Raw genomic sequence first — 57,671 nt, 5'->3', positions numbered from 1 at the left:
CATGGCCGTGGGATTATGGGGGTAATTGAGAATCAGCAGCTTGGGTTTCGGGAAAAGCCGTTCGCATACCAGTGCAATCGTGTCCAGAAACTTCTGGTCGTTGCCCAGCGGGACCGAGATAACATTGGCACCGGCCAGGGCTACCCCATAGATGTGGATCGGGAAGGCCGGGTCGGCAACAATAGCTGTGTCGCCGGGGCCGAGCATCGCCAGGCACATGTGGCTGAAGCCTTCTTTGGAGCCGATGGTGGCCAGCACTTCAGTTTCGGGATCCAGCTCGACATTCCACTTGCGGGCATACTTTAAAGCCATTTCCCGTCGGAGGTTATAGATACCTTTGGAGGCACTGTATCGCTGATTGCGAGGGTCTCTGGCGGCTTCGCAGAGCTTTTCCACGACCCGCTGCGGGGCGCCGTCCATGGGATTTCCCATCCCCAGGTCGATAATGTCGATATCTGCCTGCCGCTTCTTGTGCTTAAGGGCGTTAAGCCTGCCAAATAAATAGGGTGGAAGGCGCTTGACCCGATCCGCTGGTACAATTTCAAAATCACTCATTTTAACCTCAGTCCATTCGATTATTTAAATTCAGGGTATATAGTTTATCGGCAGGCCGGTCAAGTTTCAAAAATATTCCGACGCGATTCGCAAAAACTAAACCCGCAGATTACAGGGGCAATTTGAAAATTGGGTTCGTTTGGTGAGAAACAAGAATGGAAGGATACAACAATACATGGATTCAAGAATAGATGATATCGGCCCATACCAGGAATTGTGGGGGATTTTCTTTTAGGCTTTGCAGAAAAAGGCGTAAAGCGGGTCCGTATTTTTCCCGATAAAGTGAACGAGTCACCATAGGCTATTGGCGTAAGACACCCTGTTTGAACACCCCTGCCAGTATTGAGTTGCTGTACATTCAAATAAATTATCGGGCTCTGCCGGGAAAGGAAAGACAATGTTTAAAAAGATGAATTTGACGGTTCGCGGTCGGATTTTTCTGCTATTGGGATGCTTTGTTATCAGTATGCTGATTATGCAGACGGTCGGGTGGATGGTTCAGCGGAGCCTGTTTAATAAGGTCTATCTGCCGCTGTTTGCTGAAAAGGTACTGGATACCCACAAGGTCACAATGCAGTCCGGGGTGGAATGCCAGGTCAGTGCCCTGGTTGAAAAGCTCAAGGGGGTAACCGACCCGAAAGAACAGGCCGCGATTGTCGAACGGGAAACTGACCCGGTACGGTTTTATGAAGATAAATCGGGATATTTTTTCAGCTACACGACCGAGGGGGTGCGGGTGAATGTGCCAACCAACAAGAGTCAGAATGGCCAGAACCTGATTGACCTCAAGGATCAAAAAGGCAATCTTTTTATTCGGGAGTTGATCAAGGCAGCCGAACAAGGCGGCGGATTTGTGGAATATTATTTTGAGAAGCCGGGCAAGGGGATTCAGCCTAAATTGTCGTATGTAAAAATGATCCCTGGAACTTCAATTCTTATCGGTACGGGTGTTTATATTGATAATGTGGCCCAGGAAACCGAACTGCTCAACGAGAAATTGGATAAGGCGAAAAAGCCGTTTACCATCGGGCAGACGGTTCTTTACGGTGTGGTTGCGGCAGTAACGCTGGTGTTCAGCGTGTTGATTTCGCGCGACACGACCCGGCGGATTTCGTCGGCGGTGACGGCTCTGCGTCAGAGCAGTGAAAGTATTCACAACGCCAGCCAGCAGGTCGCCACAGCGTCGCAGTCGCTGGCCCAAAGCTGCAGCGAGCAGGCGGCCGTACAGGAAGAAAGCTCGGCGGGACTGGCGGAGGTGTCGTCGATGACTAAACAGAATTCGGAGCATTCACAGCAGGCCAGCGACCTGGCTAAAGAGGCTGAACAGGCCGTCAGCGAAGGCTCGCAGGCAATCTCACGGATGAACCAGGCGATTCAGAAGATACGCCAGTCGTCGGAAGAAACGTCCAAGATCATCAAGGTCATCGATGAGATCGCGTTTCAGACGAATCTGCTGGCGCTGAATGCGGCGGTGGAAGCCGCTCGGGCGGGTGAGGCAGGCAAGGGCTTTGCGGTGGTGGCCGAGGAAGTCCGCAACCTGGCGATGCGCAGTGCGGAAGCGGCCAAGAATACCTCATCGCTGATTGAACAGGCGGTCAACAACGCCGGTCAGGGTGTGGTGTGCATTGAAGATGTCAATACGTCGCTGGGGACGATTACCGCTGCCATCGGCAAGACCAACCAGATTATTGCTGAAATCGCGGGGGCATCTCAAGAGCAGGCGTCCAAGCTCCAGCAGATTACGGCATCCGCATCGGAAATCGACAAGACGACCCAGCAGAATGCCGCGATTGCCGAGGAAAGCGCCAGTGCCGCCAATGAGCTGCAATCGATGGTTCAGGACCTCAATTCCGTGGTGTACCACCTGCTGCAATTGGCCGGATCGGGACAGGCTGCGGGAACAAAGACAGCCCAAATCAGCAAATCGCTTTTGCTGACGGACCACCTGTATCATCAGATTGCCGAGGCCCCGAACAAATCAGCCAGGCAACGCGTATAGATTTACGATTTAAGTCAACAAAAAAGGCCCGGTACAGGAATCGATTTGCCTATGCCGGGCCTTCGGTTTTTGGAGGATATTATCGCTTGACGCGGGCGTTGCCCTGCCAGATGCTCCAGACCTGTTCCTCGTCGGCAGGCTGGGCGTAGTCGGTCAGCATGGTGGTGGCTAAGGCGCCGGTGGCCCAGCCGAACTGACCCCATTTTTCCGGTTCCCAACCCCGCAGAATAGCATAGAGCATCCCGCCAACAAACCCATCGCCGCCGCCGATACGATCCAGGACGGTGATTTCGCGCGGTTCAATCACATGCCAGTTTCCGCCTTCAGCCACAAGTGCCCCCCAGAGATGGCAATTGACACTGAGGACCTGACGGAGGGTCGTGGCGAAGACGATCGCATTGGGGAAGGCTTTCTGGGCACTGGTGATCATGCCTTTGAAGCTTTCGATCTTAGCAGCAAGGTCTTTGCCGCCGGCTTCAGGCCCTTCCAGGCCCAGGCACAATTGAAAGTCTTCTTCATTGCCAACAAGGATATCAGAGACGGCAGCAATTTCAGTGAAGATGTCGTGAAGTTCCTTTTCGCGATTCTTCCAGAATGAGGCACGGTAATTGAGGTCAAATGAGATGCGTGTGCCGTATTTTTTGGCGGCGCGGGCCAGTTCCAGGCAGAACCGGCTGGTATCAGGAGACAACGCAGCGATCAGGCCGGACATATGAACAATCTGGACACCTTCCTGGCCGAAGAGACGGTCAAGGTCAAAATCCTTGACGTTGAGGGTCCGGCCAACTTCGCCGGCGCGGTCGTTATGGACACGAGGGCCACGGCTGCCATAGCCGCTGTCGGCGAGATTGAACTGATGGCGATAGCCCCACGGGCCGCCCTGATCCACTTCTTTGCCTTCGTAATCCATATGCCGGCTGGCAAGATCGTCCTTAATAAAACGGGCGATGGGACTGTTTTTGACAAAGGTAGTCAGGACCTTGACCGGCAGGCCGAGGTAGGAACAGACACTGGCGACGTTGGTTTCAGCACTGGTGGCCTGCATAATGAGGGTGCGGGCGCAGTGCATCGGCTGGCCGTCGGTGGGAGTCAGACGGACCCCCATGCTGCTGGGAACAACAAGACTATATTTGTATTGTTTTTTCAGTTCGATGCCCATACTATCCTTTCTGTATTATCTATAGCCATATTTGCATATACTGTCTTTTGACTATTTTCTCACGATGTGAGTTATTTTACCAGAGGTTTTTGGAATATCAAGCGACAGGGCTTGAAAATCGGGGCAGATGAAGGCTTTGGGCTTGCAACACAGACTCGCCTTAAGTAGGATAAGTGGCAATACAACATAATAGAAAGTTAAAGCGTTGAAATAAAAGCAAAGATTCGCCTGCGGTGAGCCTCTCTTGTCCCAAGCACAGAGGCTTTGGCTACAGTCCATCAAACAACGCGGCGATACGACAGAGGATAAGGAACAACCTATGCGATATCTTGTTGGACATATTTTTTTGGTATTCATAGCAGTATCGGGAGCGTGGGCCGAGCAGGCCCAGACTGCTGCGGCAGCTGCAAACCCGATGGCCAGGTGGGATCTTGTCGTAAAAGACCCCAATGATCCGAATGATTTGATGCGGACCAAGTGGGAGTCGGTAGCGAAGGTCCTCCAGAATAAGGAACTCGACGAAAAGAGCAAGGCGGACATTGTCGATTACATTATCAGCCCGATCTTCGATTTTGAGCTGATGGGCAAGCTGGCCCTGGGCAAAACTCACTGGCCCAAGCTCAACGCTGCGGATCAGAAAACCTTCACAGCGCTGTTTGTCCAGCGGCTCAAGGCATCCTACCGCGATAAAATCATGATGTATAAAGATGAGCAAGTCGAATTTCAGCCGGCCGTACAGAAAAAAGAGATGATTCAGATCCCGATGACACTGATATCCGACGGAAAGAAAACGGCGATTGTGTACAAACTACACAGGCTGGACAAAACCTGGAAGGTCTATGATGTCGAGATTGAAGGGGTCAGCATTCTTCTGACTTATCGATCGCAATTCGATGATATTCTTGCCCGCGGGACGGTAAAGGACTTGCTGTCGCAGTTGGAAAAACCGGCGGGTTCCTAATTCCCTGGATCCCAACAGGCCTGCATAATGAACCTGCTGAATGTACTCACCGCCTTTTTTTTTGACCGCGTCATTCTGCGCCATCCGGTTGCAGTCCTTGTGTGTTTGTCACTGACGACAGGATTTCTGGGCTACCATATCAGGAATTTCGGACTGGACGCCTCCGCAGAAACGCTGGTGCTGGAAAACGATGCGGACTTACGCTATCTGCGGCAGATCAATGCCCGCTATCAGCAGAACGACTTTCTGGCCCTGGCTTATACGGCCAAGGACGATTTGTTTTCTGAGCCTTCGCTCCGTCAGCTCCGACAGTTGCGGGATGAACTGGCAGCGCTGCCAAATGTCTGCTCTGTAGTTACGATTCTTGACGTTCCTCTGCTGCAAAGCCCTCCTTTGTCGCTGAGCGATTTAACCCGGCCGCTGCCCACACTCATCCAGCCGGACGTGAATCGGGACCTGGCAAAAAAAGAATTTCTGGAAAGCCCCCTCTACAGCAACCTGCTGCTGAGTGCCGACACCCGGACAACAGCAATTCTGATCTATTTTGCCGATGACACCTTATACAACGAACTGCTGCAGAAACGCAATCATCTGCGTGAGAAGGAAAGCCTGGGAACCCTAACGCCGCAGGAACGCATCGATTTGGACCAGGTTCTCAAGGACTTCCGTCGCTGCAGGGATCAGGCCCGCATGGTCCGTCACCAGGATATTCAGACAATCCGTGCCATTATGGATAAATATCGCGGCAATGCGGATCTGTTCCTGGGCGGCGTGAGCATGATTGCCGATGATATGATCACCTACGTCCGGAATGACTTGAAGATATTCGGTACCGGAGTGACCCTGTGTTTGATGATGATGCTGGGCGTTATCTTCCGATCCCTCCGCTGGGTCTGGCTGCCGATGCTGTGCTGTGTGGTATCAGTGCTGTGCATGATGGGGCTGCTGGGCTTATTTGGATGGGAGGTTACAGTCGTCTCGTCCAATTTTGTATCGCTGCAATTGATTATCACCTTGTCCGTCGCCATTCACCTGGTTGTGTATTATCGTGAATTATTAAACCGGAATCCGGACCGTCCCAACCACCAGTTAATCCTCGACACCGTCTGCCACAAAATCAAGCCGTCGGTGTATTGCATGCTGACCACCATTGCCGGTTTTGCCTCGCTGCTGCTGGCTGACATTCTGCCGGTCAGCACGTTCGGCTGGATGATGATTGCCGGCCTGGTTGTGTCTCTGATTATCACATTTGTGCTGTTTCCGGCCGTCCTGATTCTGCTGCCCAAAGAAGCCCCCCAAAAAAGCAAAGGCCGGAGATTTGCCTTAACGCCGATTCTGGCTCAATGGACTCAGGCACGAGGCAGCCTGACGGTGGGTCTGTGCGGGGCGATTGTGATTCTCAGTATCGCGGGGATTTCAAAGCTGACGGTGGAAAACTGCTTTATCGATTATTTCAAGGAAAGCACCGAGATTTATCAGGGGATGAAATTAATCGACCAGCGGCTTGGCGGCACAACCCCGCTGGATGTGATTGTGGACTTTGCAAAACCCCAGGCCTCCCCTGCAGCTGCAACCCCGGCTGCGGCGGACACGGACGACATCTTTGATGCATTTGATGAACTGGACCAGGCCCAAAGCCAGGACAAATACTGGTTCACCGCAGAGAAGATGGATCGCATCAATGCGGTTCATCACTATCTTGAAACGCTGCCGGAAACCGGTAAGGTGTTGTCCCTGGCCAATCTGATGGCAATTGCCTCCGGACTCAAGGGCGGCCCCCTCGACAGCCTTGACTTGTCGCTGCTGTACAGCGAGACTCCCGACCAATTCAAGACGCTGCTCATCGCCCCATATGTTTCGGTGGACCAGAATGAAGCCCGGTTCCAGATTCGCATTAAGGACTCCCAAAAGGGATTACGCCGCAACGAGCTTTTGAAAAAAATTCGGGCTGAACTGCCTGCTGCCGCCGGCCTGGAGCCGTCGCAGATTCATCTGACGGGGATGTTTGTGCTTTACAACAACATGCTGCAAAGCCTGTTCGGTTCACAAATATTGACACTGGGTTTAACGGCACTTTTGCTGACGGGGATGTTTCTGGTGCTGTTCCGATCGGTTAAGATTGCATTGATCGCAATCTCCGTCAATCTGCTGCCGATTGGTGCCGTGCTGGGCATCATGGGCTGGCTGCATATTCCCCTGGATATGATGACTATTACGATTGCAGCCATCAGCCTGGGCATTGCCGTCGATGACACGATTCATTACATCCACCGATTCAAGCGGGAATTTCAGGACGACCCCCGCTATGTGCCGGTCATGCATCGATGTCACGGCAGCATCGGCCATGCAATGTACTACACCTCGATTACCGTAATTATCGGCTTTTCCATTCTGTCGTTATCCAACTTTATTCCGACGGTTTATTTTGGTCTGCTGACGGTGATGGCGATGGTCATTGCGCTTCTGGCAGCCCTGACACTGCTGCCGGAATTGCTGATCCTGGTTAAACCGTTTGGCAAAGAAATCCCGAATCCGACAAAACCATCAGGAGAATGATTCATGAAATGGACTCTGTTGATTGTTCTGGTTTGTATCCTCATTGCAGGATGTGCGACGACGCCCAAAAACAACTCTGCGGCGGCGGCAGTGGTGCCCGCGGAGTCGGATTCTGTTGAGGCAGGCGACACCGATTTTGCGGAGTTTGATACCTTTGACCAAGAGCTGTCCAGCAAGACCGTCAAGGTGGCCGACCCGCTGGAATCGTGGAATCGCCTGATGTTCAATACCAATGACGTACTGTACTTCTGGGTCCTCAAACCCGTCGGTCAGGGGTATAAGGCGGTCGTGCCGGAGCCGGGACGGATCGGGATTCGCAATGTCTTCCAGAATATCACCACGCCGGTCCGGCTGGTCAATTGCCTGCTGCAGGGCAAGTTTCACTCGGCCGGCAATGAAGTCAACCGCTTTGTCATCAATACCACCTGGGGCGTGCTGGGCATCTGGGATCCGGCCCTGGAAAAAGGGAAAATCGAGCCTGCCGACGAAGACTTTGGGCAAACCCTGGCGGTGTATGGGTTGGGCGATGGATGCTACCTGGTCTGGCCGCTGTTTGGACCATCGACATTACGGGATTCGGCGGGCATGGCCGGGGATTATTTCCTGAATCCGACAGTCTATATCGAAGACTCCAAAGCCAGAGTCGGCGTATCGGCTGTTAATATTATCAACAAAACATCCTTCCGCATCGGCGAGTATGAACAATTTAAGGCCGCCTCATTAGCCCCTTATGTGGCAATGCGGGAAGTGTATATCCAATATCGAAACAAACAGATTCAGGATCAGCCCAAACAACAGCAGGAGGCAACGCCTCCTGTCGGGCAACAGAGTCTTTCATCTAACTGATTTCAAAACACCCGCTGTGATTTATTCCCACTCAATCGTGGCCGGGGGTTTGCTGGAGATATCATAGACGACGCGATTGACGCCGCGGACTTCGTTGATGATGCGGCTGGAGATGCGGGCCAGCGTTTCGTGCGGGATCCGTGAGAAATCGGCGGTCATAAAGTCGGTGGTATCCACGCAACGGATGGCGATGACGTTATCATAAGTGCGTTCGTCGCCCATAACACCGACGGTGCCAACGGGCAGGATGACGGCCAGCGCCTGGCTGATGGAGCGGTAGAGTCCGGCGGCCTTGATTTCTTCAATCAGAATATCATCCGCCTCGCGGAGGACGGCCAGTTTCTTTTCGGTCACTTCACCCAGCACGCGCACAGCCAGACCGGGGCCGGGGAACGGATGCCGCCAGACCATATCTTCGGGCAGGCCGAGGTATTCACCCACAAGGCGGACTTCGTCTTTGAATAAATCCCGCAGCGGCTCAACGAGCTTGAAGCCCAGCTTTTCGGGCAGGCCGCCGACATTGTGATGCAGTTTGATATTGGCCGCCAGGTTGCCGTCTTTGTTGCCGGATTCGATGACATCCGGATAGAGCGTGCCCTGGGCGAGGAATTCGGCGTTTTTGATTTTGGAAGCCTCGGATTTGAAGGCCTCGATGAATTCGGCGCCGATGATTTTGCGTTTTTGCTGGGGGTCGGTAACGCCGGCCAGTTTGGACAGGAATTGTCTGGACCAGTCCACCACGCGCAGGTCAATATGGAAATGGCCGCGGAACATTGTCTCAACGCCCTGCCGCTCGTTTTTACGCAGCAGGCCGTTATCGACAAAGATACAAACCAGTTGATCGCCGATGGCCTTGTGAATCAGGGCCGCAGTGACGGCTGAATCGACCCCGCCGGATAGACCGCAGATGACCGTGGACGAACCGACCTGCTGGCGGATTTTCTGGACGGACTGTTCGACAAAATCGCTCATCTGCCAGTCGCCGGTACAGCCGCAGATGTCATAGAGGAAATTCTTGAGAATTTCAGTGCCGCGCGGCGTATGGGTTACTTCCGGATGGAACTGAACGCCGAAGAATTTGCCGCCTTTGTGCCGGACCGCCGCAAACGGGCAGGTTGCCGTCGTGGCCAGCGGGATAAAATCGCTGGTCAGCTCATTGACCTGGTCGCCATGGCTCATCCAGACGGTTGTATGTTCCGGCAACCCCTTAAACAAGTCGGACGTATCGCTAATCGAGACATTCGTTCGGCCGTATTCGCGGGCATGGGCAGGGCTGACCCGGGCACCGAGAATCTTGCAGCCAATCTGCATCCCGTAGCAGATGCCCAGCACCGGAACACCCAACTGAAAGATTCGCTCATCACAGGTCGGGGCGTTTTCGGCATAGACACTGGCCGGACCGCCGGACAGAATGATGCCCTTGACACCCAATTGGGCCAGCTTTTCAATCTTAACCGACGGCTGGTAAATCTGCGAATAGACCTTGTGTTCGCGGACACGCCGGGCGATAAGCTGACCGTACTGACTGCCGAAATCGATAATAGCAATAACTTCACGTTCTTTGTGCGACATAATTAATCACTCAATATCACAACCACAGATTTCACAGATAACACAGATTGATTAACACATTGTCTTCTGAGAAATCGGTGTAATCGGTGGCCGCTGTTTTAACTGTTAAACGATTCTGAGCCCGAATAATTGGGTGCTTCCTTGGTAATCATAATATCATGCGGGTGCGATTCGCTGACGCCGGCGGGGCTGTTGCGAACAAAACGGGCTTTGGATCGCAGTTCCTCAATCGTGCGGGTCCCGCAGTAGCCCATCCCGGCCCGCAAGCCGCCGACAAGCTGATAGACAAACGTCCCGAGCGTACCGCGATAGGGAACGCGGCCTTCGACGCCTTCGGGAACGAGCTTTTCTTTTTCAGTCGCCTTATCCTGGCCATAGCGGTCGGCAGACCCCTGGACCATGGCACCCAGCGAGCCCATGCCGCGGTATTCCTTGAACTGGCGGCCTTTATAAATGACTAACTGGCCCGGGCTTTCGGCAAGGCCGGCAAACAGCGAGCCGAGCATCACCGACGAGGCGCCGGCGGCAATGGCTTTGGTAATATCGCCGGAATGACGAATACCACCGTCGGCAATCACGGGGATACCCTGCGGCTGTGCTTCCGAAACCGCATTGAAAATCGCCGTAATCTGCGGCACCCCTACGCCGGAGATAATGCGAGTGGTGCAGATGGCGCCGGGGCCGATACCGACCTTGACCGCATCGACACCAGCGGCAATTAAATCTTTGGCAGCTTCAGCGGTGGCAATATTGCCGGCAATCACGTCAATCTTGAAATTCTTTTTAATCCATTTGACCATGTCGATGACATTCTTTGAATGGCCGTGAGCGGTATCGACCACAATCACATCCACTTCGGCTTCAATCAGGGCCTTGACGCGATCCTGATCCTTGACGCCAACGGCCGCACCAACACGAAGTCGGCCGCGCTGGTCCCGAACCGCCAGCGGATACTGCTGAAACCGGTCGATATCCCGCATGGTAATCAGGCCGGACAACTTGCCGTTGCTGTCCACCAGCAGCAGTTTTTCGACTTTATGTTTCTGCAGAATCCCTTTGGCCTGCTCCAGTGTCGTATCGGACGGACCGGTAATAAGGTTATCTTTGGTCATGACCTCGGCGATTTTGACCTGGTCATCCTTGAGAAATTTCAGGTCGCGGCGAGTCAGGATACCGACCAGCTTGTCTTTGCAAACGATTGGAATCCCGGACACATTCTGTTCTTCCATCACCTTGCGGGCCACGGTTACACACTCATCAGGAGACAGCGTAACCGGGTCCTGAATAACGCCGTTTTCAGACCGCTTGACCTTGATAACCTCACGCTTCTGTGCTTCGACGGACAGGTTTTTATGAATAATGCCGATACCGCCTTCCTGGGCCAGAGCAATCGCCAGGGCCGACTCGGTTACGGTATCCATGGCCGCCGAAATCAGGGGGATATTAATTCGGATATTACGGGTCAGCATTGTGCTGGTATCGGCCTGCGAAGGAACAAAGTCACTGCGGGCCGGTATCAGAAGCACGTCATCAAAAGTGATGCCTTCACCGATAATTTTTCCATTATCCATTGATAGAGTACCTCCACGGACTTTCTAAACATTAATAAAACACGGAGTATATCGCCCCGAATGGACAGGGTCAAACCAAAATCGCAGTTTCGGGGCAGCCAAACAAAAAAGGCCGGGAAAATTCGCCCGGCCTTAGGAAATATACGATTTCATCTTACGATTACTGCCCCGGCTGGACGGGAGCTGGAGCTTCCGGAGCCATGGGAGGATTTGGGGCCATCGGTTTTGGATTTTTCGGATAGAAATACAAGACAAAATCCGCCTTGTCAACATCGATCCCCCAGGCTTTATACTGCAATTTGTCGAGTTCCATTGCCGAGAATTGGTATTCTTCATTGGCTTTTACAGACTTGGTCAGGACATTCTTGCCGGACTTTTTATCTAACAAATGAACCGTGCCATCTTCCGGGGCGACAAATGTGATGTTAAAGCCGCCGCCGACACGATTCGCTTCTTTGGCCTGACCGAAATTGTCCGGTTTGACTTCATTGCCGATAATAATGCACCCGCCCAGCAGGGCCACCGATAACACGGAAATACTTGCTACTAAAACTGCTCTTTTCATTGCTATAATTCCTTGCATTTCAATAATATACAATTTTATCCATCAGTCACGATACAACCAGATGCAACCGATCATCACGGCTATCAAAGCCATCATGACCCATTGTGTCTCCTTGAAAGGTCTGTGTCTGGTTATCTTATATAATTAGACGTAACACAGGCGCTTTCGTTTCAACATTTATTGTTGCTGTTCTTCCACTTGCGGCGGATTGGGGACGAAGTAAAGCACTAATTCGCCACTCACCAGGCTTTGAGCTAATCCCTTGTATTGATCTTCATCAGCATGCGGCAAAGAAAAATCAAAAGTGGATCCTTCATCGACGCTCTGGGTTACAATGAATTTGCCGGATTTCTGATCCACCAGATAGAAAGTTCCATCCTGGGGAGCTTTATACTCAATCAGAAGACCACCCCCTACGCGATACTGTTCTTTGGGCAGTCCATCATGACCGAAAGCCGTCTGATTGGACAAGCTACAACCTGTTACAAACACTATACTTACACACATCACCAACACCATCCATATCGCTTTCATAAGACTCCTTTTTAAGCGTAAAACTGTTTTAACTCTGTATGTTGATACTATTTTGACCATCGCAACATTCGTACAATCGCCAAGACTTATTCGATATCTGCCAGAGGTTTTCCGGAGCCGACCTATCGCGTTATGCCCAGTTCAGAATCACTTTACAGCCGCCGCCAGAACGCAGGGCCTCGAACCCTTTTTCAAATTCAGTATAGTGGAAATGATGTGTAATCAGCGGCGAAATATCCAGCCCCCCCTGAATAAGCATCGTGACTTTATACCATGTTTCGTACATCAGCCGTCCGTAAATACCGGTTAGCGTCAGGCCATTGAAGATCACCGTATTCCAGTCCACCTGCGACGGGGGCAAAATCCCCAGCAGGGCAATCTTGCCGCCGTGAGCCATATTGGCCAGCATATCGTTGAGGGCCTGGGGACTGCCGGACATCTCCATACCCACATCAAAACCTTCTTTCATACCCAACACCTGCTGGGCCTTGGCAAGTGTTTCATTACGGACGTCCACGGTCAGGGTCGCCCCCATTTTTTTGGCCAGTTCCAGCCGGCCTGGGTTCATATCGGTCACGACCACATGACGCGCCCCCACCTGACGAGCAACTCCGGCAGCCATACAGCCAATCGGACCGGCCCCGGTAATCAGGACATCTTCGCCGACCAGATTAAAGGTCAGGGCGGTATGCACGGCATTGCCCAGCGGGTCAAAACAGCTTATCACATCCAGCGGGATCGACTTGTCGCAATACCAGATATTCGTCACCGGCACAGAGATAAATTCGGCAAACGCTCCATCGCGATTAACGCCGATGCCCCGGGGGGAATGGCACAGGTGCCGTCGGCCGGCCAGGCAATTACGACATCGCCCGCAGACCACATGCCCTTCGGCACTGACAATATCGCCAACTTTGAAATCATGCACATTGCTGCCCATCTCAACGATCTCGCCGACAAACTCATGGCCGATGATCATGGGCGTTTTAATCGTGTTCTGGGCCCATTTGTCCCAGTTATATATATGCACATCCGTGCCGCAGATGGCGGTTTTAAGAACCTTAATCAGTACATCATTGATTCCAATCTGCGGGACCGGAACGTCCTGCAGCCACAAGCCTTGTTTGGCTTCCTTCTTGACTAATGCTTTCATCGTCAGTGTCCCTTCGTAGAGGAAATACTAAAGCGGACATCGCTCACCAGGTATTCTCATCGGTTATGCCTGTCCAACATTCAAGCGTCTGGCCCACCCTGACACATCAAAGGCGGTTTTTATTGCAGCTTGAAGAGAACACTGTATATCACCCTAACCCAAAGGTCAAGAAACAAGATTGTTTCATCAGGAAAACCTCTCGATTTTTTCTGTGTTATTTGATATGGTACTGAAAATACGTATAGATGATCACAGTAGAATGTGGAGAGTCCATGCCTGAGTTGATTACCGGCGTTGTTAAAAAGACATTTAAAGGCGGCTTTGCGCTGCGTGATCCGGCTCGTTCGTTTCGGCCGGGCGGACGGGATGTTATCGTCCCTATCGCTGTGGTGCGTCAATACGGCCTTGTCGAAGGCGCAGAAGTCTGCGGCACCACGCGTGCTGACCGGAATCTGGTCCTGCTGGATCACGTGGAAAGCATATGCGGCCTGACAGCTGAGCAATTCAAAGCCCGCACCCCCTATCAGGAACTGACTGCCGTGGCCCCTTATCAGCGGTTTAACCTCGAAAAAAGCGGTGAGCCGGCGATGCGCATCGTGGACCTGATCGCCCCGATGGGCAAAGGCACCCGCGGTCTGATCGTCTCGCCACCCAAGGCCGGCAAGACCACCATGCTGTCGCAACTGGCCAAAGCCATTCTCGCCGATGACCCCAAGGCCCGGGTTATCGTGCTGCTCATCGACGAGCGGCCTGAAGAAGTAACCTACTTCAAGCGCGGCGTCGAAGGGGCAACTGTCGTGGCTTCTTCCATCGACCAGAGCATCGACGAACATATCGATCTGGCGGAAATTCTGCTGGCGTATATCAAAGTCCAGCTTGAATGTGGGCGGGATATTATTGTGCTGGTGGATTCCATCACCCGCATGGGGCGTGCATTCAATCGCAAAGGCTCGGGGACCGGCCGCATCATGTCCGGCGGACTGGAGGCCGGCGTGCTGGAAATCCCCCGCCGTTTTCTGGGTATGGCCCGTAAGATCGAAAATGGGGGCTCTGTCACCATCATCGCTACCGCCCTGATCGATACCGGTTCGCGGATGGACCAGCTTATCTTTGAAGAATTCAAGGGCACCGGCAACAGTGAAGTCATTCTGTCCCGTGAGATGGCCGAGCGGCGAACGTTCCCCGCCATCGATATCCCCGCATCCGGCACACGGATGGACGAAGTACTCTGGGGGCCGGCCAACAGCAAGAAGCTGGCCAACCTCCGTAAAGGATTGTTCAATTACAGACCCATTGAAGCCATGAACACCCTGACTGCCGTCCTGCGCAAATACCCCACCAATGCCGAACTGCTCAAAATCCTGCCAGGCTGACGAGGTTACCCCTTTGAAAAACAATATTCTCCTTGCATTATTTGGCTGATTTGCTTATATAGGAAGGCATGATGCAGCAAATGAATACAATTCATGCCGTACGTATTCAGGGCTTAGCCCTGCTGCTTATCCTGCGCCCCTAAGGCGCAGGATAATAACCCCAATTCTACACACTCAATATCGTTTTATAGTTTCTACTGGAAATTTCATCCGTTTTCGGGCATAATCCGCGTTTTGGTTTGGCCCAATAATATGAGGAGTCCCAAAATATGTCTTTAGACCAGGTATTGATATTCGATACGACTTTACGCGACGGTGAACAGGCGCCAGGCGCTTCGATGTCGATCAGCGAAAAACTGGAGGTTGCCCAGCAGTTGGCACGGCTGGGCGTCCACGTGATCGAGGCGGGTTTTCCTGTATCCTCGCCAGCCCAGTTTGACGCAACCAAGCTGGTTGCCGAACAAATCCAAGGACCAGTGATTTGCGGCCTGGCTCGCGCGAATGAAAAAGATATCGACGCCGCCGGCAAGGCCCTGGCCCCTGCAAAAAAACGTCGTATTCACACGTTTATTGCGACAAGCCCAATCCACATGGAGTATAAACTCAGAAAGACGCCAGACCAAGTCCTGAAAATGGCCGTTGAGGCGGTACGATATGCAAGACAATATACCGACAATATCGAGTTTTCCCCTGAGGATGCCTGTCGCAGTGATTTATCCTTTTTATATGAGATTTTGGCCGCCGTCATCGAAGCCGGCGCGACCACACTGAATATTCCGGACACTGTAGGGTATGTATTGCCCTATGAATACGGCCAGATTATTGCCAAACTCAAAGAAAACGTCAAGGGTATTGAGAAAGCTATCATAAGTACCCACTGCCACAATGACTTAGGAATGGCCTCCGCGAATTCGCTGGCCGGGGTTCGCAACGGTGCCCGACAGGTTGAATGCACAATCAACGGCATCGGCGAGCGGGCAGGCAATGCAGCCATGGAAGAAATCGTGATGGCGATCCATACCCGGCCGGACTTTTTCCCCAACATCACGACCGGAATCAAAACCACTGAGATTTACCGTACCAGCCAGTTGGTATCTCAATTGACGGGTTTCGTCATTCAACCAAACAAAGCCATTGTTGGTAAAAATGCCTTTGCCCACGAATCAGGAATCCACGTGGACGGCATTCTGAAGAAACGTGAAACCTACGAAATTATGACGCCGGAGATGATTGGACTCGAAGGCTCCAAAATGGTTCTCGGCAGACACTCCGGCAGGCACGGCTTTGCCGACCGGTGCAAGCAGTTGGGCTTTAGCCTGACCAAGGAAGAACTGGATGCAGCATATCAGAAATTTGTCGAGATTGCCGATAAGAAAAAAGAGATATTCGACGAAGATATTGCCGCGATTATTAGTGATGAATCGCGCGGTATCGAACAGACCTATCAATTGGAATATCTTCATGTCGCCAGCGGTACAGGAACCCTGCCTACGGCGAGCGTCAAAATCAAGACAAAAGAGGGTGTAAAACTGGCAGTGGCATTGGGGGATGGGCCGGTCGATGCGGCGTATGAAGCTATCCGTCAGGCAACTGGCAAGACCCCCAAACTGGAGAATTACACCATTCGCGCCATCACGGAAGGCAAAGAGGCTCTGGGCGAGGCCAATGTTCGCATCGCCAACGGCAAAGGCCAGGTGTTCATCGGCCGCGGCGTTTCAACGGATATAATCGAAGCCAGTGCCAAGGCCTATGTGGATGCTCTGAATCGTATGGCGGCGGCGGAAACCCTCAAACAGAACGAAACCAAAGTACAATTATAAACGTTCGGAGTTCTTAGTTCGCAGTGCACACACAGAGCCTGTCTAAGAACAATGGGCAGCACACTGAGATTTTCAGGAGTTTTTATGGGAATGACAATAACGGAAAAGATTTTTGCCCGGGCAGGCGGAAAAAGCACGGTTCGGCCCGGCGATCTGGTAAATGCTAAAATCGACATGATTATGTGTCACGATGTGACCACGCCGCCGGCGATTTCCATGCTGAAAGAACATGGCATCGACCGTGTTTTCGACCCCGAAAAAATCGCCGTCACGCCGGACCACTTTCAGCCGGCCAAGGACATCAAGAGCGCTGAGCTGCACAAACGGCTGGATACCTGGGCCAAAGACAAGGGCATCAAATATTATTACCCGCTGGGCAAGGCGGGGGTTTGCCATGCTCTGCTGCCGGAGCAGGGACATATTCGTCCGGGCGAAGTCATCGTCGGCGGCGATTCGCATACCTGCACATACGGCGCGTTTGCAGCGTTCTCAACAGGTATCGGCTCAACCGACCTGGCGGCATCCATTGCCACAGGGCAACTGTGGTTCAAAGTCCCGGCATCGATGAAATTTATTCTGACCGGCAAACTTCGTCCCGGCGTTTACAGCAAGGATATCATTCTGGAAGTCATTCGGCGGATCGGCACCGACGGGGCCCTGTATCGGGCGATGGAATTTGTCGGCCCGGCCATCAAGACGCTGAGCATGGAAGCCCGGATGACCATTACCAACATGGCCATTGAGGCCGGCGGCAAAAGCGGCATTATCGGCTTCGATGAAATTACCAAAGAATATCTTGACGGACGGCTCAAGGGCAAACAGGACTATACTGTCTATGAATCGGACGCAGACGCCTCCTATATTTATACCGACACGGTGGATTGCTCGTCGCTGGAGCCACTGGTGGCATTCCCGCATCTGCCCAGCAACGGCAAGGTTATTGGCGAATGTGCAGGGCTGGCCATGGATCAGTGTTATATCGGAAGCTGCACCAACGGCCGCATTGAAGACCTGCGTGTCGCAGCGAGCATCCTGAAAGGTCGCCAGGTCAAGATTCGCACCATAATCGTGCCGGCAACCCCGGAAATCTGGAAGCAGGCGATGGATGAAGGCCTGCTGGATATTTTCTATGAAGCCGGCTGCGTCATCAGCGCGCCGACCTGCGGAGCCTGTCTGGGCGGATTTATGGGCATTCTGGCGGCAGGCGAAAAGTGCATCAGTACAACCAACCGCAACTTTGTGGGCCGGATGGGCAGTCCGAAGTCCGAAGTGTATCTGGCCAGTCCGGCGACCGCCGCAGCCAGCGCCGTGGAAGGCAAGTTAGCGGATCCAAGACAGTATTTATAATGTCCAGAGAAGATTAACGGGATTAACACAATTTTACAATGATGTAAATCTCGTCATAAAATAGTCAGGAGAAGTTATGGCAAAAGCACATGTTTATAAACGCGATCATGTCAATACCGACGAAATTATTCCGGCGCGGTATCTGAATACGGACGATGCGGCCGAGCTGGCCAAGCACTGCATGGAGGATCTCGATCCGGATTTTGTCAAGAAATGCAAACCCGGTGATGTCATTGTCTGCGGCGACGACTTCGGCTGCGGTTCCAGCCGCGAGCATGCCGTCTGGTCGATTCAGGGTGCCAAAGTCGGCGCCGTGATTGCCCATTCGTTCGCGCGCATATTTTATCGTAATTGCATCGACTGCGGTTTTTACCCGATTGAGCTGCCGGATGCGGTGAATCACATTCACGATGGCGACGAACTGGACATTGATTACGAAAAGGGAATCATTCATAACAAAACACAGAACAGGACCATTCAGTTCACCCCCCTGCCGGATTTTGCATTGGCCATTATTCGTGATGGCGGACTGCTGGAACATATTAAAAAGCAAAAATAATCGTACCAAGAAAGGATATGACATTTATGAAGACGTATAAAATCGCAATCATCGGCGGCGACGGCACCGGGCCGGAAGTAACCGCCGAAGCAGTCAAGGTCATGGACGCTGCGGCAGCCAAGTTCAGCTTTAAAATCCAGAAAACGGAGTATGATTTCGGCGGTGAACGCTATAAACGCACCGGCGAAGTGTTGCCCGAGGGCGCCATTGAGGAACTGAAAAAGCATGATGCCATTCTGCTGGGTGCCATCGGCCACCCGGATGTCAAGCCCGGGATTCTGGAAAAAGGCCTGCTGCTGGGAATGCGATTTGCGTTGGATCAGTATATCAACCTGCGTCCGGTGCGTCTTCTGCCCGGCGTCGAGTGCCCCATCAAGGATAAAGGTCCCAAAGATATCGATTATGCTGTTATTCGTGAAAACTCCGGCGACATCTACACCGGCTCCGGCGGAATCATGATGAAGGGTACACCGCACGAAGTAGCCACTCAAACGGCAGTCTATAGCCGTCATCAGGTGGATCGCTGCCTGAAATACGCCTTTGAATACGCCCGCAAATACGGCAAAAAAGCCCGCGGCGTCGGCAAGGAAAACACCCTGGCCCTCGTCGGCAAGACCAACGTGCTGACTTACGTCTATGACCTGTGGGAACGGGCCTTCCACGAAATGGGTGAAAAATACTATCCGGATATTCGCCGGGATTATTATCACGTGGATGCGACTTGTATGTGGATGGTCAAAAGCCCTGAATGGTTCGATGTGCTGGTCACCGGCAATCTGTTCGGCGACATCATCACCGACCTGGGCGCCATCACTCAGGGCGGTATGGGTATCGCCGCCGGCGGTAATATCAACCCCGAAGGCGTTTCTATGTTTGAACCCATTGGCGGCAGTGCTCCCAAGTACACCGGCCAAAACGTCATCAACCCGCTGGCCGCAATCTGTGCCATGCAGATGATGCTCGAAACCCTCGGCGAGACCCAGGCCGCTGCCAAAGTGGACCAGGCTGTACGCTTCGTGACTGCCAACAAACTCAAATCTCTGGCGGCTGGTAAAATGGGCTATTCGACCACACAGGTCGGGGATATGGTCGCCCAGCTTGTAGCAGACTAAATTTTCTGTTCCCAATCGATGTGATTAGGCAAGCCTTGATTAAACGGGCTTGCCTTTTTTATTTCAGGAAATTCAGGTCGGGTTTATCGACGAACACTCATTTTTTCAGAATTACTGTAATGCCGTTGAAGGCTTTAGAATCATACTATATAATTGCCGTGAATACGGCGTAAGGAAACGTTGACTTTATTTACAGGAGACTGGTATGAGACGCAAAAGCATCCTAACCACATCGTATTTAATCCTTGGTCTTTTATGTTTATCCGGGCTTGTCTGCGCAGAAAATCTCTTGCGAAACCCTTCGTTTGAAGCCATCCGCGGCACCTCGGTACGCAGCTGGACACAAAATACGTGGGCGGGTACTGCTGAGTTCAGAGTATTCGAAGGCGGACACACCGAAGCCCGCAGCGTCATGATCGAATCCAAAGAGGGTGCGGATGCCGCATGGTCACAGACGGTTTCGGCCAATCCTTTCGGTAAATATCGTCTGACAGGCTGGATCAAAACTGAAAACGTAACCCCCACGACCGGCCAGGGCGTCCAGCTCAATGTCCATGGGATTGACGCAGCTCGCACCAAATCTATTACAGGGACGCAGGACTGGACCCAGGTGGAATGCGAATTCATGGCCGACGGCAACGACTCCCTGCAAATCAATTGCCTGTTTGGCGGCTGGGGGCAGGCTTCGGGCAAAGCCTGGTTTGACGACATCGAACTGACCCTGCTGGAGGTCATTAAGCCGGAGTCCAAAACGGTCAGCATCGACATTCAGATTGATTCCACCAAGACCTTCGAGCCCATTTCCAAATATATCTATGGCCAGTTCATTGAACATCTGGGCCAGTGTATCTATGGCGGCATCTGGGCGGAAATGCTGGAAGACCGCAAGTTTTATTTTCCGGTTCCTGCACCGGGTGATATCTGGCAAATCACCGGCGCTGGAGCTCGTGTCCTGCGGGCCTCACCGTGGAAAATTGCAGGGCCAGACGGCATTGTCGTGATGACCACGGATAATCCGCTGTCAGGCAAGCACAGTCCGCAGATTACTCTGAGCGGAACGCCCGCCGGCATCTATCAGGAAGAACTGGCCTTAGTCCAGGGCAAACACTACACCGGACGGATTGTCATGCGGGGCGAAGGTTCGGTTGGGCCTGTTCAGGTCAGCCTGATCTGGGCCGATGGAGAAAAAGGCCGTCAGACCGTAACACTCAAAAAACCCGGCAAGAATTATCAGACCTATGATTTCGAATTCACTGCCGGAGCCAATGCCAGCAATGCACGTCTTGAAATTATGGGTTCAGGTAACGGCTCCTTTGTCATTGGGGCTGTATCGCTGATGCCCGCCGACAACATCAAAGGTTTCCGCAAGGATACCTTGGAATTGCTCAAACAGCTGAATTCGCCGGTCTATCGCTGGCCGGGCGGCAATTTTGTCAGCGGCTATGACTGGCGCGACGGCCTGGGAGACCGCGACCGCCGACCTACCCGAACCAATCCAGCCTGGACGGGCATTGAAACGAATGATGTTGGGATGCACGAATTCATCGAATTCTGCAGGCTCATTCATACCGAACCGATGATTGCAGTCAATACCGGCTTCGGGGATGCCTATTCCGCCGCAGCGGAAGTTGAATATGCCAACGGCCTGGCGGATACGCCCATGGGCAAGTGGCGGGCTCAAAACGGCAGTCGCGAACCATTCAAGGTCAAGTGGTGGTGCGTCGGCAACGAAATGTGGGGACGCTGGCAGCTGGGTTATATGCAGCTTGAACATTATGTCCTCAAGCATAACTGGGTCGAAGAAATGATGCGTAAGGTGGACCCGACCATCAAGACCGTCGGCTCCGGCGATCTGGGCGGCGGCTGGACAGAAGGCATGCTCAGACACTGCTCTGACCACATGGACCTGATCAGCGAGCACTTCTATTGCCAGAGCCGCGGCGACCTGACGGCGCACGTCAGTTGGATGCCGGAAATGGTCAAGAGCAAAGCCGATGCCCATCGCCGATACCGGGAAACCATCCCCGGCCTGAAAGAAAAAGACATCCGTATCGCTCTGGATGAATGGAACTACTGGTACGGCCCGCATGTCTTTGGGGAACTGGGGACACGGTATTTTATGAAAGACGCACTTGGCATTGCCGCCGGACTGCACGAGTATTTCCGTAACTCGGATATTATTTTTATGGCCAATTATGCCCAGACCGTCAACGTCATCGGCTGCATCAAGACGACCAAGACCGAGGCCTTCCTCGATTCGACAGCCATGCCGCTGATTTTATACCGCCGCGAATTCGGCACCATTCCAGTCCGTGTCAGCGGATGGAACCAGAAGCTGGATGTCTCGGCTGCACTGACCGAAGATCGCAAATACCTGACTATCGGGTTTGTCAATGCCACCTATGATACCTACGAGACCACGCTCAATCTCAAGGGGCTGGCCGTTGCCGGCAAGGCCAAAGGGTGGATTATTACCAATCCCAATGTACTGGCTTACAACGATGCAGGCAAACCATTGGAAGTCAATATTGTGCCGCTGCCGGACACAGACCTGACAGGCAAAATTACAATTCCGCCGGTCAGTAATACGGTATTCAAAGTGCCGGTTCAATAACGGAATTAATCAAGGGTGAAGCCGCAACGCTTCACCCTTTTTTTGTGGATTTGCCCAGGAGGCGTTGATTTGCTATCTTGAAGAATGGCAAAAATGCTTATATAATTTGCCGGGTAGGAAATCGTGAAATTCTTTGAAAAGGAGAGGCGTTTTGCCCGCAAATTTAACCCCAGATTACAAGAAGGCCGAAGACTGGTATCGCAGTGCCGCGACCGAAGAGGAAAAACTGTCCGCCCTGGAAGAGATGCTTCGTGTTATCCCCAAACACAAGGGAACCGAGAGTCTCCAGGCCGATATCAAGCGAAAAATGAGCAAAATCAGGGCTTCGCTTGAATCCGGAGGCAAGAAAGGGGCCGCAAAACATGTTGATGTTTTTCATATCCCTCGCAGCGGGGCCGGACAGGTTGTCCTGATCGGCATGCCCAATACCGGCAAAAGCTCGATTCTGGCCGAATTGACCAACGCCCAGGTCCATGTCGCCGATTATCCTTTCAGCACTGAAAAACCAGTGCCGGGAATGATGAAATTTGAGGACGTCCAGATTCAATTGGTGGACACCCCTCCAATTACCGCGGAATTTGCCCCCTCCGGATTGGTCAACACCCTCCGCGGGGCCGATATCATTGCCATTATCATTGACCTTTCCGGGGATGTCCTGGAACAGATGGACGTCTGCACGACGTATTTGGATTCGCATAAATTACTTCCGCCGCTGGATGCTCAAAAAGATGCCGAATGGGTTCACCTGGCCCGACCGACTCTGGTGGTTGCCACCAAATCCGACATCGCCCCGCCCGGCACGCTGGACACCCTGAAAGAATTAACCTCCCGCCCTTTCGAATACATTGAAATCAGCTCGAAAACGGCAGCAGGTCTGGATGTTTTTGCTCGACGCTGTTTTGAAATCCTGGATGTGGTGCGCATCTATGCCAAAAAACCGGGCAAGGAGCCGGATATGAAAGAGCCGTTTACCCTGCCGCGAGGCTCCACGGTAGTGGATTTAGCATATCATATTCATCGTCAATTGGCAGAGACGCTCAAATCCGCACGGGCCTGGCATTCCGCAACCGTTCATGATGGTCAAAGCGTGCCGCGCGATCATGAGTTGACCGACAAAGAAATCATTGAGTTGCATTTTGGGTAAGATTCCCGGCTTGACAGCCTCTGTGTTTCTGTTATAGGGGTAGTGTCGTTTGCCCAAACAATCAACCAGAGCAGGAGAATTCAATGAAGACTGTCCGGATATTGTTTATCTTGTTGGCGTGGGTCATGTCGATATCTGTGTTTTCATGGGCCGATCAAATTGACGACCTGATCAGCCAACTCCAGGACCCCGATCCGCTTGTCCAATGTCAGGTTATCGAACAGCTCGGCCAATTGAAAGACAAACGTGCCGTTGAGCCCCTGATTGCGTTGTTGTCTGCGGATTCGACAAACACCACGAAAACGCCGGTTCAATCCAATGCTCCCGTCGATCCGGCCGCTGAAAAAATCAGCAAAGCCAAACAAGTCTGTGCCGGAGGTAATAAACACTCTGGGCCAACAGCATCCACACCGTCTGCAACACTCAAGCAGCTTATGGCGGACCTGCGCACGGCCAAAAATTTTATCGAAAAACAGAAAGCGATCGAAGCCCTCGGTGCGACACGGGACAGCCGTGCTGTTGAACCGCTGCTGGCCCTGCTAAAAGAGCAAAACGCTGGACAAACCCACAGCAAAGTCATTGAAGCCCTCGGCGAGATTGGTGATCCGAAGGTCGTCCCGACCCTGTTGAAATATTTATCCACTGAAACCCCGCGCAACAGCACAGCCGCAGCCGGACGCGATACCTTCGCCGCTAAAGCCGCCGCCGGGGCACTGGCCAAAATCGGTGATCCGCGTGCCGCAGAACCGCTATATAAAGCCGCGGTATCCGACCCCTTCCTCAAACACAATGCTGTCGAATGGATGGTTACGCTGGGTGGATATGAAAGCGTTAAATATTTAAACCTGATGGCCAAAGCGGAAGATCCATTTCTTAAAAAAGATGCCCTGAAAGCCCTTGAGGCTCTGGGTGAAAATCATGGCCTGGATCCTCTGATTGCCCTGCTCAATGATGCCGACCCCAAGGTCAGAGGGCTGGCGGCTGCCGCATTAACTGAAATCGGCGACAGCACCGTTGAATCTGCAGTACAGCAGGCGCTGGCTGGATTGAATCCCCAGGATCGCAAGACCATCGAAACCCGGATGGCAGAAAACCAGCTGACGCAATCCACAGCCGAATATGCTTCCTCGATGCAGGCCTCGGTCAAGATCGCAGCCATTGAGGCACTCGGTCAGATTGCCGATGTGAAGGCCATTCGTCCGCTGCTGGCGACATTGCGAGACAGCAACGAAAATGTCTGTCAAGCCGCCGGCAAGGCTCTGGCCGCCTATCAAAGCAAAACCGTGATTCGTCCCATTGAAATGACACTGAACCAGCAGGACAAATCCGTGGTCAAACAGGCCATCCGGGATCTCGGCTGGATTGGAACGGATTATGCCGTGGAACTGATTGGCAGCCATGCCAATGATCCCTTTGTCAACAGGGATGCGATTGTGGCTCTGGGCAATACCGGCAATCCCAAAGCCATCCCCTACCTGGAGCAGGCCATGCAATCGCCTTTAACGGATGATGAAGCGATGACCGCATTGCTTAAGATCAAGCATCCCGATACACTCAAAGCGATTCTGAAAGGATTATCTTCAAGCAGTTTTGTCACCCGCCAAAAAGCCGTTGAGGCCCTTGCACAATTTAACGACCCTTCCATCATTGAACCATTGATTGTTCTATTCAAGAAAAACGATTACACCGTACAGGATAAAGTTATAGCTATCCTGAATCAATTCAAAGACCCGCGTATCGATTCGGCATTTGCAGAATCGCTGGCGGACCCTTTCCGGAAAGACAAGATTTTGGCCATCCTGAAGGAACGCAACTGGCAGCCGCAGACGATTCGCGAAAAGGTCTTGTACTATTCAGCCTGCGAAGACTGGGATCAATGCGCGAAACTCGGTCCCGAGGGGGCGGATGCACTGCTGGCCGAGCTTAAGAAAAATTGCTCCAGCGGCGTTGCCCAGGCCCTCAACAAAATAGGGGATGCCCGGGCGTATCCGGTCATGCTGGATTGCGTGAAAAAGTGGCGCGGCTCGCCGGAACTTCTGGCTGGGGCCGAAAAGACCGGATGGAAACCTCAGACTCCCGAAGAAGAATTGATTGTGGCCAATCTCAAACAGGACAAAGCCGCTCTGAAGAAACTCTGGAGCGATCCCAAAGGCAAAGAGGCGTTCATGAATGCCCTCAACTCCGAGAACTTCTCAGCGACAATTGCAATCGTGCGTCTTTCGATTGGCCTGGGACTCGACGAGATGGTCTCACCGATGATCAGTCGTTTAAACAGTATCCCAAATGAGACAACTGCGGTCAGTATCGCAAACTTATTTCTGAGCAGCGGCAATCCGACCCTCTATTCCGCTGCAGAAAGCTGGGCGGCCGGCAAAGGATACGAAGTCATCAAATTTGGATTCGGTCCAGGCCCATCCTGGGGGAATTGGTAACTTCCAGTAACAACCTGTAACGGATATGCTTATGGAATGCAAAAAACAGAAAAACCTGACGCGCTGTACCTGTACGTATGACCCCTGTTCCAACAAGGGAGTCTGCTGCGACTGCCTTCAATATCACCTGAAAATGCGGCAACTGCCTGGCTGCTGCTTTCCGCCGGCGGTGGAAAAAACCTTCGACCGCAGCTTTGAGGCCTTCGCAAAAGCATGGAAACTGTGAGAAAAACAGGCCTTAATGATAGAGGACATTAAATACACCGTTTTCAAAACCAAGCGGGGGTATTTCGGTTTCTGCTGCACCGAAAAAGGTGTGTTGCGGACGTGTCTGCCGCTGAAAACCAGAGAATCCGTGGAAGACTATCTTTTGGCCGGGATTGACGATCCTGTGTTGCACAAAGACCTCCTGCCCGGCTTACAGACACAGATTATGGCCTATTACGAGGGCGATTGCGTCGATTTTTCCAGGACACCGGTTGACCTGTCCGGCCTGACTCCTTTTACCCAGAAAGTCCTTCGGGCCTGTATGAAGATAAAATACGGCAAAAAAACAACATACAAATACTTAGCTGAGCAGGTCGGCTCCCCCAATTCCGCCCGAGCCATCGGCGGTGTTATGGCCCGCAATCCCATCCCTTTGATAATCCCCTGCCATCGTGTGCTATCGGCGAATGGCTCCCTGTGCGGCTTTTCCGCCCCCGGCGGCATTGACACAAAAAAATGGATGATAGATCTGGAATCTCAAAACCCTCCCAAGAGGAGAACAATAGGGTTCCTGCCAAAGCCATCCTTATTGCGATAGCCATCTGCGGCAATCGATGACTTTATCATCCATCATGACACAATACGCTGCCGGGCCATCAAAGGCCCTAAGCCCCAAATTTGAAAACAGACACGTAATTTCCAGAATTTACATCGCCAAGAAAACAAACCAGCACCGTGGCCATCGAAGTTTTATTTTTGCTGAAGAAGTTGGGAGCATTCCGGACAGAGCCCATAAAAAAAGACTTCGTGGTCCTCCACGGTCATCCCGGCCGAGACAACATGCTCATCGTTAATACCACACCCCGGTAATTCAAACACCGAATCACATTTACGACAGTAAAAATGATGATGATGCTCCTTGCCGGACCGTTCATACATTGTCCCGGCCAGCGGATGAGTAATTTTTAACAGCCAACCCTGCTCCACCAGGCGTTTGATATTGCGATAAACCGTTGCCTGGTCGATACTTGGAATAACCGTTTTAGCTTTTTGCAGAATCTCTCCAATACGCAGAGGCTGCGGACAAGTCATAAACACCTGCACAATCGCCTGCCGTTGAGGAGTATTTTTATCCGCTTTATTCACCATTCCTTAATATATACAAAAATAGCTCTTGACGTGCAAGTGCAAAAGCATTATCATTTGCAAATAGATTCGCATTTACAACTCGATATCACCCGGAGTATAATATGAAAAACATGGTCTGGATTCTCTTGTTCGGAGCAGGTATTTATTTATGTCTGCCTTGCTTTTCAAGCTGCAAACAGAGCCCCCCGTCCACCCCCGGCAAACTCCAGGTTGTCACGACGTTGTTTCCCCTGTATGATTTCACCCGGCAAATTGCCGGCGATAAAGCGGACGTTTCATTGCTCCTGCCACCCGGAGTCGAACCTCACTCCTTTGAACCCCGTCCCGGGGATATTGTCCGCATCAGCAAGGCCGATCTGTTCATCTATACCGGCCCGCAGATGGAGCCCTGGGTTGAAGACATTCTTAAAGGGATTACAAATACAGAGCTTACCGTGATCCATGCCAGTGCCAATATCCAGCTTGCCGAGGACGACCAACAGGATCACGACCTTCAAGCAGACCCAGACTCTCACAACCATGAGCACGAGCACACCGGACAGGACCCGCATATCTGGGTTGACCCGATTTTAGCTCAGCAAATCGTCAGTACCATTGCCAATGGTTTGGCGGCCACAGACCCCGCAAACCAAGACTTTTATCTGGCTAATGCCAAAACCTATAACGAAAAGCTGTCGGCCCTGGACGCCCAAATCCGTTCAGCACTCGAAAAATGCAGCAGGAAAACCATTGTTTACGGCGGACACTTCGCCTTTGGGTATTTTGCCCGCCGCTATGGTCTGGAACACCTGTCTCCATATGCAGGATTTTCGCCGAATGCCGAGCCGACACCCAAAAAAATCACAGAGATGATCGAGACACTTAAAAAAGCCGATACATCCTACATTTATTACGAAGAACTGCTGGAGCCGCGTGTTGCCAAAATCATTGCCGAGGGAGCCGGTGCCAAACTCCTGCTTCTGCATGGAGCCCACAATATTTCCAAACAAGAGCTTGACAAGGGGGTCACTTATCTGGAGATTATGGAAGGCAATCTTGAACGGCTCAAACTCGGCCTTGGATATCAGGATTAAAAAGCCTGTGAACATTCAATATACAATTGCCCACAACCTGCATGAATCTGATTGAAATTAAAAATGTCTGTGTCCGCTACGGCCCGATTGAAGCCCTGTGCAGTATCAGTCTGGCCATTTCCGCCGGTGATTACATCGCCATCATCGGCCCCAACGGTTCAGGCAAAACCACCCTGTTCAAGGCTATTCTGAATCTATTGCCGCTGACAGAAGGCTCCATTTCCCTGTACGGCACGGATGTCCGCCGATTCACCCAGTGGAACAAAATCGGCTACGTGCCGCAGGTCTCGCGCAATCTGCACAAAGGCTTCCCGGCCACCGTTCGGGAAATCGTCGCCTCCGGGATCCTGTCGGCCAAGTCCTTTCCACGTATCATTTTCCGCAAAGACTACAGCAGTGTAATCAAAGCCATGGAAACCGTCGGCGTATGCGATCTGTCCGAACGGCTGATTGGCGAACTGTCCGGCGGACAGCAGCAGCGTGTGTTTCTGGCCCGCGCCATGGTGAATGACCCTGATTTGCTTTTACTGGATGAACCGACCGCCGCCATCGACCCGGCCACCCGCGAACAATTTTACAAGACCCTGCGCGACATCAACTCCCAGTTTGGAAAAACCATCGTCCTGATTTCCCATGATGCCAGCCATATTGGCCATTTCGCCACCAAACTGGCCTATCTTGACAAGCATCTGGTTTTCTTCGGAGGATTCGACCAGTTCTGTGCATCTCCCGAGATGACCCGATATTTCGGCCCCCACGCCCAGCACCTCATTTGCGGCCAGCATTGCCCGATGAAGGAGAAACCATGAACACGATTCAGGAAGCCCTTCAATATCCCTTTATCCAGCGGGCGCTGGTTGGCGGCGTCTTCATCGGCTGCTGCTGTGCGTTTCTGGGGGTATTTCTGGTTCTGAGGCGTCTGTCGCTGATTGGCGATGGCCTTGCCCATGTCGGCCTGGCCGCGGTAGGCCTGGGGTTGTTTTTGAATACCCAACCACTTTGGGTCTCGATTCCAGTGGTGATGTTTGCATCCTTATGGATTCTGTGGCTGTCGGACAAAGCGGAGGTCTATGCCGACGCAGCCATCGGGCTGGTCTCGGCTGTCAGTGTCGCCGTCGGTATTATTCTGGCCAGTGTTGGACGAGGGTTTAATATCGATTTATTCAGTTTTTTGTTCGGCAGCATCCTGGCCATCAGTATGCCTGAAGTCCTCCTGAGCGTGGTCTTATCGGTGATTGTCATCGGCATGGTCTTTTTATTTTACCATGAGCTGTTCGCCATCGCTTTCGAAGAAGAATATGCTCGCGTTCTGGGCATCCCCGTTGAAAAAATCAATACCATCCTGATCCTGTGTACCGCCATCACCATCAGCCTGGGTATCCGCGTCGTCGGCACCATGCTGGTTTCCAGCCTGATTATTTTTCCTGCCATCACCGCCCTGCAAATCGCCCGCGGATTCCGTCTGGCCATGCTGCTGGCGGCCGTGTTTTCCACCCTGTCGGTCTTAATCGGCGTGTTCGTCTCTTACCTGGCGGACCTGCCCACCGGAGCCACTATCGTCCTGACCAACTTCGCCTTCTTCGTCCTGACCTTCCTCATCAAAAAAATGCGTTAATGTTGCTGCCGCACTGTGTCGAGTGCCTTTTGGACCAGTTCATCACACCGTTGATTATATTTATTGTCGGAATGCCCCTTGACCCAGCACCACCGCACGGAATGAATCGCCGTCAGCTCCAGCAATCGACACCATAAGTCCTGATTCACGACCGGCTTTTTCGCCGCGGTTTTCCAGTCATTCCGCTGCCAGGTATCCAGCCATTTTTCCGTAAAGGCATGCTGCAGATATTTCGAGTCGGTATGCAGTTCCACCTGGCACGGCGTTTTCAATGCCTCCAGTGCACGGATCGCCGCCAGCAGTTCCATCCGGTTATTGGTCGTATCCGGCTGGGCCCCGGACAGCTCTTTGGTATAGTGGTTATGTTCCGGGCTGATCAACACCGCCGCCCATCCGCCAAGCCCCGGATTGGGAGAACACCCGCCATCGGTATAAATAACGACTCTCATCAAGTTCCCTTCAACACCATAAAAAAAGCCCCCACGACAACTCGCATGGAGGCTTTACACGATTCTATGACTTTATATGGTTAGACCCGTTGCGTTAAATGCGTGATGCAGGAATTATTTCCAGTCATCCGTGCGGAACGATGAGGCCGGAAGGCCCTCTTTATTCCCCAGCGGGCCGGTGGACCAGTTGGTCCAGGCATACCGCACGGCAACCGGTGCGGCCACCTGGTCACTCCAGACAACCACCGTATCACCCTCTATCACAGCCTGGGCGGGAACAAAGACTTTATCTTCTCCAGCAATCACAAACTCAGATAACTGGCCCTCCCTGGCCACAAGCCCTCCATTGGTATAATCAAAAGACAACCGTATCTTCTGTCCTTCAATCTTCATTGATTTATACATCGGTCCGCTGAAAGCTGCAACCTTTTTATTATAATTTTTTGCAAGCGCATTCAACGCCAGCCGTTTGCCGACATCGACCTTGTTTCTCGGATGAATATCGCGTTCCTCACCAATATCCATCGTCGAAGCCATCCCACCCTTTTTCACAGCCGCCAGCGCCTTGACCTGAGCCTCACGAAGATATGCGGATTCACTGTTGCCTGAGCCACTATACACATAAGGAGCAATCTGCACCCAATAGAACGGAAAGTCGCCAATCTTCCAATGCTTGCGCCAATCGGTAATCAACGCCGGCAGCAGCCTGGCATATTCATCCGACCGACCAATATTGGATTCGCCCTGATACCAGATTACACCGGCAATACCATAAGGAATCAGCGGCTGAACCATCCCGTTGAACAATGCCGTGGGGGTATTGGCATTGAATCCGCCATCCACAATCGGAGCGGCAGGAAGCGGCTGATTGGCCAGGCTGACTTTATACTTCCATGCGCCGGCAAGCGTGGCACAGGTTTTGACATCGGCCCCCACCGGCCCAATGCGCATCTGTTCTTTGCCGCCGTTGAAACCGCCTTCGCCGCCGGTATCCACAACCCGCACCGCAATCACATTCGGTCCAACCCGCAGTGCCGTCGTCGGAATCACGTATTTGCGTTCTTTGTTATATCCAACCGTTCCGCCAATCTTGATCCCATTGACCCAAATGGTATCGATATCATCAATCGGCCCCAGATGCAGTTCCATCGGATTGCGAGCCCACGACGGCGGCAGATTCGTCACACGACGGAACCAGACAATACCATCGACCGGTTCTAGGTCCGATCCCGCCCAGAACGTCGGCTGCTCCATCTCTTTCCAGTCGCTGACATCCAGTTTCGGATCCTGCCAGTTGCCCTGCGTACCCGGATCGATCGCGGCAATTTTCTGTTCCCATTCACTGACAGCCTTTGCAATCATCTCGTTGAGAGTTCCGGGGTTTTTGGCAAATTCCTGATATTGCTTGGCCATCTCCACATAATGGGCAAACGGTGCCAGGCCTTCTTCACTGGTCCAGGCCTCTGCCGGAGTGCCGCCCCAGCTGGTATTAATCAGCCCAATGGGAACGTTTAAATTGTTGTACAGTTCTTTCCCAAAATAATATGCCACGGCACTGAAGTTCATCAGGACATCGGGGCGGGTTAGCTCCCAAGTGCCCGCACAGTCCTCCAGCGGCACGGGGGAAATCTTTTTTTGCACTGTAAAAAGACGGATATTATCATTATTTTCATCTTTAATCGCGTCGCCTAACCGCAGCATCGCAAATGTAAACTCCATATTGGACTGCCCTGAGCAAACCCAGACCTCGCCGGCCAGGATATTGTTCAAGGTGATGGTGTTCTTGCCCTTAATCGTCAATGTCAAAGGTTTCCCATCAGCAGCCGGGGTGCCAATCTTAACCCGCCATTTGCCATCTTTATCGGCCTTGACAGAGGTTCCAAACCACATCCATGACCCCTTGACCTCGACTTTTTCGCCGGCATCCGCCCAGCCCCACACAGCCACCTTGCTTTTTTGCTGGACAACCATGTTATCCCCAAAAATCGCCGGCAGCTTCACATCGCCATAAGTTAATACCACAAAACATAACAGAAACGCTAAGGTCATCCACTTCTTCATAATGCATCTCCTGTTAAAATGGTTGATTTCGTTATGACATAAGATAAAACTGTACCGCAAATTGTTACAGAGGCAAGTATTTTTTGCCCCTGCTTCCCGGTTGCGGAATATATCAGATAGACGTACAATATCAAAAACAGAATCGAAAGGGTTTCTATGCTGCATCACAAAGACCTCGAAAAATACAGTTCCGCCATCACCCTGTCGGATATGGAATGTTTTGTTTTCCCGGAATTAATGTACAGCCTTGTGCTGGCCAATATTATGAGTCCGGTCATCTGGAAATGGCGGGACGAGGACTGCTTTGTCAAGCTGGAAGGCAAGGCTCCTTACCGAAAACTCATGCGGCTGCGGCAGTACATCATGGACGAATTCGAATTCAATCTGGATTTGCAGACCTGGGGCCTAACCACCAAAGATGCCGAGATTGCTCGTTTCGAAAAATATATTCCCCGGGATCAGATCGCCCGCAGCAATGCCCTGTTCGGTTATCAGGGCGACCAATATTATTTCGATGTTGATATCCGCCGCCATTTTGGGCTTGATGCCTATGACAGTGATATCATTCCTTACTGGAAGACCGAAACGGTGGAGGCGATGAACGCCTTTCGCCGCAAGCCCGGCTACAAAACCGGCGCCGGGGAATGTGTTTCGCTGTCGGCTCTGTATGCAGCGGCAGCGTTTATCGTCTGTGACATCCCGCTGGAGGATATCTTCATGGTGCTGACGCCGCTGCATTCGCAGGACTTTATTGACATTCAGGACGGTGTCATTTGCAACAATCGCCGGATGGTCACCAAAGCCATGTGGTTCAATGGCACCGAAATCAGCATGAAGGCCCAGCGTGCTATCCGGAATGAACAAGTTACTATTGTCGGTCATAACACCGGCTGGGTACACTGCCTCTATGACCGTGCCACTATCCAGCCCAGTGAATTTGCCCGCCTGCGCCGCAAACTGTCGGAGTTTCTGACCGCCCCTCTCAATGCGCTCAACTTCGCTAATTTCCTGCGGGCCAATCATGCCTATCATCCGTATTTTCAGTTCTGCCGACATCAGCGGGGCAAACGCATGTTTGTCAAGGCCGAAGTGCTGTTCGGCTATGAACACGGCAGCCGCTTCCGTATTGGCGATGAAACCTTCGAAAAACTGCTGGATGAGGTCCTCAGCGACGACTATCTGCCCTACCCGCACGAAGGACGCATCTGCTGTGAGCAGTTGCGGGCGTATATTGAATACGATAATATCGACATCTATAAAGCCGACGACCGCTACAAACTGGCACGGTTTCTGGCACCGTTTATCCCCCAGGCTGAAAAACTGGTTGCCGACCTGCTGGACTTCCTGAAAATCACACCCAATCTGCCGGGCGAGCAGAAACAATACGAACCAAACGAACCCATTCGCATCCTGAATACCTGGACGCGTCAGCAGATTATCGACTACCTGCAATCCCTCCGCGAAAAAAGCATCACCGCCGACCTGGCCTTTTATGCCTATCGCGATATGGACACCTGCAACTGGCAGCCGTTTTTGAAGGCGGCAATGGAACGCTGCCCGGTCAGTATCGAGGCCTGCAAAGACAAAACCCCCGAACAGGTCTTTCAATGGCTGAATGATATGCCCAATGACTCGATTTACGATGGCAACCGCCTCGCCCAGCCGGACGAAGTCGCCAATTATACCACCGGCGACGGCGTCGAAAAAGCCATCACTATGGCCAACATCCTCTGCGCCCGGAACCCCGAAAAAACAATCCACCTCAACATCACAGGCCCCAAAGTCATCCTGACCGATGGTGGGAAAGAATATGCATTCACTTCAGCCAAGAATTTCATAAGAAATTTGCATCTCAGCCGGGAAAGACAGAATGTGTTGTGAATTGAATCAGGAGGAAGATTGAATGGAAAACCACGACTTGATGAGAGCGGGGCCGGAGAATACATCGGAAAAACGATTTTGGTTGGGATCACTTATCTGGATCATCACCAAAATCTAATCGAGCGTAAACAGTGGCATGGTATCATTGAGACATTTTCCAATTCGGAGGGAATTCGGATTAAATTGGCTGGTTCCGAAGATCGGTGTTGCTTGCCGCCGGACCCAAGAGGCATCCAAAAAGCTAAGCCCGGCATATATACGCTTAAATCAACCGGCGAGATAATTGAAGACCCGGATTATTTGGCAACCTGGACTCATATAAAGCATTGCTCAGAGCAAAAAGGTTCTTCTTTATCTTGATCTGAGTACGTTAAGCTGGGCAATTGTCTTTCTTGTCCACCCTGGCCGACAGCCCCGGCAGCAGTTCCGGGTGGTCAACTTGTTCCAGCGTCTGGCGAATGAATTCCTTCCAGTGTGGCAGACGGTGCGTTCGCCGCTGTAAGATAATATTCCGCAAGGTTTTATAGCTCATACACCACATCCGCGTCTGCAAAAACCCTTCCGGCAGCCGTTTTTTTACTGCAATCAGGTCATTCGCCTTGGCCGCCTCATAAATCCACTTCAGCGTCGCAATGGAACAGCTATCCGGTTCAAAATTATCCTTCAAAAACGCCTGAACCGCCTTTTCATCGTCGATATTGATCTCCAGCAGTTCCTTGGTCAGCGTATGCATTGTGCTTTCGGACTGCTTGGTCGAAAGCCGGAACGTGTCTGCCTCCTGCCAGAAATACCTGGGCCCGCGCACATCCAGCCACACGATAATACTTTCCAGAAACTTGTTATGCCCGCCATCCTTGTCAGCCAGCTTTTGTGCCACTACCGACATCTTATCCGGACACTGCTTTTTATTATGGGCAAGCCCAATCAAGGCCGGCTTATACCCCGCTTCCTGGGCTTTTTTTACATTTAAATATATACTATCCATTAACTCTCCTTTGGATCGTCAACCACATACCAGATTCATCACTGTAAAAATTTACCTGGAAAAGTCAAAAACAAAATCCGCGACACGCCGGATTGCCCAAGAAGAAGACACAAAAAGACTTGAACTCCGGTCTTGTGGAAACCATTCGAATGCGGTATGATACTGGACTATGCGAATTCCTTTGACAAAATATGGTTTACCGCAAGTTGCGGTCATCCCGCTGGCCCTGGCCGCGGCAATGGTTGGCTATTGGCTGATTGCCAGATACTGCTTTGCGGGGTCTGTCTGGCAAAGCCAAGGCTTAACTTTCGTCTGCGTCTGGCTGCCGGAACTGATCCTTTTTGTTGTGTTGGCGTGGGCTTTATCGTTTTTTCGTGATCCCTATCGCGTCATCCCGATTGACCCAAAAGCAATGCTCTCTCCGGCAGATGGCACCATTACGGATATAGAAATTGTGGAAAACGACCCCGCATTTCCCCATAAGGCGATGCGAATTGGCATCTTTTTGAGCATTTTCAACGTCCACATCAACCGTGCCCCCTGTGCGGCCCGCGTGGGCGAAATCAAATACAAACCCGGCCAGTTTAAAAACGCCATGAGCCCCACCAGCGGCCGTGTCAACGAATCCAACGATGTGCGGATGACCCGCCTGGACGAGCCCAAAGACGAAATCATGGTCCGCCAGATTTCCGGCGCCATCGCCCGCCGTATTGTCTGCGAACCGAAGACCGGGGATACCCTGGCCCAGGGCCAGCCATTCGGCATGCTCAAATTCGGCTCGCGTACGGAACTCTATATCCCCATCCGAGATAACGTCAAATGCCAGGTCCGGCTCGGCGACAAAGTCCAGGCCGGCCTGACGGTATTGGTGAGATACGAATGAACGGAAACGAACAACCCCGAAAAAAACGGTTTTTCTTTCGCCGCAACAAACCCCGACGTCTGCAGTATATCACTCTGCTGCCGTCGCTGGTCACATTGATTAACGGTGTCTGCGGGTTTGCCGCCATCGGAATGGCCGCCAAAGGTCCCGAGCACTTTGCCGCCGCCGGCTTTATGCTGTATGCTGCCATGATCGCAGACATGCTCGACGGCCGGCTGGCCCGTATGAGCCACTCTACCTCCAGCTTTGGCGGACAACTCGACAGCCTCTGCGATATGCTCAGCTTCGGTGCCGCGCCTGCATTTTTAAGTTTCAAGCTTCTGATGGGTACCCTGCCGATTATTCTGTCACCATCCATCAAGCTGATGGGGGATTTTGTGGAACGCCTCATCTGGCTGGCTGCCGCTGTCTATCTGTGTTGTGCTGCCGTTCGCCTGGCCCGGTTCAATGTCGAAAACGTCGAAGATGAAACCGCTCACATGAGCTTTTCCGGCCTGCCGACTCCCGCCGCAGCCGGAGTCCTGGCCAGCCTGATAATCCTTTATCAGCATCTGGTCAGCGATGCCGCCAGAGATACATTATTATTTGAAGCGGGACGCTGGCTGATTATTCACACCCTGCCCTTCATCACCATTGGCCTGGCTGCGCTTATGGTCAGCCGAATTCGCTATCCGCATGTAGTCAACCAGTATCTCCGCGGCAAAAAACCCATTACCCATCTGGTTTGGGCCGGTGTGTTGTTCAGTCTGATCTTCTTGTGTGGGCTGCAGGTGGCGATGGCTATTGCGTTTGCCGGGTTTGCCTCCACCGGCTTTGTCCGCTGGCTATGGTATCACACATTCCTCGGCAGACTCTTCGGACGAAAACTCCAGCAGCCTGTTGGTCCGCATCAGCATGTCGTATGAACCGCAGGACACTTCCATTTGGCCCCCAGAATCCTCCCGCGGATTGCTCTGCCTATATTCATATTCCATTCTGTACTAAAAAATGCCGCTACTGTGCCTTTTATTCAATTACTGCCGCCAGCCGGCAACAGCAGCAGGATTATCTGAATGCAGTCCGTCAAGAATTACAGATGTATGCGCCCTATCCTCCTTTCTGCACTGTCTTTCTTGGAGGCGGCTCACCGTCGGCCTTGCAGCGGGATTTATTATACGCCCTGCTCGACTGGATTTGCCCACAAACTCAACCCGACGCGGAATTAACCATCGAAGTCAATCCTCGCCAGACCGATGTGGCGTTCTTTAACCACCTCCGCCGGCGCGGCATCAACCGCATTTCCATCGGCGCCCAGTCTTTCAATCCCAGGGAACTGACGTTTCTGGGACGCATTCATGATGTTCAGGATATCATACACTGTGTTGACGACGCACGAACCGCAGGTTTTGATAACATCGGTCTGGATTTAATCTTCGCCATTCCCGGCTCAACCCTTTCCGACTGGAAAGAGTCCATTGACAAAGCCATTGCTCTCCAGCCCGAGCACATTTCCGCTTACAGTCTGACTTATGAAGGTGATACGCCGCTGGTCCGCCAGACCGCCGCCGGCCAAATCAGGCCCGTCGGCGATGACCTGGACCGCCAGATGTATGAGTACACCATCGACACCCTGACCACCGCAGGTTTCCAGCAATATGAAATTTCCAACTTCGCTCGTCCCGGCCGCGAGTGTCGCCACAATCTCCGCTACTGGAAAAACCAGCCCTACATCGGCCTTGGCCCCGCTGCGGCAAGCTGGTTCCGGGGCAAGCGGACCGACACGGTTTCCGACCTGCAGCACTATCTTACCGCCATTCAACAGCGGCAATTTGCCTATGCAAACGAGCATATACCGACCCCCGACGAATTTGCCTGTGAAACCGCCGTTTTAAACCTTCGCACTCGCGTCGGGATAGAACCTGTGGAATTTCAGCAGCAAACCGGGTATGATATCACCACTCTGTTTGCCGCCCCGATTGCCGAGCATCTGCATCAGGGTTATCTGGAATGGCATCAGGGATGTTTACAGCTGACGCGCAACGCTCTCGGTATCGCCGATTCGATCCTGTGCGATTTCGCGGCTGTATCGTGATCAATTACAATAACCATTTTGCCGGAAGCCAATCATTCGTGCCGCATCCGGCAGATAGCTATAAGGTGCAATAGAATGATCAATAATCTTGAATTACCGTTTTTAACCAGTGATCTTGGCTGCGTTTCGGGCATTATCAAGCAGCGGCCCGAAGATTTCTGTGTCGAGGAGGTCCCTCTTTACGAACCCTGCGGCGAAGGAACCCATATTTACGCCTTGATTGAAAAACAGCAGTTGACCACACATGATGCCGTGGCTCGGATTGCCGCGGCTCTCGGTATTCGCCGAATTGATATTGGCTACGCAGGACGTAAAGACGCCCAGGCTATCACCCGCCAGTGGATCTCGATCGAACACATCGACCCCGATCGACTCCTGGCCCTCAACTGTCCCCAGATTAAAATCCTCAAAATCGGCCGTCACGGCAATAAACTCCGAGTCGGCCACCTGGCGGCCAATAAATTCATGATTCGGATGCGAAATCTGTCCGTCCCGGTCAAACAAGCCGAAGAAATCACTCAGGCCATCATGGAGGTACTCATCCGCCGGGGTGTACCGAATTATTTCGGTCCACAGCGTTTCGGCGGCCGCGCTGACAGCGGCAGACTTGGCGAGATGCTGATTAAAAATGATGTGACTGAATTCTGCCGACTGTTTCTCGGCGATGCCGACAATGAAACCGATAAACGCTTTATTGAAGCCCGCCGGCTCTATGAGCAAGGCAAATATGAACAGGCCCTCGAATGCTGGCCCAAGGCCTTTCACGACCATCGCCGAATGCTGAAGGAACTGGTCCGTACCAGCGGCAATTTCAAACGTGCCTGCCGAGCCCTCGACGATGCGATGAAAAATCTGCTGGTTTCCGCCTGGCAATCGGCTCTGTTTAATGAAGTCCTCGCAGCACGAATGCCCCGCATCGATACTGTTCTGCTGGGCGACATGGCCATGAAGCATGACAATGGAGCCTGTTTTCGTGTCGAGCAGCCGGACATCGAGCAGCCCCGCTGTCAAAGCTTTGAAATCAGCCCCACCGGTCCACTTCTTGGGATGCGAACCACACGCCTGACCGATACCGCCGGCGAGATAGAAAACTCGATTCTCGACAAACAAGCCCTCACGGAAGAGGATTTACGCCGAATCAAAAACTTCGGTGCCCGCGGCGGACGCCGAGCTTTGCGGTTCCAGCCGCGGGATGTTCGCATTAGCTGTGGTACCGACAATCGCGGCGACTATCTCGAATTGGCCTTCGAGCTTGATAGCGGCTGTTACGCAACAACCCTGCTCCGTGAAATTACCAAATCTGACATTGCCTAGGACATCCCATGACCACCATCACTACCCAGCATAGAATCCTTCATACCGCGGCAATCTGGCTGCAGGCGATACGCCTGTTTTCCCTGACCGCGTCAATTGTGCCAGTCCTTCTCGGTGCGGCGTGGAGTCTCTACGAAGGAACCGCTGCTGACTGGAGGCTGATGCCGCTGATTATCATTGCCTCTGTAACCATTCACGCTGCCACCAACCTCGTTAGCGACTATTTCGATTATATCAAACACGTTGACCAGGATTATACGTTCGGCGGAAGCCGGGTTATTGTTGAAGGCAAGCTGTCGGCGCGACAAGTCCTGCTGGGCGGGTTCGTCCTGTTTGCCCTGACCGCCGCCATCGGCCTGATATTCATTTATCTCCGCGGCTGGCCGATTCTGATGCTGGGCCTTATCGGCATCCTGGGCGGACTCTTTTATACCGCCACCCCCATCGGCTATAAATACTTCGGTCTTGGCGATCTGATGGTCTTTGTTCTCATGGGACCGCTGATGGTCATTGGTGCTTATTTTGTCCTGACCGGCACATACCATCATCATGTCTTGCTGATCTCCCTGCCGGTCGGTTGTCTCGTTGCAGCTATCCTCAGCGGCAACAATCTCCGCGACATTCTCCATGACACACAGGCCGGCATCACCACCACCGCAGGGCTGCTGGGTCATCGTCTCGCACGGTTCGAATATACTGCACTGAATATCGCCGCGTATCTGATCGTGATTCTGCTATGCAGTCTTGGTATCCTGCCCATGCTGAGTCTGATTGTCCTGGGCACCCTCCCCCTGGCTTATCTTCCCACACGAAGTGCCCTGCAGAGTCCACCCAATACTCCTGCTCCGATTGCCACCCTCGATATTCAGACGGCCAAACTGCATCTGGCGTTCGGCGTCCTGCTGATTCTGTCTCTGGTCGTCGGAGCAGTGATGCGATGAAAGCAGTACTGATTTTATGTCTGGCAGCGATGGTTCTCTGGACAGCCATGTTCGGCCCCACCCGGGCGTATTTGTCTTTCTGGCCGATGATGACCTTGTCATCCGGTCTGCTGGCTGTCAGCGCCCTTATTCTCCAACGGACACGCCGGCCCGAACCAACTTTGATTACCCCTTTGCCCGGCTTATGGAAGGCCATTGACAATCTCCTGGCTGCTCCGGCACGCGGAGGCTTCTGGATGGATTTGGCCGTCGGAGGACTCAGCCCGCTGGTCTTATACGCAGGCTTTTACATTGCTTACCACATTGCCCGGCTATTATTCGGATTCGCCGCAGTCCAGGTGAACCTGATCTATCAGCTCCGCGAAGGCACCTCCCCGCTGCCGATTGCTCTGCTGCTGGCTTTGTGGATCGGCCCCGCCGAAGAAATCTTCTGGCGAGGCTTTGTGCAGGAACGCCTTTGCCGCCGCTATGGAATGCTCGTCGGCTTTGTCGCCGCAACGGCCATCTATACGCTCGTTCATACAGCCTCATTGAATCTGATGCTCATTGCCGCAGCGGCTTTATGCGGCGGATTCTGGGGCTTGTTATACACCTGGCGAAAACGCCTCTGGCCCGCCATCCTCAGCCATGCCGTTTGGGATGTCATCATCTTTGTCCTGTACCCAATCCGCTGATCATGACACAATCCAATACTCCCAACACAGAACCCATGTTTTCGGCCATCGCCCGATATTACGACCTGTGCAATCACTTGTTTAGCTTCGGGCTGGATTTCGCCTGGCGACGCAAGGCTGCCGCCATCGCCTGTGACAGCCCCATCGATTCTGCACTGGACCTGTGCTGCGGCACCGGCGATATGACGTTTGCCCTGGCCAAAACCGGCCAGGCTCACTCCATTCTCGGCTGCGACATCGCCAAGCCCATGCTGGCCATCGCTGCGCAAAAAGCTGCAGCATATGCTTTCACCCGAACCACCATACAATGGCATTGTGCCTCCGCCGAAAACACCGGCCTGCCCGACGCTTCTTTTGACCGCATCACCTGTGCCTTTGGCCTTCGCAACGTTGAGGACCTGCCTGCGGTACTGAAGGAATCTCACCGCCTGCTCAAGTCCGGCGGCACATTGTGCATCCTTGAATTCTTCCTGCCCCAACCGGGTTTGTCCCGCAGGCTTTATCTGTTTTACCTGTGCCGAATCATGCCGCTGGTGGCCAGATGGATCGCCGGCGATCCGACCCCCTGGCATTACCTCGCCGCTTCGATCCGTCACTGGGAAAGCGTTGACCTGACCGCTCAGTTACGTCTGGCCGGCTTTCAAGACATCATCGTTCGCTCGCTGACCATGGGAACCGTGCGAATCCATACTGCCAAAAAAGGACCACTATGACACTATCTGAATTGACTGGAACTCAATGGCTGCTGTTATTCGTGTGCGGCCTGCTCATCGGCATCGCCAAGACAGGGGTGCCGGGTTTTGGCATCTTAGTCGTGCCGCTGATGGCGATGGTCTTTCCCGCTCGCGCCTCGACCGGCATCCTGCTGGGTATGCTCATCACCGCCGACCTCTTCGCGGCCATTTATTACCGCTATTCCGCCCAATGGAACCTTATCCTGCAATTGCTGCCCGGCACCCTTGCTGGGGTCCTGGCGGCGGCCGCACTGATGAAATCCGTCAATGACATCCTGCTGGCCAAACTCATTGGTATCGTCGTGCTGGTCATGCTGGCCGGCCGCTATGCCTCCAGTCTTCTTCCGGCCGGCACACGCCAGAACCTCGACGCGGTCCGTACCCACTGGTCCATTGCCGGCGTGTTTGGCTCCCTGGCCGGCTTCACCAGCATGCTCGCCAATGCCGCCGGTCCTGTCATGACGTTCTATCTCCTGTCGCTGCGGCTGGACAAAAAACGTTTCGTCGGCCTCAACGCATGGTATTTCTTCCTGCTCAACTGGCTCAAAGTCCCCTTCAGCGCCGGCCAGAACTTCATGAACAAACAATCCCTCATCATCGACGCCGCCACATTTCCAGCCATTGCCATCGGGGCTTTGCTGGGCGTCTGGCTGCTCAATAAACTTCCCCAGAAAGTCTTTGAAATCGTCGTTACGGCTCTGACCGCCGCGGCCGCCGTCAAACTTCTTCTGTCCCACTAAATAAAACAGGCAGGATATTGCTATCCTGCCTGCGTAACAATCTGAAATCAAGCCATGTCAAATTCGCCCGCGGCCTCGCAAATAGCGGACAACACCCAGCCCCAGTGAAGCCAAAACGACTGCACCCGGCACTGGAACCGTCGCCGGCACAGGCTCTTCAGGATCAGGCTCAAGATCCGGCGTCCCGTATTTGAACTGCAGGTCATCCACATCGCATCTGCCGGTGCCCCCAACCTGCAGGTTATAACCAACATAGTACCTTAAGATCTGACAATCACCATATTGAACCAGCCATTCGCTGAGCAATTTTATTGTCCCTGACCGTGAGTCCATACTCGTCGATCTGCTGAATGTCGAATTTAAATCGAAAGACAATTTTGTCCAGCCGTTATTATCAGGCTCGCTATAGGTTGGATTAATCAGCATAAACAGATAATCATTACTTGCTTGAGCGATATCCGCGGCTCCATTTTTATTGGTATCCACCAGGAAAAATACATATGGATCGGCTACACTGCCATCCGGTTTATTGAACTTCACCTCACCGGACAGCAATTCCCCAAAAGAAGCAGACTCGTTCAAGGTAAATCCAACCCGGGGATTCTTACCAGTGACGTAACCCATCTGGCATAACCCCCCGGTTACATTAAATCCCTGACCAAGCAATGCCTCTGATGTTACCGTATTAAAATCCTGAAGCACCGTCATCGCTGCCATTCCTGAGACACTCATCGCCAACATCACCATGCAGACACACACAGACTTCATAGAAGACCTCCACTCTGAATAAGGATAGACTACCCCAGAATACGATATCCCAGGGTTATAAAGACATGAAAGAAACAGACATCAAATCCTCAACCGCTCCGTATCCTTCACTGAACCTGCGTCAATGTAGGACTATAGCAAAACGGAAACAGAAAATGCTATCCCTATTTTCCCCTAAAAATCCATGAAAATAATTTGCAGACCCTCTTAGACACCCCAAAACAAGGCTCCCGCCACACTGATACTGTTAAATAGAACATGAATAAATATCGACCGCCACAGCGAGCCGCTTCGTTCATAGGCATACCCCAGACAGCAGGCCAGCACAAAAATGCCGACCGAATGGGTTCCATAATGCAGTCCCGCAAATAAGGCCGATGTAATACCAATCGACATCCACGGGCTGGGCAGATGCGCTGTCAGCGTGGATTGAATCAGCCCGCGAAAAAGAACCTCCTCAAACACCGGCACAATCCCCACCGCAAACACCACCAGCAGCACCTGCATCCAGAGCGGATTGGTCTGATTCATCTCCACAAGTGTCTGATGTTTTTGCAGCTCAAACTCCGGCCCTGCAAACAGCTTGCCTGCCGCCACCGTCAGATATAATGCCAGCAACACGATGGGATAAATCGCCGCCAGATTCACGGTGGCCCACCCTAAATCCTTGGGGATCTTTCGCCAATTTAATCCGAATCCCCGTAATCCCCGTACAAATCCAAACTTTGCCACCAGCAAAAAAAACGCCAGTAATCCGATATCCAGCACCGTCAATACCGCATACTGCACAAAATGAATCGTCGCTTCGGGACGTGAAGCCAGCAGTTTTTTAACCAATTCCCCGCATAACATCGCCGCCACCAGCCAGACAAACAACTGCAAAAACGGGAAAAACAGCGGCAGCCGAGTCCGGCGGACGGGACAATGTGCCAGTGCACTCAATCCCGGCGTCTGCACCTGCCAACGGATCAGCACGCCCACGCCTGCCAGACATACCACCGTCATCACCGTGCCCAGAATTGCTTCCACGTCCACTTGGGCCACAAACACATAATTATATAGTATTTCTATCATTTTTATCTTATACACATCGCTAAAGACACGTCTTTATACTCCACCGAACTCGCTATTGTAAAGCGACATCTGCTTGTTGGCCTAACAAAATCGCTCTGATTATAGATATATAAAACCTGATGTTGTGAAGACAGGAAAGAGTAAAGCTTATTTTGGAGGGTTAAACCTGAGACTGTTCGTTTGTATTGGCCTGTTGTCATTTTCGGCCTAATGATTATACGAAAATACCTTTTACGGCATCAAATCACACAGTAACAACTCAGGAACCTCAGGCGAATACCAGACTTCAGCCACATTATATTCATTCCAGGACAACAATATCGTCCTCAAAACACTATCCAAATCCACGTCGACGCTTGATTTACCCCATCTGTTGAAAGTGTTCCAACTGGTTGACTATCTGGCCGACAACTTGTTCATGGGTCAGGCCTTCAGTATAGATGGTGATATCGGCATATTGTTCATAAAGCTGCCAGCGTTTGATGAACAGACTTTCCAGCGTCTCGCCCGGCTCAATAACTACGCCTCGCCCAACGATATCCGTCAGCCTTTTTTTCAACCCTTCCAGCGGCAGTTCCAGATAGACCGCAATGCCGTTTTCCTTGAGATGCCGCATGGCCGACTCGTAATAGACGACACTGCCGCCGGTGGCAATAACCGCATTGCGGACATCAACAGCCTCAACATATCGGCGCTCGATATCGCAAAAACCTGCCAGCCCATGACGTTCGATTAGCTCCGACAGCGTCGCCTTCTCGCCAGCCTGAATCAGTAAATCGGTATCGACAAATTCCCGCCCCATCACTTTGGCCAACAGCACCCCCACCGTGCTTTTGCCAGCACCCGGCATTCCGATCAGAACAATATTTTTCACGGGGTCTTTTTCCACTCCAAAATCTCCTGCGGGGTTGACAGGCTTCCGGCCGGAAGACGAGATAAAAGCTGCTCTGAAAACGGGGCTTGTGCAATCAACTGCGGCTCATGCGAATCGGAACCGAAAATCAACCTGACCCCGGCATCCAGAGCAATTTCATAAATCTCATGCCAGCGGGCCTTGAATTCCGCCGACAGCCGCTGGCCGGTCAGTTCGTTGATTTCCCAGGCAACACGGGTCTTTGCCGATTGCTTAGCAGCCTTCTTAAACACCTCCATCGCCGCAGCCCAGTTGACCTTAGGCCCCATTGCCGCCGCCAGCAGTCGCCCCGGATGGGCCAGCGTATGAACCCGCGGATTGGACACCACACCCAGCAGCGTCGTTTCCCAGACCCGCATAAAGGTTGCCGCATCAAGGCTGCAATGCTCCGGCTTCCACGGATAATTGCCCACCGTCGGCACATAATGAAAGCCCGCGATGATATAATCGATACCGTCAATCCGCTCCGACGCCAGCCGCCCATCGGTAAAATCGGAATCCACATCGACCTCGGCTCCAATCGTCACCGGCACCGAGCAGGCAACTTTCGAAAAATCATCCCGGATTTTATCGATATGCCCCGCCGACTCATCATGATAAATATGGTCGGTGATGGCAATGCAGTCCAACTGCAATTCATCCGCCCGGCGGCAGATCGCCTCCACCGTCATCCCGGGCGCGTGGCCGCAATATTCAGTATGAATGTGAAAATCATATCGCATCATGCTGTTTTTTCCGTTTTATCTGAATCCACAAATACCCCGCCAGAATCGCCGCCGCCAGATACCCAAGCGGTGCCGCCAGCAGAATCACTTTCAATCCCCATCGTTCGGCCACCGGCGCCAGCAGTCGCGGTACAAAGCTGGTAATTAACCATGTCCCGCCGATGATAAATCCCATCCGCTGGCCAAGGTTTGCCCCGCCGGCCTGACGGGCCATGCTGACCATCAGCGGGTACGCACCATAACACAACAGCCCCAGCAATGCAATCAGCCATGACGCCCAGCGATACGTCACCGCCTCGGCATATAAAAAACCAAACGGAATACCGGCCAGCAGCATCCACAGACACGTAACCAGTTCCCCTTTGCGAGCGGCCAGCCGCGAAACGACAATCCCGCCGATACCGCCGGCCAGACTGAACAGCATCACTGAATAGCCGCCGAAGTTTAACTCAAATCCGAATTTCGCCAGCGTCTGCGGCACAGCCCAGACCACCACCGATGACGAGCTCCCCCCCAGCACCGCCATCACAAACACCGGCCAGAACGACACCTGCGGAGCCGGGGATTCTTTTCGAGCGGCATGGTCCCCTTCGCAGGCCAGACGGACTCGCAACGACCACAAAAGGACCATGGTCAAAATAGACATCATACAAAACAGCCACAGCATCTCGAATCCCCACCGCTGCACCATCGCCGTGGCTGCCCAGCCGCCAAACGCAAAGCCCGCAACCCCGCCGGCCATAAAAATCGACGTGCTGACCGCCGGCGAAATTCCATCCAGCGTATGCACCGCCCGCATAAATTCCGGATGACTCATCCCGACACCCGCCCCGCAGATAAACAGAATCACTACGGCCGGCCAGAATGACGACGCCTCCCGAGGCAGCACGATAAATGCCCCCAGACATAACGAACAAGCCAATCCAATATACAGGAATAAAGGGCGGGTCTTTTCGGGGCGTAAATGACCAATAACCACCTGAATTCCGTTAGCCGCCAGCAAAAAATACATCAGCAAAGACGCCCCTGCCGACAAATTAAACGCAAAATCACTTTGCACCTTGGGCAGGATGGTGTGCATCGTACCGGGGAAACAGTCCACCACAAAATGCCCGGCCGTTAAAGCCGCTAACAAGGTCCATTGTCTCGTTTTTATACCGCTTGTTTCCATGTTCATAGGATACTCTCTTTAAACCAAAAGAGAGCATTTTAATCCATAACTGGACGTTACGCAACAGCATTCATCCGGCCCCGCCCATACAGCAGGCGCATAAAAAAAGCGGCCCCCTCATACTGGGACCGCTTTGAAACCCGCCATTTTCCGCATTATTTCTTCAGAATACGGCAGTCAAAAATACCGCCAGCGAAATTGCCGGGGTGAGCAGCAAATTTAATTCGGATTTTCTCCTTACCCTTCACCATCTGAGCCGGAATATCGTACTGGACATCCATAAACTGGCCGGGCTTGTCGTTATTAAGCTGCTGCGTGGCCAGTTTAGCATCATCCACCAGAATGTCAAATATTCTGTTATTGTCACCACCCCAGTACGTCACACTGAGCACCAATGGCGTATCCGGCACGACTTTCATATCAAATGCAAACCATCCGCCATCTGTGGCATGACGCCATTTGCGGCCAAGATGTTCGCCGATACCAGTCTTGTCACCATCCAGATTATGGTCACGTTCCGGCTGCATCTGACCAATCAGCAGGACATCCACGGTTCGAGCTTCCAGTTCTTTCTGAAGCCGCAGTTGTTCCTGATATTCTGCCTGCCTGGCTTCCCACTGCTCCGGCGTAAAGATATCCATATACACCGTGTAAAGCTGGTCAGCCACCTCAAAATGAGGAATCAGCCGAATATCAACCGCTTTCCATCCATCAGCACCCAGCACACGTGCAATCCCCCTGCCCTCAAATCCCATCTTCCTGCCGGCTACAGGCTTGCAGGCTTTTAGCAGGTCATCATACGTCCCCAACAATGCCGGCGTGGGCTGGTTGTCATCCAAATCGGCACACAACAGGGTGGGACCATATAAAAAAGCAATGCGATTGGGGTTATCCGGCATGCTCTGGATATGCAGCTTCATCGGCAGTCGCAGTTCGATCATATCCCCGTCGGCATAGTCCCGCTCGAGGACAGCAAAACCTGCTGCATTGACTGGCGCATCGACAGCCTTGCCATTAACCGTGACAGTCATCCCTTCAGTCCAGTACGGCTTGCGAATCAGCACAGCAGCTTTGACCGGTTTGTCACCGCTGAAGGTCAGCTTGACTGTATCGCTGTAGGGAAAGCCGGTTTCCTGTTTGACCTTCAGGCCTTTATCCCGCCAGTTCAATTCGGAGGCGATAAACAGATTGACATACAGCGTATCGCCTTTGTGATAATAAATGCTTTCGCCGTACTTGACGTGGTTTTCCATCCCCGTCCCGACACAGCACCAGAACGAATTAAACGGATCGCTGAAATGCTTGCGAGCCGGCATATCCAGAAAGCCCTTGTACTTGAACATCCCGGTGGCGGGGTGCTGGTGCGCCAGGATATGATTATAGAGTGCCCGCTCATAATAATCGCCCAGCTCCGCCGTCGGATGCCAGCTGAACAGATGCATTGTCAGCTTGAGCATATTATAGGTATTGCAGGTCTCGGTGGTATCATGCATCCGGTCGTTGAGTTTGCCGGGCTGGCCGAAATGTTCATCGGCACTATTGCCGCCGTTGACATAGCTGTGATAATGCACAACGCGATCCCAGAAATACTCGGCAATCGTTTTATAATAGTCGCTGCCGGTCAGCTCATACTGCCGGGCAGCGCCAATCACTTTGGGCACCTGGGTATTGGCATGCACTCCGGCCAACCGGTCTTCTTTGCGGCTCAGGGGATCCATGATGAATTTATGCGTAAACCGTTCTGCCAGCGTCAGGTACTTTTCATCGCCGGTAACGGCATACAGATCTGCACACACTTCTTTCATCCCGCCCTGTTCACAGGCCAGCATGGTTTGCCACTGAGCCTCGGTCAGTTTGTCGGTCACAGCGTAAGCCCAGTCCGTAAATTTCTTCCAGACCTCCAGGGCCTTTGCATTGTCACACAGCAGGTAAACATCGCGAAGCCCTGCCATTTCCTTGTGAATGGTATACCAGGGCACCCACAGGCCGTTCAGGTCAAAACCCTGAGAACGGATATCACCCCGCGCAATCTCCTCAAAGCATTTTTTGCCGCCGGGAATCGCCGCCACGTAGCCATTGCCGTTTTTATCCTGACACAAGGCCATTTCATCGACGATATAAGCGGCACGATCCTTAAATCGCTCATCCCCGCTGGAGGCATACATCAGCGCACATGCTGACAGATAATGACCTAAACTATGGCCGGCCACCCCCTGTGACTCCCATCCGCCATAGACTTCACCTTTGGGTTCCAGTCCGGCCTCTTTGCGAAACCACGCCAGCAGACGATCCGGTTCCAGCGTCAACAGATAGATCGCATCACGCTCCATGGCCGCCCTGAAGGGGCCATCCAGCAGCCGAACATCATGTAAATTGAAGGCATACGCTTCAATCGGCGTCTTGGGGGCTATCTTTATCTTCGGCTGTGTACTTTCAGCCACCACCGCCCAGCTTTCAGCCAGCAGCCCCATCAGCACACAAATCACGATATTCTTTTTCATAATCGCATTCCTTTTCTGATACCTTCGACAGTTTAGCGTTTCGCGGGAATTCGCAAAATCGTCACTGACCACGGCTTGACAGGATACACAAATGACTTGCCCGCCCCATTAAACGTTGTTTCGGTCGGGACAACACGCGTCGGTTCATCAAGCGTATTTTCATCCGTTGGTCCGGCACCGGTCAGCGTAATCACCCTGGCGACGCTTTCAACCTCACGTACACCCGCTACAGCAATCTCCGCCGGCACCGTCTCAGCAGACGCATTGCACAGCTTGACAACCAGATCACCGCTGGATTCTTCAAAACCCGCATTGGCAAAGAATGTCCGGGGGACGGGGTTATTCGCCTGAATATCGTGAATGAGCTGACCATCCAGATAACACTGAACACGTTTGCCAGACAACACAATCTTGACATCATACCAGCGTCCTGCCTCAATGCTGCCGGGCTTTTCAGTCAGAATCCGGGCATCACCACCCTCAACCGCCTGAATGGCATGCCGGGTGTTCCCCCAGCCGCCGCAATTCCATTGCAGCCAGCGTTGATCGTTATTGCGGAAGACCACCATAAAGCCCTCCGCTCCAGCATTACGTTTGGCCTTCAGCTCAATGGTATAATCCGCCCAGGTCGTCTCACCCAAAACCGTCAGGGTATCCTGAGCCCGCGCATCGGGCTGGCGATAGACCCCACGTTCGACGACCCATTGGCCAATCATCGATTTCCACCCTGCAGCATCCTTTGAAAAATCGGAGCTATACAGCACGGTATCGCCCTGCGTGACGCGAATGTCTTTGTACTCCGCATCTGCCAGCCAGGTCCGCAGTCCTATCCGACCCTGGGGGGCATCTTCTTTGGCATCTGCAGCGGTAATGTGGGTTTCAACAATTGTGGTGGGTTTATGGTCAGCAAACATCTTCTGGACGTAGTATGAGCTGCGGCCCAGCACACGTGAACTGTCAAACCGAATCAGGTTGACCGGCCATTCACGATCGTTGACATTTTCAAACAACGGGGCGTAGGACGCCATCACGACGATATCACTGTTGCGTTCCATGCCCATCATCCATGCCGCTTCCGACAGTGCCCCCAGCAGATTGCCCGAATGCACATCACGATTGACGGCATACTCCCCGACATAAATTTTGGGCCCCTTGCGGTCGTAATTATCATAGCGATCGGCATTGCTGAAAAACCAGCTGGGGGCCACATAGAAATGTTCATCCACAATTTCCATCGGGGCATTGGGAATCGGCTGGTCGGCAATGGTAATCACCTGCGGGTATTTTTTCTTAATCGCTTCATAGAAAACCGCATAATGCTTGTGATAGACCTCGCCGCCGTTTTCGTTGCCGATTTCGACATATTTAATCTTGAACGGTTCCGGATGACCGTGTTTTGCCCGCAAGGCTCCCCACGGATTGCTTACCGGCGCCATTGCGTAATCCAGCGCATCCAGGGTTTCCTGAACATACGCTTGCAGTTCCTCAGGGTCGGTCACAACCTCTGCATGGCGTGCCTGACAGCTCATGCCGACATTGACCACATACATTGGAGCTGCCCCCAGGTCTTCGGCCAGCTGCAGAAATTCATGATAGCCAAGGCCATCGGTGGCACGGTAACCCCACAGGTCCCAGTGGCCCGGCCGTTGGGCAATATCACCAATGGTCTTTTTCCACTGAATCCGGTTTTCCAGCGTACAACCTTCCACCACACAGCCGCCCGGGAACCTCAGAAACGCCGGACGAAGCCCCTGCAGCATCTTCACAAGGTCCTCACGCAGACCACCGGGACGCTTTTTGTAGGTGTTTTCAGGAAACAGCGACACCATATCCAGCCACATCACCCCCGGTTTGGCAAAACCAATCGCCAGTCGGGATTTGGCATCGGTCGCATCGGCCTTGAGGCTGCATGCATAACGTTTCCAGTCGCCGCCGACATGGGCCACTGTCGTTTCAGCATAAACCACACTGCCGTCGGCCTTTTCGAGACGAACCGTCACATCTGTCTGATGTCCGCTTTCGCTGCGGGCGTAAAAACTCAGATGATACAGTTCGCCTTTGCGAACCGACATCCCCCAGTAGCCTTCGTTTGCCACGCCGGCAAATTCGCCCGAGGTTTGCACCTCAACCCGCATCGACAGCGGCGTCTGGTCATTGAGCGGATTGGCATCATCCACTCGAATCGCAACCTTTGCACCGCCCTGTTCAACTTTAGACCAGGCATGCAGGTCGGACTTGACCCATTTGTTATACCGCCAGCCGTTGTTGGTAACCAGGCCCCCGTTTTCCACACGGGCATTACCCGGCGGCAGATGTTCTTCAAAGGAGCGGTTCTGCACCATCTCCGCATACAAACCGCCGTCGCCGGCATGATTGATTTCTTCATAAAAAATCCCATACAAGTCCGGACTGACCTGAACCTGTTTTCCGTCGGCTTTGATATCGACCCGCACCGCCTGTGCCGCCTGATGCAATCCCATCAGGCCCACTGCACAAGCCAGCACCATCCGCATTCGAAACGTCGTATGTCGCATAAGGATATCCTTTATCGTATAAGGGACTTTATTCAATCGTTAACAATACAATGGATTTGGACGGCAGCGTTGCATGGAGCTTGCCCTCTTTCAGTTCAAAGGCCTTGAATTCCGCCGGCTTGACCGCATCGGGCTTTTCGAAGGTATTATGTGCATTCATCTTCTCATCCGTCAGCACGCGTCCGTGAACAGTTTTGGGGGTCACACCTTTAAGCTCACAGCTCAGCTCCGCCGGCACCGTCGGGTCCAGATTCACCAGTGTAATGTGAATTACGCCAGCCTTGTCTTTGGATGCCGACACATTCAGCGACGGCAGTGTTTCATTGCCGGACTGATACCCGTTACAAGCCAGCTCGCTGGCCAGCAGTGACGCTCCCTGATGCACCTTGTACATCTCAAAGACATGATATGTCGGTGTCACCAGCATTTTTTCCTTGTCTGTCAGAATCATCGCCTGAAGCACGTTATTAATCTGGGCGATATTGCACATTTTGACTCGGTCACTGTGAGTGTTAAATGTATTCAGATAGATGGCTGCAGAGACCGCATCCCGCAGCGTATTCTGCTGATACAAAAACCCCGCTTTGGTTCCCGGCTCCTCATCCCACCAGGTACCATATTCGTCAATATACAAATGGACCCGCCCCTGAGGATCATACCGATCCATAATCTTTTTGTTCTCCCGGATAAGCTGGTCCACATGCAGCGTATTCTTCATCAGGGCAAACCACTCCCGCTCGTCGAAATTCGTGGCACTGCCTTTCTTTCCCTGATCCCAGGAACCCAACCCGCGAACATAGTAGTGCTGGCCGTAGGCATCCATCCGAGTACCAATATTCTTCATGATCGACTCGGCCCATTTCATATCTTCGCCGTTTGGCCCGCAGGCAACCTTGGTAATGCGGTTGCCCGGATAATCCCGAACATAGGTTGCATACCGTTTATAGACATCCGAGTAATACTCCGGCGTCATGTTCCCGCCGCAGCCCCAGTTCTCATTGCCAATCCCCACATACTTGATCTTCCAGGGTTTCTCACGACCATTGGCACGCCGCAGATTCGCCATTTCGCTGTCCCCGTCAAAGGTCATGTATTCAATCCAATCCTGCAGTTCTTCCACGGTGCCGGACCCGACATTGCCGGCGATATAGGCTTCGCACCCCAGCATCTCACAGAGATCCAGAAACTCATGGGTGCCGAAGGCGTTGGTTTCGGTAACCATACCCCAGTGGGTATTGACCATTTTGGGTCGCTTGTCCCGAGGACCTATCCCATCCTTCCAGTGATATTCATCCGCAAAACACCCTCCCGGCCAACGCAGCACCGGGATATTCAGCTTTTTCAGCGCCTCCACCACATCCGTCCGAATCCCACGCACGTTCGGAATCGGCGAATTCTCACCAACCCAGAATCCTTCGTACACACAGCGACCCAGATGCTCGGCGAAATGCCCGTAAATTTCAGGCTCAATCGTCGAAATCCCTTTGGTGGCATCAATCACCAGCGTATTGACCTTCTCCGGCCCGGAATAAATGGTTGTCCCGGCCACGCCCAGCCCGGTTAACGTTATTATGCTTACCAATACCGCCCATCGTACCATCTTCATAACGAGTTCTCCTTGTTTTTGATGTTTATATGTCCTTTTTAATGCGGTGAATTCTGGATTCGACTTGCCTGTAACACTGTGAGAAAATCTCTATGCCATGAAAAACCTCCGTTTGACCTTGCCAAATAATTACCGTTCTCAACTACGGTATAGTACAGTATAGTACAGTAAAAACAAAAATTTTTTCCGCGGCTTCTTCGCGGAAAATCAGACTATCAGATGCCGCCTGTGCTTATTTTGTTTCACTTCACACGGAAAATCGAACAATTCCGTCATATTTTTTGAATTCAGGACCTCATCCGCAGTTCCGGATTGCATCATCCGCCCCCCCTTAAGCAGCAAAACCCCTGTCGTCCAGGGTCCGATTTCCTCGATATGATGGGTAACCATAATCATCGACGGTGCTTGGGCCATTGCCGCAAAGTGCTCCAAATCCTTTAAAAAATGCACTCTTGCCGCCGGATCCAGCCCTGCACAAGGCTCATCCAGGATCAGGACCCGGGGTCGATTAATCAGCGATCGAGCAATTAATACCTTTTGCTGCTCGCCCTGCGAAAGGGTTCCAAAGCATTGATGGGCAATAGCTTGTGCTTTCAGCATCACCAGTGACTCCATTGCCCGATCATATTCCGCGGCCGTAAACGTCCGAAACAACCCCAGTGAAGCCTCAATCCCGGATACCACAATATCCAAAGCCTTATCTTCCGCAGGCAACCGCTGTTCAATCGACGAGCTGACCCACCCGATCAGCTTCCGCAGTTCGCGGAGATTGGTCTGGCCAAAACGCTGCCCCAATACCGTGACCTGCCCAAACGTCGGCCATTCATAGCCGGTGATAATCTTCAGTAACGTCGTCTTGCCCGAGCCATTGGCCCCCATAATGGCCCAATGTTCCCCCGGCGCAATGCGCCAGTTGATTCCCGACAGAATCGTCTTATCCTGCCGGATAAAATGAACATTGGACAGTTCAATCACCGCGGGAGAGTCTGCGGATTGCAACCTCATATCAGATTCCAGCCTTAAACCGCAAACTTCTTGCCCGTCAGCTTTTCATAAGCCTCGATGTATTTGGCCTGTGTTTTGGCCACAATTTCAGCAGGCAACTCGACTCCCGGACCCGATTTATTAAACTTGATGTCTTCCAGATAATTCCGGACAAATTGCTTATCAAAACTTTCCTGATCCCGCCCCGGCTGATATTTATCGGCAGGCCAGAATCGTGATGAATCCGGTGTCAATACCTCATCAATCAGGATAATCCGCCCGTCAATTTCACCCCATTCAAACTTCGTATCCGCCAGAATGATTCCCCGCGATTCTGCGTAAGCACTGGCCTTTTTGAAGACCTCAATGCTCTTATCGCGGACATACTCGGCCTTTTGTTGTCCCAAAGTCTTGACCGCTTCCTCAAAGCTGATATTTTCGTCGTGTTGCCCCTGCTCGGCCTTGGTCGAGGGCGTAAAAATCGGCTCCGGCAGCTTATCACACTGCCTTAAGCCCGCCGGCAGCTTAATCCCGCAGACCGTCCCCTGCTTCTGATATTCCTTCCAGCCTGAACCTGTGATATACCCGCGCACAATACACTCGACCGGCAGCACCCGCGTCTTTTTGACCAGCATAGATCGCCCCACCAATTGCTCGGCATAATCGCAAAACGGTGCCGGATAGTGCCTGGGATCATCCGACAGCAGATGGTTTTCCACGATGCCGGCCAAGAACCCGAACCAGAACTTCGATATCTGCGTCAGCACCTGGCCCTTATGCGGAATACCTGTCTTCATAATCACATCAAAGGCGCTAATCCGGTCAGATGCGACCAGCAGCATTTTATCTCCCAGATCATAGACATCCCGCACTTTGCCACGCCGGACGTTGGTATTCGGTATCTGCGTCTGTAATATCACATTTGCCATAATCATTCTCCACTATCTTGCCTACTTACATCCGGTCCGGCCGACCAGACCATCCTCACACTATACTCGCTGTTCACCAATTTGTCTATGGATTACCACAAAACCCCATTCTCAATCGCCCTTCGGTCTCAGTATCAGGGTACCAGGAAGACAAATAAAAAGCGGGTTTAAGGCCCGCTTTGATGAGAGTTTGAATCATCTTGTGTGAGATTTCTATTTTGGCAGGAATTTGAATTTCTGTCCGCCAATCGAGGCATCAATCATCAGGCCCTTGTCGGCAATGACAAAAATAGCCATGCCGTCACGGTAATCGGCTTTGGCCGCCGCCCCGGCATCCAATGCGACTGCTGTCGCCTGAGCGGAGAAAGTAAACTCACCCGTCATAAAGACTTGCAAATCGGCATGGGTTCGAAAGAAGATAATTTCCCGAAAACTCTCGCCCCCCAGTGAAGCCCCAATTGTGGCCTGACTGAGACTGGTATATCCAATCAGTTCCCCTTTGCGGTACACTTCCCCCTGTCCCCAGGCTCCGCCGACAATAAAAGCCCCCTTGCCTACCTTGGGCAAGACCGCATATCCTTCTGAATCGCGAAAGAATCGTTCGATGTCGGGGTCCCTGGCTTTGAATGCCGCAATGGCTTCCTTGACTTCAGCATTTAAGACCGCCTTTCCTTCATCTCGTTCAGGTGCCGTTGCACAGCCGCATACCCAAATCAGTGCGCAGCCAACCAGACAATTCAGAGCTGTTTTCATAGCGATTCCTTTCCATGGACTTTTCCTGTTTGTATCAGAGCTTCTTTGCGGTTATCATAGTAGGCAAAGAAACCGCGACTTTCAAGTATTTTGTGCCGGTATGTAGTAGGTCAATAAAACCAGAATTGAAAGGGGCAACTATGAAAACAATAAGAACCATATTGCTTTTGTCGGTTTTTGGGATGGTCGGGTGTGTGCCGAGCCTGCACGAACTTTACACCACAGAATCTTTGGTTTATGATGCCGCCCTGCTGGGAGATTGGCAGCACGAGGACACCGTATGGCAGTTTACCGGCGACCCGAACGAGAAACGCTACACAATCCTGATCACGGAAGAAGATAAGGATCGTGGTAAGCTGGAAAATCGTTTCGAAGGTCATCTGGTGGAATTGTCGGATGTGCGGTATCTGGATTTGTTCCCGCACAGTGATGTCAAGCTGAATGTCGGGACTATTTATGCCGGGCACCTGCTCCGTGCCCATACTTTCTGGCGAGTCGAGGTCCGCGAAGGCAAATTGCTGATAGCCGCCATCAATCCGGATTTTCTGGACAAGCTTCTCGAAAAAGACCCGACGCTGGTCAAGCATGAAAAAACGCAGGACGCTCTGGTGCTGACCGCCTCCCCGCGGGAACTGCAGGGTTTCATTCGTAAATATAATGCAGTGGAAGGGTTTTTTGGCGACCCCATGCAACTGGAACCGAAGATCATTATTAAAAAATAATGCATAAGACAACACAACGACTGATTGAGCTGGACAAAAAATACCTTTGGCATCCATTTACCCAGATGGCCGACTGGCTTGCGGGCGAGCCGGTCATTATCGAGCGAGGCGAGGGATATTATCTGATCGATACCGAAGGTCGACGCTATATCGATGGCGTCAGCAGCCTGTGGTGCAATGTGCACGGACACAGCGTACGGATGATTGATGAGGCAATTCGTCGTCAACTGGATGAAATTGCTCACAGCACCCTGCTGGGGCTGGGGCAGAACCGCTCCATTGAGCTGGCCGAACGGCTGATTCGGATTGCCCCGCCGGGTTTGGCCAAAGTGTTTTATTCCG

General features: G+C 52.5%; 51 protein-coding genes (2 of these 51 running past the window's edge). 29 read left to right on the top strand and 22 right to left on the bottom strand.

The genetic code is table 11. The annotated features are described in order from the left end of the window. Positions 1-555, bottom strand: the start of a protein-coding gene (locus ACQ9LF_RS04355; RefSeq protein WP_462488149.1) for an aminotransferase class I/II-fold pyridoxal phosphate-dependent enzyme. Its footprint begins 675 nt before the window's first position; 555 of the gene's 1,230 nt are visible here — the first part of the coding sequence; it begins with the start codon at positions 553-555; its stop codon lies off the left edge, out of view. Between the two features lie 397 nt (positions 556-952). On the opposite strand from ACQ9LF_RS04355, the gene ACQ9LF_RS04350 reads away from it, so the two are divergent. Continuing rightward, a complete protein-coding gene (locus ACQ9LF_RS04350; RefSeq protein ID WP_462488148.1) occupies positions 953-2,554 on the top strand; it encodes a methyl-accepting chemotaxis protein in 1,602 nt (533 codons plus the stop codon). A gap of 79 nt (positions 2,555-2,633) precedes the next feature. On the opposite strand, the gene ACQ9LF_RS04345 is transcribed toward ACQ9LF_RS04350, so the two are convergent. Further along, positions 2,634-3,713 carry a sugar kinase gene (locus tag ACQ9LF_RS04345; RefSeq protein WP_462488147.1) on the bottom strand — a complete coding sequence of 360 codons (1,080 nt, stop codon included), beginning with the start codon at positions 3,711-3,713 and terminating at the stop codon, positions 2,634-2,636. A gap of 319 nt (positions 3,714-4,032) precedes the next feature. Here ACQ9LF_RS04345 and ACQ9LF_RS04340 point away from each other — a divergent pair, with 319 nt between their 5' ends. Genes ACQ9LF_RS04340 through ACQ9LF_RS04330 form a run of 3 tightly spaced genes read left to right on the top strand, consistent with a single transcriptional unit; the run spans position 4,033 to position 8,076 of the window. Beyond that, a complete protein-coding gene (locus ACQ9LF_RS04340) occupies positions 4,033-4,674 on the top strand; it encodes an MlaC/ttg2D family ABC transporter substrate-binding protein (RefSeq protein ID WP_462488146.1) in 642 nt (213 codons plus the stop codon). Between the two features lie 27 nt (positions 4,675-4,701). Then, positions 4,702-7,230, top strand: coding sequence for an efflux RND transporter permease subunit (locus tag ACQ9LF_RS04335; protein ID WP_462488145.1), 2,529 nt, complete (start codon positions 4,702-4,704; stop codon positions 7,228-7,230). Positions 7,231-7,233: 3 nt separating this feature from the next. After that, positions 7,234-8,076 carry an MlaA family lipoprotein gene (locus ACQ9LF_RS04330; RefSeq protein ID WP_462488144.1) on the top strand — a complete coding sequence of 281 codons (843 nt, stop codon included), beginning with the start codon at positions 7,234-7,236 and terminating at the stop codon, positions 8,074-8,076. A gap of 21 nt (positions 8,077-8,097) precedes the next feature. On the opposite strand, the gene guaA is transcribed toward ACQ9LF_RS04330, so the two are convergent. The 5 genes from guaA to tdh form a co-directional block, all read right to left on the bottom strand. Continuing rightward, positions 8,098-9,648 (bottom strand): glutamine-hydrolyzing GMP synthase, encoded by a 1,551-nt coding sequence (guaA, locus tag ACQ9LF_RS04325; protein WP_462488143.1) that lies wholly within the window; start codon positions 9,646-9,648, stop codon positions 8,098-8,100. A 98-nt stretch (positions 9,649-9,746) separates the two neighbouring features. Beyond that, positions 9,747-11,219: an IMP dehydrogenase gene (gene guaB, locus ACQ9LF_RS04320; RefSeq protein WP_462488142.1), complete on the bottom strand. Its 1,473-nt coding sequence runs from the start codon at positions 11,217-11,219 to the stop codon at positions 9,747-9,749. A 160-nt stretch (positions 11,220-11,379) separates the two neighbouring features. Beyond that, complete coding sequence (locus ACQ9LF_RS04315; RefSeq protein ID WP_462488141.1) at positions 11,380-11,784, bottom strand: hypothetical protein; 405 nt, start codon at positions 11,782-11,784, stop codon at positions 11,380-11,382. A gap of 177 nt (positions 11,785-11,961) precedes the next feature. Beyond that, positions 11,962-12,318: a hypothetical protein gene (locus ACQ9LF_RS04310; protein ID WP_462488140.1), complete on the bottom strand. Its 357-nt coding sequence runs from the start codon at positions 12,316-12,318 to the stop codon at positions 11,962-11,964. A gap of 130 nt (positions 12,319-12,448) precedes the next feature. Next, complete coding sequence (gene tdh / locus ACQ9LF_RS04305) at positions 12,449-13,471, bottom strand: L-threonine 3-dehydrogenase (RefSeq protein ID WP_462488139.1); 1,023 nt, start codon at positions 13,469-13,471, stop codon at positions 12,449-12,451. A 272-nt stretch (positions 13,472-13,743) separates the two neighbouring features. Here tdh and rho point away from each other — a divergent pair, with 272 nt between their 5' ends. From rho to ACQ9LF_RS04255, 10 genes are all read left to right on the top strand, one after another. Beyond that, complete coding sequence (rho, locus tag ACQ9LF_RS04300; protein ID WP_462488138.1) at positions 13,744-14,844, top strand: transcription termination factor Rho; 1,101 nt, start codon at positions 13,744-13,746, stop codon at positions 14,842-14,844. Positions 14,845-15,113: 269 nt separating this feature from the next. Then, a complete protein-coding gene (locus ACQ9LF_RS04295; RefSeq protein ID WP_462488137.1) occupies positions 15,114-16,664 on the top strand; it encodes a 2-isopropylmalate synthase in 1,551 nt (516 codons plus the stop codon). A gap of 84 nt (positions 16,665-16,748) precedes the next feature. Then, on the top strand, positions 16,749-18,011 hold the full coding sequence (locus tag ACQ9LF_RS04290) for a 3-isopropylmalate dehydratase large subunit (protein WP_462488136.1): 1,263 nt from the start codon (positions 16,749-16,751) through the stop codon (positions 18,009-18,011). A 76-nt stretch (positions 18,012-18,087) separates the two neighbouring features. After that, positions 18,088-18,570, top strand: a complete 483-nt coding sequence (locus tag ACQ9LF_RS04285) for a 3-isopropylmalate dehydratase small subunit (RefSeq protein ID WP_462488135.1) — start codon at positions 18,088-18,090, stop codon at positions 18,568-18,570. A 26-nt stretch (positions 18,571-18,596) separates the two neighbouring features. Next, positions 18,597-19,682 carry a 3-isopropylmalate dehydrogenase gene (locus tag ACQ9LF_RS04280; RefSeq protein WP_462488134.1) on the top strand — a complete coding sequence of 362 codons (1,086 nt, stop codon included), beginning with the start codon at positions 18,597-18,599 and terminating at the stop codon, positions 19,680-19,682. 205 nt (positions 19,683-19,887) lie between these two features. Next, positions 19,888-22,296 carry an alpha-L-arabinofuranosidase C-terminal domain-containing protein gene (locus ACQ9LF_RS04275; RefSeq protein WP_462488133.1) on the top strand — a complete coding sequence of 803 codons (2,409 nt, stop codon included), beginning with the start codon at positions 19,888-19,890 and terminating at the stop codon, positions 22,294-22,296. A 151-nt stretch (positions 22,297-22,447) separates the two neighbouring features. Beyond that, entirely contained in the window at positions 22,448-23,440 is a 993-nt protein-coding gene (locus tag ACQ9LF_RS04270; RefSeq protein ID WP_462488132.1) for a GTPase, read from the top strand. 83 nt (positions 23,441-23,523) lie between these two features. After that, on the top strand, positions 23,524-25,872 hold the full coding sequence (locus ACQ9LF_RS04265; protein WP_462488131.1) for a HEAT repeat domain-containing protein: 2,349 nt from the start codon (positions 23,524-23,526) through the stop codon (positions 25,870-25,872). A 31-nt stretch (positions 25,873-25,903) separates the two neighbouring features. Beyond that, positions 25,904-26,098 (top strand): DUF6485 family protein, encoded by a 195-nt coding sequence (locus ACQ9LF_RS04260; protein WP_462488130.1) that lies wholly within the window; start codon positions 25,904-25,906, stop codon positions 26,096-26,098. 15 nt (positions 26,099-26,113) lie between these two features. Then, a complete protein-coding gene (locus tag ACQ9LF_RS04255; RefSeq protein ID WP_462488129.1) occupies positions 26,114-26,677 on the top strand; it encodes a methylated-DNA--[protein]-cysteine S-methyltransferase in 564 nt (187 codons plus the stop codon). A 152-nt stretch (positions 26,678-26,829) separates the two neighbouring features. On the opposite strand, the gene ACQ9LF_RS04250 is transcribed toward ACQ9LF_RS04255, so the two are convergent. Continuing rightward, positions 26,830-27,228, bottom strand: coding sequence for a Fur family transcriptional regulator (locus ACQ9LF_RS04250; protein WP_462488128.1), 399 nt, complete (start codon positions 27,226-27,228; stop codon positions 26,830-26,832). Between the two features lie 101 nt (positions 27,229-27,329). On the opposite strand from ACQ9LF_RS04250, the gene ACQ9LF_RS04245 reads away from it, so the two are divergent. From ACQ9LF_RS04245 to ACQ9LF_RS04235, 3 genes are read left to right on the top strand one after another with little or no spacing between them, the layout of a single operon-like run. Further along, a complete protein-coding gene (locus tag ACQ9LF_RS04245) occupies positions 27,330-28,301 on the top strand; it encodes a metal ABC transporter substrate-binding protein (RefSeq protein ID WP_462488127.1) in 972 nt (323 codons plus the stop codon). A gap of 41 nt (positions 28,302-28,342) precedes the next feature. Then, positions 28,343-29,110 (top strand): metal ABC transporter ATP-binding protein, encoded by a 768-nt coding sequence (locus tag ACQ9LF_RS04240; RefSeq protein ID WP_462488126.1) that lies wholly within the window; start codon positions 28,343-28,345, stop codon positions 29,108-29,110. Continuing rightward, positions 29,107-29,916: a metal ABC transporter permease gene (locus ACQ9LF_RS04235; RefSeq protein WP_462488125.1), complete on the top strand. Its 810-nt coding sequence runs from the start codon at positions 29,107-29,109 to the stop codon at positions 29,914-29,916. Before ACQ9LF_RS04240 ends, ACQ9LF_RS04235 begins: the two co-directional genes overlap by 4 nt. Here the strand turns inward: ACQ9LF_RS04235 and rnhA are convergent. Further along, complete coding sequence (gene rnhA / locus ACQ9LF_RS04230) at positions 29,913-30,365, bottom strand: ribonuclease HI (RefSeq protein WP_462488124.1); 453 nt, start codon at positions 30,363-30,365, stop codon at positions 29,913-29,915. The genes ACQ9LF_RS04235 and rnhA overlap by 4 nt on opposite strands. A gap of 114 nt (positions 30,366-30,479) precedes the next feature. Next, a complete protein-coding gene (locus tag ACQ9LF_RS04225) occupies positions 30,480-32,426 on the bottom strand; it encodes a sialate O-acetylesterase (RefSeq protein WP_462488123.1) in 1,947 nt (648 codons plus the stop codon). A 156-nt stretch (positions 32,427-32,582) separates the two neighbouring features. Between ACQ9LF_RS04225 and ACQ9LF_RS04220 the strand changes: the two genes are divergently transcribed. Further along, complete coding sequence (locus tag ACQ9LF_RS04220; protein WP_462488122.1) at positions 32,583-34,307, top strand: hypothetical protein; 1,725 nt, start codon at positions 32,583-32,585, stop codon at positions 34,305-34,307. An 18-nt stretch (positions 34,308-34,325) separates the two neighbouring features. Further along, positions 34,326-34,667, top strand: a complete 342-nt coding sequence (locus tag ACQ9LF_RS04215; protein WP_462488121.1) for a hypothetical protein — start codon at positions 34,326-34,328, stop codon at positions 34,665-34,667. A 10-nt stretch (positions 34,668-34,677) separates the two neighbouring features. On the opposite strand, the gene ACQ9LF_RS04210 is transcribed toward ACQ9LF_RS04215, so the two are convergent. Further along, positions 34,678-35,292, bottom strand: a complete 615-nt coding sequence (locus tag ACQ9LF_RS04210) for a hypothetical protein (RefSeq protein ID WP_462488120.1) — start codon at positions 35,290-35,292, stop codon at positions 34,678-34,680. A 169-nt stretch (positions 35,293-35,461) separates the two neighbouring features. Between ACQ9LF_RS04210 and ACQ9LF_RS04205 the strand changes: the two genes are divergently transcribed. The 8 genes from ACQ9LF_RS04205 to ACQ9LF_RS04170 all read left to right on the top strand — a co-directional run bounded on the left by ACQ9LF_RS04205 (position 35,462) and on the right by ACQ9LF_RS04170 (position 42,649). Beyond that, positions 35,462-36,175, top strand: a complete 714-nt coding sequence (locus tag ACQ9LF_RS04205) for a phosphatidylserine decarboxylase (RefSeq protein WP_462488119.1) — start codon at positions 35,462-35,464, stop codon at positions 36,173-36,175. After that, entirely contained in the window at positions 36,172-37,080 is a 909-nt protein-coding gene (locus tag ACQ9LF_RS04200) for a CDP-alcohol phosphatidyltransferase family protein (protein ID WP_462488118.1), read from the top strand. The genes ACQ9LF_RS04205 and ACQ9LF_RS04200 overlap by 4 nt, the downstream gene beginning before the upstream one ends. After that, positions 37,077-38,246, top strand: a complete 1,170-nt coding sequence (hemW, locus tag ACQ9LF_RS04195) for a radical SAM family heme chaperone HemW (protein WP_462488117.1) — start codon at positions 37,077-37,079, stop codon at positions 38,244-38,246. The genes ACQ9LF_RS04200 and hemW overlap by 4 nt, the downstream gene beginning before the upstream one ends. Positions 38,247-38,321: 75 nt before the next feature. Then, entirely contained in the window at positions 38,322-39,560 is a 1,239-nt protein-coding gene (truD, locus tag ACQ9LF_RS04190; RefSeq protein WP_462488116.1) for a tRNA pseudouridine(13) synthase TruD, read from the top strand. Positions 39,561-39,568: 8 nt separating this feature from the next. Then, positions 39,569-40,501 carry a 1,4-dihydroxy-2-naphthoate octaprenyltransferase gene (menA, locus tag ACQ9LF_RS04185; protein WP_462488115.1) on the top strand — a complete coding sequence of 311 codons (933 nt, stop codon included), beginning with the start codon at positions 39,569-39,571 and terminating at the stop codon, positions 40,499-40,501. Further along, entirely contained in the window at positions 40,498-41,175 is a 678-nt protein-coding gene (locus tag ACQ9LF_RS04180; protein WP_462488114.1) for a lysostaphin resistance A-like protein, read from the top strand. The genes menA and ACQ9LF_RS04180 overlap by 4 nt, the downstream gene beginning before the upstream one ends. A gap of 2 nt (positions 41,176-41,177) precedes the next feature. Next, a complete protein-coding gene (locus ACQ9LF_RS04175; protein ID WP_462488113.1) occupies positions 41,178-41,888 on the top strand; it encodes a ubiquinone/menaquinone biosynthesis methyltransferase in 711 nt (236 codons plus the stop codon). Continuing rightward, positions 41,885-42,649, top strand: coding sequence for a sulfite exporter TauE/SafE family protein (locus ACQ9LF_RS04170; RefSeq protein ID WP_462488112.1), 765 nt, complete (start codon positions 41,885-41,887; stop codon positions 42,647-42,649). Before ACQ9LF_RS04175 ends, ACQ9LF_RS04170 begins: the two co-directional genes overlap by 4 nt. Positions 42,650-42,706: 57 nt before the next feature. On the opposite strand, the gene ACQ9LF_RS04165 is transcribed toward ACQ9LF_RS04170, so the two are convergent. The 11 genes from ACQ9LF_RS04165 to ACQ9LF_RS04115 all read right to left on the bottom strand — a co-directional run bounded on the left by ACQ9LF_RS04165 (position 42,707) and on the right by ACQ9LF_RS04115 (position 56,607). Then, positions 42,707-43,417: a hypothetical protein gene (locus tag ACQ9LF_RS04165; protein WP_462488111.1), complete on the bottom strand. Its 711-nt coding sequence runs from the start codon at positions 43,415-43,417 to the stop codon at positions 42,707-42,709. Positions 43,418-43,624: 207 nt separating this feature from the next. After that, positions 43,625-44,491: a lysostaphin resistance A-like protein gene (locus tag ACQ9LF_RS04160; protein ID WP_462488110.1), complete on the bottom strand. Its 867-nt coding sequence runs from the start codon at positions 44,489-44,491 to the stop codon at positions 43,625-43,627. A 361-nt stretch (positions 44,492-44,852) separates the two neighbouring features. Further along, positions 44,853-45,341: a shikimate kinase gene (locus ACQ9LF_RS04155; protein WP_462488245.1), complete on the bottom strand. Its 489-nt coding sequence runs from the start codon at positions 45,339-45,341 to the stop codon at positions 44,853-44,855. Between the two features lie 20 nt (positions 45,342-45,361). Continuing rightward, entirely contained in the window at positions 45,362-46,129 is a 768-nt protein-coding gene (locus ACQ9LF_RS04150; protein ID WP_462488109.1) for a PHP domain-containing protein, read from the bottom strand. After that, on the bottom strand, positions 46,116-47,306 hold the full coding sequence (locus tag ACQ9LF_RS04145; RefSeq protein WP_462488108.1) for an MFS transporter: 1,191 nt from the start codon (positions 47,304-47,306) through the stop codon (positions 46,116-46,118). Before ACQ9LF_RS04145 ends, ACQ9LF_RS04150 begins: the two co-directional genes overlap by 14 nt. 149 nt (positions 47,307-47,455) lie before the next feature. Then, the gene (locus ACQ9LF_RS04140) at positions 47,456-49,801 is read right to left on the bottom strand and encodes a beta-L-arabinofuranosidase domain-containing protein (protein WP_462488107.1); all 2,346 of its coding nucleotides are present in this window, start codon (positions 49,799-49,801) and stop codon (positions 47,456-47,458) included. Between the two features lie 32 nt (positions 49,802-49,833). Then, complete coding sequence (locus ACQ9LF_RS04135; RefSeq protein ID WP_462488106.1) at positions 49,834-52,335, bottom strand: alpha-L-arabinofuranosidase C-terminal domain-containing protein; 2,502 nt, start codon at positions 52,333-52,335, stop codon at positions 49,834-49,836. 28 nt (positions 52,336-52,363) lie between these two features. Next, on the bottom strand, positions 52,364-53,941 hold the full coding sequence (locus ACQ9LF_RS04130) for an alpha-N-arabinofuranosidase (protein ID WP_462488105.1): 1,578 nt from the start codon (positions 53,939-53,941) through the stop codon (positions 52,364-52,366). 207 nt (positions 53,942-54,148) lie between these two features. After that, complete coding sequence (locus ACQ9LF_RS04125) at positions 54,149-54,946, bottom strand: ABC transporter ATP-binding protein (RefSeq protein WP_462488104.1); 798 nt, start codon at positions 54,944-54,946, stop codon at positions 54,149-54,151. Between the two features lie 14 nt (positions 54,947-54,960). After that, complete coding sequence (locus ACQ9LF_RS04120) at positions 54,961-55,854, bottom strand: phosphoribosylaminoimidazolesuccinocarboxamide synthase (protein WP_462488103.1); 894 nt, start codon at positions 55,852-55,854, stop codon at positions 54,961-54,963. 213 nt (positions 55,855-56,067) lie between these two features. Then, complete coding sequence (locus ACQ9LF_RS04115) at positions 56,068-56,607, bottom strand: lipid-binding SYLF domain-containing protein (RefSeq protein WP_462488102.1); 540 nt, start codon at positions 56,605-56,607, stop codon at positions 56,068-56,070. Between the two features lie 140 nt (positions 56,608-56,747). Here ACQ9LF_RS04115 and ACQ9LF_RS04110 point away from each other — a divergent pair, with 140 nt between their 5' ends. Next, on the top strand, positions 56,748-57,329 hold the full coding sequence (locus ACQ9LF_RS04110; RefSeq protein ID WP_462488101.1) for a hypothetical protein: 582 nt from the start codon (positions 56,748-56,750) through the stop codon (positions 57,327-57,329). Beyond that, positions 57,329-57,671, top strand: partial view of an adenosylmethionine--8-amino-7-oxononanoate transaminase gene (gene bioA, locus ACQ9LF_RS04105; RefSeq protein WP_462488100.1) — the beginning only. 1,037 nt of this gene lie beyond the right edge of the window; the window shows 343 of its 1,380 coding nt (coding positions 1-343); the start codon lies at positions 57,329-57,331; its stop codon lies beyond the right edge, outside the window. The genes ACQ9LF_RS04110 and bioA overlap by 1 nt, the downstream gene beginning before the upstream one ends.

This window comes from Anaeroglomus insulsum, from assembly GCF_050689095.1.
Lineage (GTDB): Bacteria > Planctomycetota > Phycisphaerae > Sedimentisphaerales > Anaerohalosphaeraceae > Anaeroglomus > Anaeroglomus insulsum.
Note: the sequence above shows the minus strand (reverse complement) of the source record. Positions and strands in the feature narration are given on the sequence as shown.

Coding starts and splice junctions, on each gene's coding strand:
- ACQ9LF_RS04350 (WP_462488148.1), top strand. CDS start 953: ATGTTTAAAAAGATGAATTTGACGGTTCGCGGTCGGATTTTTCTGCTA.
- ACQ9LF_RS04345 (WP_462488147.1), bottom strand. CDS start 3,713: ATGGGCATCGAACTGAAAAAACAATACAAATATAGTCTTGTTGTTCCC.
- ACQ9LF_RS04340 (WP_462488146.1), top strand. CDS start 4,033: ATGCGATATCTTGTTGGACATATTTTTTTGGTATTCATAGCAGTATCG.
- ACQ9LF_RS04335 (WP_462488145.1), top strand. CDS start 4,702: ATGAACCTGCTGAATGTACTCACCGCCTTTTTTTTTGACCGCGTCATT.
- ACQ9LF_RS04330 (WP_462488144.1), top strand. CDS start 7,234: ATGAAATGGACTCTGTTGATTGTTCTGGTTTGTATCCTCATTGCAGGA.
- guaA (WP_462488143.1), bottom strand. CDS start 9,648: ATGTCGCACAAAGAACGTGAAGTTATTGCTATTATCGATTTCGGCAGT.
- guaB (WP_462488142.1), bottom strand. CDS start 11,219: ATGGATAATGGAAAAATTATCGGTGAAGGCATCACTTTTGATGACGTG.
- ACQ9LF_RS04315 (WP_462488141.1), bottom strand. CDS start 11,784: ATGAAAAGAGCAGTTTTAGTAGCAAGTATTTCCGTGTTATCGGTGGCC.
- ACQ9LF_RS04310 (WP_462488140.1), bottom strand. CDS start 12,318: ATGAAAGCGATATGGATGGTGTTGGTGATGTGTGTAAGTATAGTGTTT.
- tdh (WP_462488139.1), bottom strand. CDS start 13,471: ATGAAAGCATTAGTCAAGAAGGAAGCCAAACAAGGCTTGTGGCTGCAG.
- rho (WP_462488138.1), top strand. CDS start 13,744: ATGCCTGAGTTGATTACCGGCGTTGTTAAAAAGACATTTAAAGGCGGC.
- ACQ9LF_RS04295 (WP_462488137.1), top strand. CDS start 15,114: ATGTCTTTAGACCAGGTATTGATATTCGATACGACTTTACGCGACGGT.
- ACQ9LF_RS04290 (WP_462488136.1), top strand. CDS start 16,749: ATGGGAATGACAATAACGGAAAAGATTTTTGCCCGGGCAGGCGGAAAA.
- ACQ9LF_RS04285 (WP_462488135.1), top strand. CDS start 18,088: ATGGCAAAAGCACATGTTTATAAACGCGATCATGTCAATACCGACGAA.
- ACQ9LF_RS04280 (WP_462488134.1), top strand. CDS start 18,597: ATGAAGACGTATAAAATCGCAATCATCGGCGGCGACGGCACCGGGCCG.
- ACQ9LF_RS04275 (WP_462488133.1), top strand. CDS start 19,888: ATGAGACGCAAAAGCATCCTAACCACATCGTATTTAATCCTTGGTCTT.
- ACQ9LF_RS04265 (WP_462488131.1), top strand. CDS start 23,524: ATGAAGACTGTCCGGATATTGTTTATCTTGTTGGCGTGGGTCATGTCG.
- ACQ9LF_RS04260 (WP_462488130.1), top strand. CDS start 25,904: ATGGAATGCAAAAAACAGAAAAACCTGACGCGCTGTACCTGTACGTAT.
- ACQ9LF_RS04255 (WP_462488129.1), top strand. CDS start 26,114: ATGATAGAGGACATTAAATACACCGTTTTCAAAACCAAGCGGGGGTAT.
- ACQ9LF_RS04250 (WP_462488128.1), bottom strand. CDS start 27,228: ATGGTGAATAAAGCGGATAAAAATACTCCTCAACGGCAGGCGATTGTG.
- ACQ9LF_RS04245 (WP_462488127.1), top strand. CDS start 27,330: ATGAAAAACATGGTCTGGATTCTCTTGTTCGGAGCAGGTATTTATTTA.
- ACQ9LF_RS04240 (WP_462488126.1), top strand. CDS start 28,343: ATGAATCTGATTGAAATTAAAAATGTCTGTGTCCGCTACGGCCCGATT.
- ACQ9LF_RS04235 (WP_462488125.1), top strand. CDS start 29,107: ATGAACACGATTCAGGAAGCCCTTCAATATCCCTTTATCCAGCGGGCG.
- rnhA (WP_462488124.1), bottom strand. CDS start 30,365: ATGAGAGTCGTTATTTATACCGATGGCGGGTGTTCTCCCAATCCGGGG.
- ACQ9LF_RS04225 (WP_462488123.1), bottom strand. CDS start 32,426: ATGAAGAAGTGGATGACCTTAGCGTTTCTGTTATGTTTTGTGGTATTA.
- ACQ9LF_RS04220 (WP_462488122.1), top strand. CDS start 32,583: ATGCTGCATCACAAAGACCTCGAAAAATACAGTTCCGCCATCACCCTG.
- ACQ9LF_RS04210 (WP_462488120.1), bottom strand. CDS start 35,292: ATGGATAGTATATATTTAAATGTAAAAAAAGCCCAGGAAGCGGGGTAT.
- ACQ9LF_RS04205 (WP_462488119.1), top strand. CDS start 35,462: ATGCGAATTCCTTTGACAAAATATGGTTTACCGCAAGTTGCGGTCATC.
- ACQ9LF_RS04200 (WP_462488118.1), top strand. CDS start 36,172: ATGAACGGAAACGAACAACCCCGAAAAAAACGGTTTTTCTTTCGCCGC.
- hemW (WP_462488117.1), top strand. CDS start 37,077: ATGAACCGCAGGACACTTCCATTTGGCCCCCAGAATCCTCCCGCGGAT.
- truD (WP_462488116.1), top strand. CDS start 38,322: ATGATCAATAATCTTGAATTACCGTTTTTAACCAGTGATCTTGGCTGC.
- menA (WP_462488115.1), top strand. CDS start 39,569: ATGACCACCATCACTACCCAGCATAGAATCCTTCATACCGCGGCAATC.
- ACQ9LF_RS04180 (WP_462488114.1), top strand. CDS start 40,498: ATGAAAGCAGTACTGATTTTATGTCTGGCAGCGATGGTTCTCTGGACA.
- ACQ9LF_RS04175 (WP_462488113.1), top strand. CDS start 41,178: ATGACACAATCCAATACTCCCAACACAGAACCCATGTTTTCGGCCATC.
- ACQ9LF_RS04170 (WP_462488112.1), top strand. CDS start 41,885: ATGACACTATCTGAATTGACTGGAACTCAATGGCTGCTGTTATTCGTG.
- ACQ9LF_RS04165 (WP_462488111.1), bottom strand. CDS start 43,417: ATGAAGTCTGTGTGTGTCTGCATGGTGATGTTGGCGATGAGTGTCTCA.
- ACQ9LF_RS04160 (WP_462488110.1), bottom strand. CDS start 44,491: ATGATAGAAATACTATATAATTATGTGTTTGTGGCCCAAGTGGACGTG.
- ACQ9LF_RS04155 (WP_462488245.1), bottom strand. CDS start 45,341: ATGCCGGGTGCTGGCAAAAGCACGGTGGGGGTGCTGTTGGCCAAAGTG.
- ACQ9LF_RS04150 (WP_462488109.1), bottom strand. CDS start 46,129: ATGATGCGATATGATTTTCACATTCATACTGAATATTGCGGCCACGCG.
- ACQ9LF_RS04145 (WP_462488108.1), bottom strand. CDS start 47,306: ATGAACATGGAAACAAGCGGTATAAAAACGAGACAATGGACCTTGTTA.
- ACQ9LF_RS04140 (WP_462488107.1), bottom strand. CDS start 49,801: ATGAAAAAGAATATCGTGATTTGTGTGCTGATGGGGCTGCTGGCTGAA.
- ACQ9LF_RS04135 (WP_462488106.1), bottom strand. CDS start 52,335: ATGCGACATACGACGTTTCGAATGCGGATGGTGCTGGCTTGTGCAGTG.
- ACQ9LF_RS04130 (WP_462488105.1), bottom strand. CDS start 53,941: ATGAAGATGGTACGATGGGCGGTATTGGTAAGCATAATAACGTTAACC.
- ACQ9LF_RS04125 (WP_462488104.1), bottom strand. CDS start 54,946: ATGAGGTTGCAATCCGCAGACTCTCCCGCGGTGATTGAACTGTCCAAT.
- ACQ9LF_RS04120 (WP_462488103.1), bottom strand. CDS start 55,854: ATGGCAAATGTGATATTACAGACGCAGATACCGAATACCAACGTCCGG.
- ACQ9LF_RS04115 (WP_462488102.1), bottom strand. CDS start 56,607: ATGAAAACAGCTCTGAATTGTCTGGTTGGCTGCGCACTGATTTGGGTA.
- ACQ9LF_RS04110 (WP_462488101.1), top strand. CDS start 56,748: ATGAAAACAATAAGAACCATATTGCTTTTGTCGGTTTTTGGGATGGTC.